Below are 54,172 nucleotides of genomic sequence, written 5' to 3'. Positions count from 1 at the left end.
CGCCCTCTCCGAGGTTCAGGCCGGCGTTGAAGCCGTCCGGCTCGAGGGCCGTTTCGACGGCCTTGAAGGTCCGCTGTTTGAGCCGAGCGTGATCGAGCAACTGTTCGTCCGTGAGGTCGGCGTACTCGCCTGTATGCGTCCGCGGAATGACCATGACGTGACCGGGACTGTACGGGTAGTTGTTCAACAGGACGAACGCGTGTTCGCTCCGGGCGACGAGCAGGTTTTCGCGATCGTCTTCGCGTTCGGGAAACGCACAGAAGACGCAGCCGTCGACGTCGGAATTCTTCTCGTCGCGTTTGATCCACTCGATTCGCCAGGGAGCGAACACTTGATCCATACGTGTGCCCACTCGAGCGACCCCTAAATGGTTTCATACACTGGTGTCGTGGTCATCGATACACAAACCCGTGAGATAGTGTCTCTTAGACGGTTTAAGGCAATATTAAGGAATCATCATATTCGGCTCGAATCGGCTTAACAAGTCATTAAATTCGGTTCTAAACAATCTCGAGCGCTCTCGTCGCTCCGTTCCCATTACCCCGATCCCGTCTTGCGATTTTCTCGACTCAATACCCGTAATGGAACGCGGATTTATGATACCCCTAATCTTACAGCAGTTTCAATGGCAACAACAGACAACTCATTCAACGGGATAACCGAACACTGTGACGAATGCGAACTCGATACGCTTCACGAAGTGAGCGTGCAGATCCGAACCGAGAGTCTCAAACAGGAAAACGCGCAGTTCTCTCGCGAGCCCTACCGGGTGGCCGAATGTCAGCGCTGTGGGAACCGATCGAGCCAGCGCATGAACAACGCCTGAGTCGACTGTAGAACACTTCGTCCCAGAGACCGAAACAGTTGCGCTGGGCGGACGACAACTGGTGGGATCCACTGACGACCGTTTTTTCGAGCGATACGCTGTGAGTGGCGTGTTGGTTCGAAGAAGAGCACTGCCGGATCGGAGATGGAGCTAGGATCGGAAGAGATGACGCTACGGTTCGAAGAAAGGGATATCAGGCCGAAGAAGGGCGCGCTATCGCGTTGTTACCTCACAGCCGTCGTCGGTGACGATGACCGTGTGTTCCTTCTGGCTCACCAGGAAGCCGTCGTCCTCCTTGAGAACCGGGTAGCCGTGAACGATGTCGTTGCGTTTGAGTCGCCGCAGCGCGACTTCCGGTCGGTCCGTCTCGAGCCAGCGGGTTGCGAACGGGAGCGTCCGGAACTCGTCGGTGATCTGTTCGAGCGCCTCGCGCGCCTGACGATTTCGGACCGAGCCCTCGCGCTCGAGCGAGAAGATCTCCTCGCTCGAGCCCTCGGTGACCTTCCCGCCGCCGTCGGTCGCGAACGGCTCGATGGCGACGACGTCGCCGGTCTCGAGCGTCGTTCCCTGCGAGACGGCGCGGTTCGGGATGTTCGGACTGGTGTGTTGTTCCCAGTGGCCGAGGCCGTGGCCAGTGAGGTTGACGACGGGATTGAAGCCGTAACCGTCGATCACGTCCTCGATTTCGGCCCCGATATCGCCCGTGTTCACGCCCGGTTCGATCACGTCGAGTGCGGCCTCGAGGGCCTGTTCGGACGCCTCGGCGAGTTCCGGGTTGCCAGAGAGGTCGACGGTAATCGCGGTATCCGCCAGCCAGCCGTCGACGTGGACGCCGATGTCGAGGTTGACCATCTCCTCGCCGAAAGTGGATTCGTCGCCGATGCTCGGCGTCGCGTGCGCCGCTTCCTCGTCGATCGAGATGTTCACTGGAAACGCCGGCTTCCCGCCCAGCTCTCGGATCCTGTCCTCGGCGTACTCGGCGACCTCGAGGTGGCTCGCGCCGACCTCGACGCGATCTGCGGCCTCCTCGCGTACCTGTGCAAGGATTTCGCCGGCTTCGCGGTGCTTTTCGTACATCTCGGCCTCGAGATCGACTTCCGTTTCGCTCATGCTCCCGGGTTGGATCGGTCGGCAAAAAGAGGTTCCGCCTGGCGGATCACCTTCATGGGTCGAATCGACGCTCGAGACGACCCCCGGTACCGGTTCGAAACGGGCTATCGAGGACGACGAAAACGGGTTAACGTCCGGTCCACTCGCAATCGGGGCAGGCAGAGAGGCCCTGGACGTTCGAGAGCGTCGATCGACAAAGCGGACAGCGCTCGGGCGCGTGCTGTGGCGGACGGAGCATACTCGAGTTGTTCTCATCGACGATAATAAACATGTGCTACGACGATCGTCGATCTAACGTGGAAATGAGAGACCTTTTACCCCCTTCGAAGAACCGTCTAGACGAAATGAGCTACGACAAGATCGAGGTCCCCGAGCAGGGGGAGAAGATCACGCTGAAGGACGGTTCCGAGGACGAACTCGAGGTTCCCGACGACCCGATCATCCCGATCATCTACGGTGACGGTGTGGGTAGCGACGTCGGTCCCGCCGCACAGAAAGTGCTCGAGGCCGCCGCAGAGGCGACCGGCCGCGAGATCAACTGGATGCGCGTCTACGCCGGCGAGTCCGCGCGAGAGATGTACGACGAGAACCTTCCGGACGAGACCGTCGAGGCCATCAAAGAACACCGCGTCGCGATCAAGGGCCCGCTTACGACGCCCGTCGGTGCCGGCTTCCGATCGCTGAACGTCGGACTGCGAAAGCTCCTCGACCTGTACGCGAACGTCCGACCGACCTACCACCTCGAGGGCGTCCCGTCTCCGGTCTCCGAACCGGAGCAGATGGACATGGTCACCTTCCGAGAGAACACCGAGGACGTCTACGCCGGCATCGAGTGGGAGGCCGGCACCGACGAAGTCGAGCAGGTCAAGGAGTTCGTCGAAGAGGAGATGGGCGCAGACGACGTCATCCACGACGGCCCCGTCGGCATCGGCATCAAGCCGATCACCGAGTTCGGAACGAAGCGACTCGTCCGCGAGGCGATCGACTACGCCCTCGAGAACGACCGCGACTCCGTCACGCTGGTCCACAAGGGGAACATCATGAAGTTCACCGAGGGCCAGTTCCGCGACTGGGGCTACGAGGTCGCAGAGGAGGAGTACGGCGACGAGGTCATCACCGAGGACACCCTCTGGGAGGAACAGGACGGCGAAGTCGACGACGACACGCTCGTCGTCAACGACCGCATCGCCGACAACATGCTCCAGCAGCTTCTTACCCGGACTGACAACTACGACGTCATCGCGACGATGAACCTGAACGGCGACTACATGTCCGACGCCGCCGGCGCGCAGATCGGCGGTCTCGGCATCGCCCCCGGCGGAAACTTCGGCGAGGGCCGAATGCTCGCCGAGCCCGTCCACGGCTCCGCGCCGAAATACGAGGGCCAGGACAAGGTCAACCCGACCGCGATGATCCTCTCGGGCCGCATGATGCTCGAGTACATGGGCTGGGACGACGCCGCCGACCTCGTTCGCGACGCCGTCGAAGAGACGATCTCGTCCGGAAAGGTCACCTACGACCTCGAGCGCCAGCTCGAGGACGCCGAGAAGCTCGCGACGAGCGAGTACGCGGAAGAAGTCGTCGACAACATCGAAAAACTGGCGTAAGCCAGTTTTCGGACAGTCAGGCCGCAAAGCGGTCTGACACTTTCGAGAGACTCGCGTAAGCGGTTTTGCGCTCGGTCTGCGGTCGACGCCAGCGACTCTGCGTTTTTCTTTTGAGCTATCCAGTGAGCACCCGCGCTCGAGCATGCCCACGCGCCGAGACCGATTCGATCCGCGCGAAACGCACACCGCGTCGAGATCCGCAACGTTCTCGGCCTCGAGCCCGTACATCGACTCAATGACAGCCGTCCGCGTCGCCGACGACGACCGACTTGAGGACGCCTTCAACGTGCGCCGGCGGGTCTTCGTCGAAGAGCAGGGCGTCGACGAGGAGCTAGAGTACGACGAGCACGAAGACGAGGCCGTCCACTTCGTCGCCTACGAGGACGACGACGAGCAGCCGATCGGTGCCGCCCGACTCCGAGAACCCGAAGACAGCGTCGGGAAAGTCGAACGCGTCGCGGTGCTCGAGTCCCACCGCGGTACCGGCGTCGGGCGAGCGCTGATGGACGCCCTCGAGGCGGCGGCCGCGTCGAACGATCTGGAGACGCTCAAGCTGCACGCACAGACTCGAGCGGCCGGCTTCTACGACGAACTCGGCTACGAGCGCTACGGCGAGGAGTTCGAAGAGGCGGGAATACCCCACGTCGCCATGGAGAAGTCCCTCGAGTAAACTACCTCGGGGACTCCAGACGAAAATCGAAGTGCCCCTGCTCACTCGAGTCGCGATAACTCGCCGGTTCGTTCTTTTCGAACGAGATCGCGAACGAACAAGCGAACCTGTCGTACCAGATCCGAACGGTCGTCGTAAGCGTAGATCCGCGCTTCCCAGCGATCGCGAACGGCCGCAATCATCGCGCTTCGGACGCTCGATTCGTGGACGAACAGCACGCGCTCCTGACGGTCATTCGCGAGTTCATCGCTGAAAAGCGCCTCGAGAACGGCACCGGTTTCGATTCCGACACCGAGGTTGTCGCCGACTGCCGGCACGACGTAGACGACGGCGTTACTCGCACGAGCGAACTCAATGCTCTGGGTCGCCGCGTCCATCTCCGCAAGCGGAATATCGACATCGATGGCGAGAAACACGTTGACTCCGGCGTCGATCCGAAGCCGATCTCGGACGTCGAGCAGCAAGTCAAGCGTCGCCTCCTCGCGCTCGAGAGCGTGTTCGGAGTCGACGAGCGTTCCGAAATCGACCGATTCGGGGATCGAATCGGGTTCGGATTCCTCGAGCACCCGATCCACGTCGAACGCTTCGTAGGGCCCCATCAAGTAGACGAGAAAACGGGGTCGTTGCAGGTCGCCGAGTTCGGCAATCAGACGGTCGCGCATAGTGAAACTGGTTCGCGATTATATATATAAAGTATAGCTATTTCAGCGACTACTGAGTCAGCGAATACTTATACAGTGGTGCGTATAAGAGAGCATATGGCAGAGTCCGAACGAGCGGCGGGGCGAGAACGGGAGGAGTTGCTCCCCGAGAACAGCATTCTCTCGCTCGAGGAGTACCTCGCGATGCAACGCTCGATCGGGAACGAAACGAGGTTTCGAATCGTCGACACGCTCGTCGGGGACGGTCCCCAGAGCGCCAGTGAACTGCGTGAGCGCCTCGAGGTCCGGTCGAATACGTTGCATTACCACCTCGAAGAGCTCATCGAGGTCGGATTAGTCGAGAACCGAAAGCGGAAATCGCCGGATCGAGACGGGCTGTACTCGTACTACCGAGCGACCTCGCTCGGCGAGGGGATCCTCTCCGAGGGCGTTCGCAAACTCATGGCTCGAGAGTGGGACGCACTCGAGACCTACGGTCGATAGCATCCGGATTCGTTTCTCAGAACCACGAGTAGACGTTGACACACCTTCGCTTGCCCACAACGGATTCTCGAACACCTACTTGCAAACCCGAAAACGGCGAGCATTTCACTTCTGACAGCGACCGCTCGTCAGCGACGACTAACCGAAAACGTGGCCACGCAGATACATTCCACAGATACCGAGCACCGCGAGAGACATCGCGACGGCGAACGCGACGACGAACGCCGAGGCCGGCTCGGTCACCGTCGCGAGTTCGCCGCGAACGAACTCCGCGGCGAGCACGACGGCGACCAACAGGAGGGCGATCCCGCCGGCGTTCTCGAGCGGCGAGTTCGTCTCGGGAACCGCGTCGGGGTCGTTCAGCAAGAAGAGGATCACGACGAGTGCGAACGGCGTTCCCACGAGTCCAAACGCGAGGACGAGGACGAGCAGCTGGAAGAAGGTTCCGCCGAGAAACGCCCCGAGCGCGGAGACGAGCGCGACGACGACGATGGTCGCGCGGAATCGAGAGTCCTCGACCGAGCGCTCCCAGCCGAGTTTGTCGGCGAGGAGGTACGGCGCCACGATCGTGTTGCCCCCGAGCGTCGACATCGCGGCTCCCCACAGACCGAGCAGGAACAGCCAGACGGCGTGTTCGCCCGCGACGGGGCCGAGCGCCTGCGCGGCCTGGATCTCCGTGATCGTCGACGGATTCAGCCCGGACTCGGGCAACACGCTCGCGGCGACGAGAAAAATCGCGAGGCTGAAGATGCCGAACGCGACCAGCATCGAACTGAGGAGGTCGAATCGCGCGATCGATTCGTCGGCTCGAGTCCACCCGCGGGCCCGCATCGTGTAGCTCTGCATCGTCAGGAGCGTGATGTGGACCGCGCCGCCGAGGATCCCCGCAGCGACGAGCGCGCCATCGACGCCGGCCGGAATAACCGGTTGCAGGCCCGAAGCCGCACTCGCCGGATCGATCGGGACGACGAACGCCGCGGCGACGAACGCGAGGACGACGAGCGAGACGATGACCTTCGCGCCGAGTTCCGCGAACCGATATCCCCCGCCGGCGAGTGTAAGCGCGAGAAAGACCGCCCAGACGGTTCCCCACACGCGCGGGTCGGCCACCGCACCCAAGCCAACGGTACCAGCCATCGTCGCGCTGACGTCGGCGAGCGTCTTCATGATCACCAGTTGGGCGAGCCCCGCGGCCAGCACCGCATCGACGAGGAGCACCCACGCCCAGAACTCCCCGAGGCGGTCCTCGACGACCGCGACGATACCCTGCTCGGTGAGCAAGCCCAGTCGCATCGCGAGGTACTGTCCGATCGTTCCCAGCACGGCGGAGACGACCACGACCCACAGGAGCGCGTAGCCGAAACTCGCCCCCGCCGTGAGCAGGCTCGCCATCGTCGCCGGCCCCGCCGCGACCGCGCCGGCGAGCCACGTCGGCCCCAATCGGCTGATGAACGTCTCGATACGGCCCGCGTGCACCGCTTGCGACTCCGTTGCCATCGGCCACCCTTGACGCAGGGAGAATATAACTCCGTGGTATTTTATCGTGGTCAGATCGGAAGTGCGTCAGACGACGTAGTCACAAGTCATATAGCTCATCGTTGACTCGAGGTACGACGGGAAAACGGGCTACTCAAACGCGAATGCGCTTCGATCGCCCAATCACTCGGAGGAGGGATCCCGCCAACTCGGATTTTCCCGCGGCGGACTGAAGATGTCGACGCCGCGAACCGGATCGTCGCCACGGTTGGTCGCGGCGTGGGGCTGCTCGCCCGGAATCGCGTAGGAGTCGCCGGGACCGCAGACGATCTCCTCGCCGTCGACGCGGAAGGTGAGTTCGCCCTCGTAGATGAAGCCGGTCTGTTCGTGCGGATGACTGTGTTCCTCGACTGTGGCGCCGGGGTCGATTTCGAAGTGCTGGACGTTCATCGAATCGGAACCGGCCAGCAGTGCGAGCGACACGCCGTCTGCGGCTTCCGCAGTATCACTGTCCGAAAGCGAAACACGTTCCATACGCGTGCGTTCGACGCGGGGCGCCTTTACTGATGCCATCGATCTGTCGTCTGAACGCAGGGATCACCATGAATCGGGACCCAACGCTCGATTCGGGCGATTACGGGCACTCGTTCACTTTCGCTCCGCTTGCCGAACGTTAAACTACGACCGGAACCCAGGTGCGGACATGTACGCCGTCGTCGGCTGTAGCGAGTGCTCGCATCTCTGGTTGCTCGAGGGGCGCTCGGAGACGACCCAGTGTCCCCGCTGTGGGTCGCGCCGGGCCTACGAGAAACGAAAGAAGTTCGTCGAAACCGAAGACGCCGATCACGCGCGCGACGTTCGCGCGTCGATGCTCGCGAACCGTCAGGGCGAGGGAGAGACATTCGCCGAACTCGACTCCTACGCGACCCTCGAGACCAGAGTCGACGGCGGCGTCATCGACGAGACGGCGTATCTCGAGTCATCCGGGCTCGACGCCGAACAGATCGACGCCGCCGGCGAACGCGACCCTCGCGGGCCGAATCGGCGCGGGTCCAAGAAGGACGTCGTCACCCGCGCGCTCGAGGAACTCGAGGAGCCGACCGAAGACGAGGTCGTCACGTACGCCGGCAATCGAGGCGTCTCGGCGGAGTACGTCCGGAAAGCCCTCGAAAAGCTCACGCGACACGGGGAGGTCAGCGAACGTCGCGGACGGTATCGGACGCTCTGAAATCCCCCTCCGTGAGAACGACACCCTCGATTTAAGCGATAGGGCGGTGAACGATCGCGTATGGCTTTAGACGAGTTCCTCTCGGGGGATGCGCTCACCGGGCGACAGGCGGCGATCATCTTCTTTACCTTCCTGGGCCTCGTCATCCTCGGCGGCATACTCCTGATCCTGTTCGGGGACGTCTTCCAGAACCTGTTCACCTGACGCCTCGAACTGCTGTTCTGCCCTCTTTCGATGCAGTTCTGACCTCTTTCGGTGCAGTTCTGGTAGATGCCATCCAGTCCCGTCGAACCGTCACCGCTATTTCCGCGGGGTCGAAACGGGGGCTATGGCAGAGACGATCGAAACGGTCGACGTCCAGGGAACCGCGATCGGCGTCGGGACCGTGATCGCGATGGCGTGTCTGGGCTACGGCACGATCGTGAGCCGGACTATCGTCGGCATCGAGGCGACGACCGTCGCGATGTGGGTGTTCGCCGGGACGTTCCTCGCCGTCGGCACGCTCCACGCGGCCTACGGGTACGCGTCTCTCGCGTGGGGCTACGGCGGCGCTGCCGTCGGGTGGTTGTTCGTCATTCTGGGAACCTCTGGGATTCGGGTCGGGATCGGACTCCTCTTGCTCGGCCTCTCCGGGGCGTACATCATCCTCGTTTCTCGTCGATTACGCTCCGAAACGAACGATTCGGGAGGTTAGAGCCACCCGAGCGCGACCGACAGCGAGAGCGCAAACGTCGCGGCCGAGAGCAACAATTCGACCACCGTCAGCAGGTGATGCGTGCGATTCGACTCGAGCGTCGGCCGAGCGGCGTTCGAAGCCGGTTCGGACTCCGCGTCCGGGTCCGAGTTCGAATCCGCGTGGGGACAGTCACAACGCATTGGTATCTGTGGAGCGCCCGCCGGTGCTCGCCGAACGGACGCGTCAACACCTTCGGAGGCCATCAAAAAATACCAACGCCAACAGCGCATGGTGAAAGTGAAAGTGACCGAGAGATTCCGGCCTTCGTGTACTCGACCCGTTACCGATCGAAAACGCGGAAGCCGTTGCTAGCGAGGTGGCTGAAAGTACCGGTTCTCAGGCGGCCGAATCGACGGTGCTGGACGGCGATCGAGTCCCGACGATTAGCGGCGATCAGTCGAAGCGACGAGCCAATCGACTACCGCCCGAGATCCTCGTGAGCGCTCGCGAGGTGGTTCGAGGCAAGCGCGGCGAGCAGGGAGAGTTCACCGGCCAGCGCGCCGGTGGCGATCACTTCCGCGAGCGCGTCGGCGTTCGATCCCGCGGGGTCGCCGCCGCCGCGGACGCCGACGATGTCGAGGGCCTCGGCCTGCGTCGGGAGTTTCGTGCCGCCGCCAACGGTACCGACCTCGAGAGAGGCCAGCGAGACGCTCGCGTACAGGTCGGTGGTGTCGGCTCGCTCCCGGGTCTCCATCGTCGTGATGGCGTTGGCCGCTTCGACGACTTGCGCCTCGTCCTGTCCGGTCGCGAGGAAAACCGCGGCGACGACGTTCGCCGCGTGAGCGTTGAACCCGAGACTCCCGGCTTTCGCGCTCCCGACCAGGTTCTTTCGCGTGTTCGCTTCGACGATCGCCGACGCGGTGGTGTGGAGGCGGTCCTCGACCAGTTCACCCGGAACGACGACGTCCGCGGTGACCGAGCGCCCGCGCCCCTCGATTGCGTTGATCGCGGCAGGTTTCTTGTCAGAACAGAGATTTCCCGAGAGCGCCACGAGCGAGGCGGGCGTCTCCGCTTCGACGACCTCGCAGGCGGCTTCGGTCGCGATCGTCGCCATGTTCATCCCCATCGCGTCTTTCGTGTCGTAGGCGAATCGCAGGAACACCGAGTCGCCGACGACGTAGGGCTCGAGGCCGATCAGTTCGCCGTGATTCGTCGTTCCCTCAGCCGCCTCGCGGAGTCGCGGTTCGTTTTCCTCGACCCACTCGACCGTCTCGGCCGCCTCGACGACGCCCGAGACCCGAAAGACCGGCGCGCGGGTCATCCCGTGTTTGGTCACCCGGGCGTCGACGCCGCCGGCGTCCTCGAGCACCGAGAGACCACGGTTGACGGACGCGAGCAGCGCCCCTTCGGTGGTCGCGAGCGGGAGATAGTACTCGCCCGAGGCCGCGCCGCCGTCGATCGAAACCGGCCCGGCGATCCCCATCGGAATCTGGGCCGCTCCGAGCATGTTCTCGATGGCCGACTCGGCCGCCTCGGCCTCGAAGCCGTAGGAACCGATCGCCTCGAGATCCGCGTCGGTCTCGGTCTCGAGCAACAGTCGCCGCGCGGCCGCGGCGGTATCGTGATCCGCGTGATCTTCGAGTTCGTGCAATCGAAGGTCGCCCTCGCGGACGCCTCGAGCGAGAGAGGATGCGTCTGTCATGGCTCACCAGTCACAGGCGGCGGACCTAACAGTTGTTGATTCCCGTCGCTGGGAGCACACGAGGGGGTGGAAAACCCGATTCCATCGACAGTCCGTCAGCGATCAGTCTCGGACAGTGCGAAGTCGTCAGCGATCCGCTTCCGTCAACTCGTCGACGCGGTCGATGAGCGTCGTCATGATCTGTTCTTGCTCGTTGGTCGTCTCGACGATCTTCTGAGTCGCCTCCTCCGAGCGATCGGAGCGATCCCGGACTGTCTGGAGCGTTTCGGTGAGCTCTTCGACTGACGTCGCCTGTTCGTCGGTCACGCGGGCGACTTCCGAAATGCCGTGGGCCGCCTCCTCCACGGAGTCGCTGATTTCCTCGAGTGAACTGTGCATCTGCTCGATCTGTTCGTCAGCGTGCTGGATTCGATCCTGCGAGCGTTCGACGGCCGAGGCGGTTTTCTCGGATTGGGCCTGTAGCTCCGAGATACTCCGTGTGATCTCGTCTGCGTGCTGGTTGGTCTCGTCGGCGAGTTCCTTGACGTGATCGGCGACGACGGCGAAGCGCTCACCGCCCTGATCGGAGCCCGCGGCTTCGATGGTCGCGTTGATCGCGAGCAGGTTCGTCTCGTCGGCGATGTCCGAGATCACTTCGATCACCTCGTCGATATCCTGGATCTGCTCGGATAGCTCCCGCACGCTTTCGGAGAGTTCGTTCCCGATTTCGACGACCTCCTCAGTGGCCTCGCGAGTCGTCTCGCCGGCTTCCAGGCCGTCCTCTGCGGTCTCGAGCGAGGCTTCGGCGGCCGCGCTCACCTCGTTTGCCTCGGCGGCGACCTCTTCGATTTCGGCAGCGAACGACTGGATCTCGGTCGTCGCGTCCTCGATCAACTCGTTTTGCTGAGAGACGTTCTGGGCGATTTCGGTCGCCGCTTCGTTGGCCTCGTCGGTCGCCGTTTCCATCTGCTCTGCGTGCTCGTTGACCTGTCCGGTAATATCCGCGAGGTTCTGGGCCATCTCGTTTATCGAGTCGATCACCTCGACGAGTTCGGGGTCGAGCGAGGAAAATGCCGACTTGCGCTGGGCTCGAGCGGACAGGTTGCCCTGTTTGATCGAATTGGTCGTCTGCTGGACCTCCGAGATCAACGCCGTCGTGGCATCCCGTTCGTTGATCGTCTCCGTCCGATCGATGACGACTTCGACGACGCCGATCAGTTCGTCGCCGTCGTAAAGCGGCGTCGCGGAAAAATCGATGTGGCGTTCGTCACCGTGCTGGTCGATCATCGTACTCGTATCGCCGACGCGATTGACCGACGGATCGCGGAGTTCGACGTCGTGCTCTCTGTGTGCTCCCTCAGGGGTTTCGAGAACCTTATCGGCGAGCGTCTTCGCCCGGCGACCGTCGGGGTAGAACATCTCCGAGGCCCGGTCGTGACCGACCGCCTCCTCCCGGCTCGCGCCCGTTAGCTCGGCGAGCGTTTGACTCCACTCGACGATCACGCCGTCGGTATCGAGGACGAACGTCGGCGTCTCGATCCCGTTGAAAAGTTGCGTGTAGCCGGCTCGAGCCAACGTCCCATCGGCAGTCGCTGTCTCCCCGTCGGACTGCCCTGTACTGCCTGCCTCGGCGGACGAAGATCCGTCCGCACCCGCATCCGGCAGTTCCCCCTCAGTAAGTGAAGAACGGTTTCCTGTCATCGTTTCCAAATGTGTCCGTAAAGAGAACGGACTGGTGCCTTCTTATTCTTTGTGGCAGAGCGAAGCGCGCGCTCGGTGTCGAATCCCGGTATTTTTCGCGTTGGCCAATAGTGATCCGGGAGGAATATAATCGTAATTCATGAATAGGTGTGCGCGAGTCCGAAGCGATCGACGAATCCGAAACTGTGGCCGTGACTTTTGTCGTTCGGAAGAGACTACACCGTATGAAGCTCGATTTGATCGTTTCCGAGTTCGGCGGATCGCAACCGGCCGACCTCGCAACGCGCGCGGAATCGCTCGGCTACGACAGGCTCTGGCTGACGGAACTCTGGGGCGAAAACGCCGCCGTCCAACTCGCCGAGATGGCGGCCGCGACCGACGAGATCGGCCTGGGGACGGCGATAGTCAATGTCTACTCGCGGTCGCCCGCCCTGCTCTCGATGACCGCCAACTCCCTCGAGCGAGCCTCAGACGGGCGGTTCGTCCTGGGAACGGGGGTCAGTACGAAGAAGGTGATCGAGGACCTCCACGGCGAGTCGTTCGACCGGCCGGTTCGGCGCGCCCACGAGACGATCGAACTCGTCCGGCAGTTTACCGCGGGCGACGGCGAGCGAGTGCGCTACGACGGCGAACTTCTCGAGGTCGCCGATTTTCCCGCGCTCGAGGCCGACGTGCCGCTCTATCACGCCGGGCTCGGGCCCGCGAACCGACGCGTCGTCGGACGGCTCTGTGACGGGTGGATACCGCACAACATCCCGTTTTCCGGACTCGAGGCGGCCTTCGAAACGGTGGCCGACGCCGCGCGAGAACGAGGGCGAGATCCCGACGACGTGACGGTCGCTCCCTACGTTCCGACGGCGGCGAGCGACGACCCCGAACACGCTCGAGAGATCCTGCGACGCCACGTTGCCTACTACGTCGGCAGCGGCGAGGGGTATCGAAACGCCGTCGCGACCGAATACGAACGCGAGGCAGAACGGATCGCAAACGCGTGGCGAACGGGCGCTCGAGAGGAGGCGACGGGGATGGTGACAGACGAGATGGTCGACGACCTCGGGGTCGCCGGCGACCCGGCGACGGTTCGAACTCGCCTCCGCGAGTTGGCGGCAGAATCGATCGTCGATCGGCCGATCGTCGTGATCCCCGAGCCGGCGAGCGAGTCCCTCCGAGAGGAGACGGTTCGAGCGGCCGCGCCGAAACGGGACTAAGACCCGCGGTCGGCGTTCGACGCGTCGCTGCGAGACGGATCCAGCACGACCCGACACTCCGTCTCCGCGGATTCGTAGGCGGCGTCGATGATCCGAAGGTCGACAATGGCGTCCGCTCCGTCGGGCTCCGGGCGCGTGCCCGTCAGCACGCAGTAGCCGAAGTAATCGAACTCCTCGCGGACTTCGTCGACCGGCGGTCCGGTGTACTCCGTTCGCATCTCGCCGCTCTCGACGACGATGTCCTGCGGGACGACGCCGCCGAACGGCGAGGAGACCGAGATCATCCCGTTCGTACCGACCACCTGAAGTTGACTGCTCGCGTGGGCGTCGAAGCTCGCCGTACAGGCCGCCGTCGCGTCCCCCGGGAACTCGAGCTGGACTGAGACGTGTTCGTCGACGCGGTCGAAGGGATCGTCGATCGAGTGCGTCGAGGCGTACGCCGAGACCGGGTCGGCGTCGAGGAGGTATCGAGTGGTGTTGATCGGATAGATTCCGAGGTCGACCAGCGCGCCGCCGCCCGCGAGGTCCGGATCGAGCCGCCAGGTGTCCGCGTCGGCGAACTCGAGCAGCGGGTGGGAGAATCCGCCATGAACCTGCACGACGTCTCCGATAACGCCGGCAGCGACGAGTTCGCGACACCGCCGAACCGTCGGCTCGAGTTGGAGCCGGTAGGCCGTCATCAGCGTTACGCCGGCCCGCGCGCAGGCGTCGGCGATCTCCCGGGCGCGTTCGGCGCTCGTCTCGAGCGGTTTCTCGCAGATGACGTGTTTACCGCGTTCGGCCGCAGAGCGGGCGTATTTCGCGTGAAAGGCGTTCGGCGTGGAGACGTAGACGGCGTCGTACTCGCCTTCGAGTTCTCCCGCTAGATAGTCGTCGTACGCGAGGACGTGATCGACGCCGAACTCGTCGGCGACCGGTCGCGTTCGACGGGGCGATCCGGTCACCAGAACCGTCGGTTCGCAGTAGGTTCCGGCTCGGACGCCGGGAATCGCGCGGTTTTCGGCGAATCCGCCAATTCCGACTACCGCCAGCCGGACCGTTCCGTCGACGGACTCGCGCTCCCAGTCCCGTCGCCGGAAGTCCTCGAAGCACTCCTCGACGTTCATACCATCGCTACGTGCTCGAGTCACAAGACCGTAGTTCACGAATCGGCGACAGTCTTCGAACGCGGCCGGTCCGAAGCCAGGCTAGCGATACCGATGTCGGAACCGATCTCGAGTGCGGTCGTCGTGGTTGAAGGAAAAAGTTATTCAATAGTACTCTGTGAACTAGGATTACTCACTGGTGACCCAAATGGTAACGATGGAAACCGCAGAGCTGGAAACCGACCTCAGTCTGTTCAAATACGACAACCTCGAACAGCTTCCATCGAGGTATCGGGATCTCGAAGAGGATGAGCGAACGGAGCGCATCGAAGCCGCGCTCGCGGAACTCGACGACGACGTGGTGATTCTCGGGCACAACTATCAGCGCCGAGAGATCGTCGAGCACGCCGATTTCGTCGGCGACTCCTACCAGCTATCGAAGGAAGCGGCGAACGCCGACGCCGAGTACGTGATCTTCGGCGGCGTCACGTTCATGGCCGAATCGGCGGACATCATCACGGACGACGACCAGACCGTCATCCTGCCGTCGATGGAAGCCTCCTGTCCGATGGCGGGTATGGCAGAAGCGCTTCAAGTGGACGCCGCCTGGGCCAAGATCACCGAGGCCGCACCCGACGAGGATATCATTCCGATCACGTACATGAACTCCTACGCGGATCTGAAGGCGTTCTGTGCGAGCCACGGCGGTCTCGTTTGCACGTCCTCGAACGCGCACAAAGCGTTCGAGTACGCCTTCGAGAAGGGAGATAAGGTCCTGTTCTTGCCGGACAAGCACCTCGGCGAGAACACCGCCCACCGACTCGACATGGCGGACGAAACCGTCGAGTGGGATCCCTGGGATCCCGACGGCAAAGACGCCGCTGCGGTCGTCGACAACGACATCATCCTCTGGAACGGCTACTGTCAGGTCCACGAGCGGTTCCGCGTCGACCACTTGGAGGAGGTTCGCGAATCGAACCCCGACGCGAAGGTCATCGTCCACCCCGAATGTCGCCGCGAGGTCGTCGAAGCCGCGGACAAAGCCGGCTCGACGGCGACTATTTGCGAGACGATCGAGAACGCAGATCCCGGCGACACGTGGGCGATCGGCACCGAGATTCACCTCACGAACCACCTCCAGCGCTGGCACCCCGAGGTGAACGTCGTCCCCCTCTGTGGCGACGCGTGCATGGACTGCAACGCGATGCGCCAGATCGACCCCAACTACCTCACCTGGGTCCTCGAGGAACTCTGTGCGGGGCGGGAACGCAACGTCATCGAGGTCGCTCCCGAGGAAAAAGAGATGGCGGGCCTCGCACTCGAGCGCATGCTCGAGATCTGATCATGAGCGAGCACACGTCCCACGCCGCAGACGACGGCCAAACGGATGGGGAACCGAGCGAGCGGTCCGACGACACCACCGACGTCCTCGTCGTCGGCAACGGTATAGCGGGCTGTACGGCCGCTCTAGCCGCCGCTCGAGCGGGTGCGTCCGTCCTGCTCGTCACGAAAGCGACGCGCCCCGACGAGACGAGTACCGACCGCGCCCAGGGCGGCATCGCGACGACCCGCGGCGATCCGGACAGCCTCAAGGCGGACATCCTCGCGGCCAGCGATCACACGGCCGACCCGGACGCAGTCGACGTCCTGATCGAAAATGCGGACGCGGCGGTCGAAGACGTTTTGCTTTCGACGCTCGAGATCGAATTCGACTCGCCTTCGAAATCGAGTGGAAAATCCGGTGGCGAAGAGAGCCGCGCGGCTTCGGGCGAATCGTTCGACTACGCTCGCGAAGCGGCCCACTCCGAACATCGGATCCTCCACGTCGATGCAGCAACGGGAACGCACGTCCTCCGGCCGTTTCTCACCTATCTCGACGACCACGACCGCGTCGAGATCAAGGAGGACACGGCCGCTCTCGAGTTGCTCACCCACGAGGGGCGAGTCCACGGCATCGTCACCGACGAGCGAGCGACAGGCCAACCGATCTACGCGGGCGCGACGATTCTCGCGACTGGCGGGATCGGCGCGCTCTACGGTCGGTCGACCAACCCCGACGCCGCCACGGGAGACGGCATCGCGATGGCGGCGCTGGCGGGCGCCGACGTGGCGGATATGGAGTACGTCCAGTTCCACCCGACCGCCTACGCCGGGAGCGAATCCAGTCGCGTTTCGAACGGAGACGGCGAGACCGCCGAAGACGACGATCCGTTCTTGCTTTCGGAGGCGCTGCGCGGCGAGGGAGCCGTCCTGCGAAACGGCGACGGCGAGCGGTTCATGCCCGAGTACCACCCGCAGGGGGACCTCGCACCCCGCGACGTCGTCGCCCGCGCGGTGGCCGACGAGCGCGAGGCGACGGGCGAGGTCGTCCTCGACGTGAGCCCCCTCGAGTTCGACGCCGAGTTCCCGACGCTCGCCGAGAAGTGTCGCGACCGAGGCGTTACGGGCGAGGAGATTCCGGTCGCTCCGTGCGAGCACTTCCTCTGTGGCGGTATCGACGTCGACGGACGCGGGCGAACGACGCTGGATCGCCTGTACGCCGTCGGCGAGTGCGCCCGAACCGGCGTCCACGGCGCGAACCGACTGGCGAGTACGAGCCTGCTCGAGGGCCTCGTCTGGGGCCGTCGCGCCGGGGCCGACGCCGCAGGAGCCGAACCCGAACCGGGGGTGATCGACGCACCCGAACTGGTCGATCGGGACCCAGATCTCCCCGACCGCTTCGCCGCCGAGAAGTCGCGTCGACTGAAACGGACGATGGACGAACACCTCGGCTTGCGACGGAATCGAGACGAAATCGGACGCGCGAGCGCGATACTCCGTCGACTCAAGGGAGAGGTCGACGCCTACACCCGAACCCGGACCGCTCGAGACCTCTACGAGCTCCGAAACGCCTGCGTGACGGCGCTGTTGATCGCCCGCGCGGCGAGCGAGAATCCCACCTCGAAGGGGTGTCATTACCTCGAGGACGGGAGCGAACCGAACGCAAACGCGGCGGCAGACGACTGAGGTTCAATAGATGATCACAGAGACGCAGATCGACCGCTGGCTTCGCGAGGACATCGGTCACCACGACGTGACTAATCAGGTTCCCGGCGAGACGACGGGACGGCTCGTCGCGAAAGAACCCGGTACCATCGCGGGCATCGAAGCCGCGCGTTCGGTCTTCGAACACCTCGGAGTCGATGTCCTCGAGTCTGCAGATCCCGGGACACGCGTCGACGCCGGCGCAGTCGTCCTCCGCGTCGAGGGAGCCGCACGGGACGTTCTCCGGGGCGAACGCGTGGCCGTCAACCTCGCTGGCCACGCATCTGGAATCGCGACGAAAACGCGAGCGGCGCTCGAGCGGGCACGAGTCGAATCCGACGCCGTTCGGGTCGCGGCGACCAGAAAGACGACGCCCGGACTGCGGGGCCTCGAGAAACGGGCCGTCGTCGCGGGCGGCGGCGACACCCACCGGCTCGACCTCTCGCACATGGTCATGGTCAAGGAGAACCACATCGCGGAGCTGGGGCTCGAGGACGCCGTCGCGCACTTTCGAGACCGGGTCTCGTTCGCGACGAAAATCGAGGTCGAAGTCGAGACCGTCGCGGACGCGCCTCGAGCGGCCGAAGCCGGCGCGGACGTCGTCCTGCTCGACAACATGGAACCGTCCGAAGTCGAGACAGCCATTTCGGAACTCGAGGGCGACGACGGCGTGCTCACCGAAGCCAGCGGCGGAGTCACGCTCGAGACGGTCGCCGACTACGCCGCGACGGGCGTCGACGTGATTTCGATGGGGGCGCTCACCCACTCCGCGCCGTCGTTCGACCTCTCCTTTCGGACCGGCGAGTAGCGGTTCGGCGCGTTCGACGCGTCCGTCGACGGATCCGACCGCACCCGTCGTTCGTCCGCGAGGTCGGCCGAACCGGCTCGAAATATTCAACAAAGTATAAATTCTCGTCTCGAACACTGAACGGTATGCCCGGCACGTTCGAACCGGACGACGACGCCTTTGAGGGAACGCCGCTCACACCGACGCGACTCGCGGTCGTCGTCGGCGTCGGCGACGTCTTCATCTTCTCGCTCATCGGTTACATGGTCCTCGAGAACCCCGCGTTTGGACCGATCGCCGGACTTCTCGTCGGTCTCGGCATCTATCACACCCTCCCGATCTTCATGCAACCGGCGGGGCTCGAGGCGGAACACGACGACCGGGACGTGAGCCCGGTTCGAGCGTACCACCGGCTCGCAGCGGGGTTCGGATTCTCCATCGCAGGAATCCTCTTCTTCGCCATGGGGATGACCGACATGGATATCGTCCTCGGGATTCCGGGCGCGCTCGTCGTGGCCGCCCTCGTGTATCTCGTCGCCGGCTTTGCCCTTCCAAACGCGGGCCTCGAGAACTGAGTTCGTCTCGAGTTGGATAGCGTCAATATCGGCGCTGGTGGGTACTCGAGTTGCTATCTGGCGTGGTTAGGTCCGATTGTTCGCTCGAGCGGCAGTAACTCGAGGGTTGGGATTTGAACTACGCCGAGACGGTCCGGGACGTTCGCTTCGCTCACGTCCGGCTGCGACTTCTCTCATTCAAATCCAAATACGATTGCTGTCGCTCGAGAGATACTCGCGACAGCAATGCGAGGGTTGGGATTTGAACCCAAGGACCCCTACGGGAGCGGGTCTTAAGCCCACCGCCGTTGGCCTGCTTGGCTACCCTCGCCCAAAACGCACTTGCTCGTTGCAACCGCCTTGGGATGTGCGTTTCGGTGTGCACTCGAGAAGAAATCAACCGCCGACTACCAGTCGACGCTCAGGGTGCCGTCGCCGTGGGGATCGGGCGCGATCTCCTCGTCGGTCCGCCGATCCACGACGTGGATACAGCCGTCGTCTTTTTTCGCCGGACAGATTTCCGCCGCGCGGACGTTGTGCTCGAGGTCCTCCTCGCCGAAGAAGTACTCGTTGGGCTTGGCCATCCCCGAGGCGATGGACATCTCCCAGTTGTCGCTGACCTCGGCGCACTTGCCCGCGCCGAAGCACTTGTTGGCCTCGAAAACGATCTTGTAGGGCTTTTCCTCGACCGGCGGCGCGTCGCCCGATCCGACGTCGCTCGGGCGCGTGATCTCGTCGTCGCTCATGTGTACTCGTTCGAGCGAGCGGTCTTTCGCGTTACGATTACGAACGACTCAATCAATCGAGAACCCCGCTAAACGGAGTGGTCGTTAAACCGATTTCGAGTCAGTGTCGTTTCGTAAAGAGACATCTCTACGTGGTTTGCCTTGTGAACCGGGCCGGATACGTATCACATCGCTGTTATACATGCCAATATTAGTAAAAATACATATATTATACCGGTAGAATAGTATTGTATTAATATTGCAATATAAATTGCACAAATAGTCATATATGTTACGTACCTCGATGTCGGCGTTCGAATCCAGAGTTCGAGTAACAGGGCAGTATGAAACGCTTCTATCTCCTCGAAACTGCTTGTGATCTAAATGTCGTCCCGCCCCGTCTATATAGTTGCGAACACGTGGTTGTCAGTACCGAACAAACCTCCCTGAGTCTGGTCTTCTGATCCGCACAAATCGAATAGTCCATAAAATAGCCAGAATGAGTATAACGGAACACCTCCTACATAGTATTCAGAATGAGAGCAATACTATTACACAGACACCAATATCCTATTTAATTTGTTATCTTTATAGCAGGTGTATTATTGCCCACTCGGTGAGGTCGCGTCGTCGGAACGGGACAGGCTCAACAGAAACTATCGATCAATCATAGATCCCATTACAGACATAGTATTGTAATATCTACCGGAACAGTTCCGATTCGAGCGAACTGATTTCCTCTATCAGCAGTTGTGCGATTTCCTCGGTCGTCGACTCGTCGACGGCCATACGATACGCGGGTCCGCCGATCGAGAATGCGCCGACAACCTCGCCGTCGGGCCTCGTGACGGCCGCGCCGATGGACCGATACCCGTCGATCAGTTCCTCGTCATTGACTGCGTATCCGCGGCGCCGGATCGTCTCGAGTTCGTCGAACAGAGTTGACTTGTCGGTGACGGTGTCATCAGTCGTCGCCGGGAGTCCCCACCGATCGATGATCTCTCGGACGCGCGATTCGGGCATCGACGCCAGCAAGACCTTTCCCGAGGCACAGTTGTGCATGTAGAATCGGTTGCCCGCCCTGAACGGACTGGATTCCGACAGTCCCTGTCGGGTCGACTCGCCGATCGAGTACTCGAGAGAGTACGCACGGCCGTTTTCCTCGACGATGAAGTCGGCCTCGTGGCCGGTTTTCTCGGCGAGGGAGTAGACGCGTCGCCGCGCTGTCGCGTACAACGGGTTCCGTTCGCGTGCGTGCTCGCTGAACACGAGAAACTGGAGACCGACGTGGTAGGTATCGCCGTCTCGGACGAGAAATCCCTCGTCGACCAACGTGTGGAGATGATTATGGACGGTGCTTTTCGCCAGTTCGAGACGGCTGGCCAGCTCGCTCAGCGTGGCACCGTCACTGTCGCGGACCGCGCGAACGAGTTCGAGTGACGTTTGTGTCGTCTTAACCGGCCGAGGGCGATCGTCCGTCATGGTTCGAGGGTGTCGTGTCGTCTGCGCATAAGCGTTCGGAATGTGTGAACGCGATTCTGTGATGTCTATCGAATATCGGGTTTATTACCCCGAATATTTTCCTGTGAAATCCCCATTCGGTTCATCTAACATCCACTTATATATGCGAGTGTTTCCCACGGCCGTTCGATTGCCGTCGATGACCGAGCCGCGATTCCCGTCAGTGGTCTTCCGTTCGGAACGTGTGAACGGGCCGACTACGGGTACGGGCGGATCGATCGAGCGCACCAGTTGATCGCGTCTCCAGTTCGGAGCCGGTCACCGGATCGTTCACGCATTCGGAACGTCCCACTGTCGACGACAGCAGATCAGGTCTTCGCGGTCGGTCTTCGTCTCGGTCGGCGACCGAACCGCTCGGCGCTAATCGGCGCCGCAGCGACTCGTCAGCCCGCAGTGTTGACACCAGTCATCCGACGTGTTAGTCGGTCGCCCACAGAGCGGACAGTGAGGTTCAGTCATCGTCGGTCGTGATGTCCGCGGATAGACCCTGTGCCATTTCGATGTCGTTCGAGTTGTTCAGCGTCCAGGCGGTGCGCTCGGTGACGGCCTCTATCACTTCGCGACCGCTGGGGTAACCGTTTCCGGACTTCTTGACGCCGCCGAACGGCAGGTGGACCTCCGCGCCGATACACGGCAGGTTGCCGTACGCGAGTCCGACCTCGGCGTTGTCGCGGTAGTAGTTGATCTCGCGGTAATCTTCGGAGATGATCGCGCCCGCGAGCCCGTACTCGGTGTCGTTGTGAATCTCGACGGCGTCCTCGATGTCACCGGAGTACTCCATGAGCGCGACGTGGGGGCCGAAGACCTCCTCTTGCGTACAGCGGAGGTCCGCCTCGTGATCGGCCTCGTAAACGAACGGGCCGACCCAGTGGCCGTCCTCGTGGCCCTCCGGAATCTCGTCGTCGCCCAGTTCGTCACGGTCGACGAGTACATCGACGTCCTCGCTACGGGCGAGTTCGTTGTACTCGAGGACCTTCTCCTTGTGCTCGCCTTCGACCAGCGGTCCCATGAAGGTGTCCTCAGCGAGCGGGTCGTCGACTGCGACGTTCTCCGCGATGTCGACGAAGCGTTCTACAAACTCGTCGTAGACGTTCTCGTGGACGATCAGTCGCTCGGCGGAGACACACCGCTGGCCGGTCGTCTTGAACGAACTCATCACGGCCGAGTGGACGGCGGTGTCGAGGTCGGCTTCCTCGGTGACGACGACGGCGTTCTTGCCGCCCATCTCGCAGGCCGCGAGTTTGCCGGGCTGTTCTGCGACGGTCTGGCCGACTTGCTGGCCGACCTCCGCCGAGCCCGTAAAGAGGACCGTGTCGACGCGCGAGTCCTCGACGATGGCTTCGCCGGCGTCGCCAAAGCCCTGGACCATGTTGAAGACGCCGTCGGGAATCCCGCTCTCCTCGAACATCTCGGCGACGATCTGGCCGCACCACGGCGTCTGTTCGGCGGGCTTCCAGACGACGGTGTTGCCCTCGACCAGCGAGACGGCCATGTGCCAAAAGGGGATCGCGACGGGGAAGTTCCAGGGAGTGATACAGCCGACGACGCCGCGCGGTTTCCGGCGCATGTAGGCGTCCTTGCTTCCGATTTCTGACGGGACCACGTCGCCGTGGGGATGGCGGGCGTTGCCCGCAGCCCACTCGACCATGTGTGCGGCCTCGACGACATCGGCTCGCCCCTCGGAGATCTCCTTGCCGCACTCTTTCGTGACGATCTCGCCGAGTTCGTCCGTCCGATCGCGAAGCTCCTGGTAGATGTCCCAGAGGTACTCCGCGCGGTCGATATGGGACAGTTCCTCCCACTCGTCTTGGACGCGTTCGGCGGACTCGAGTGCCGCGTCGACGTCGGCCTCGGTTCCGCGGTGGAAAGTCCGCAGCGTGTCGCCGGTTGCAGGGTTCTCGCTCTCGAACGTCTCGTTGCCCTCGCCATCGGTCCACTCGCCGTCGATGTAGTGACGGTTCGGCTGGGCTGTCGTCTGCTGACTCATACCGTATCAGTGACGGATCGGCAGGGAATAACCACCGCCTCCCATGGTCGGGACCGACTCGATCGGGGTCCACGGTGTCTGTATTCAGTATGTTTATGTTGCTCACACCGAAACGGACGAACAGAACCGACACATGAGCAGCACGAGTTCCACGGCGACGACGACGGGGACAGACGGTACGCGACTCGCGCTCGAGATTTGGCATCCCGACTGCTGGGGGTTACAGGCGACCGAGGCAGTCGATGCCGGACTGCTCGTCCACACCGTCCACCGAACCGTCGAGGAAACGGTCAAGGGCCACTTCACCGTCTACGCGGACACGACGGCGCAACTCGACGAGTTCGTCGAATTCGCGAACGAGTCGCCGCTGACACACTCGACGGTCGAACTCGGCCAGCGCCCGACCAGCGGGGCACCGGATCCCGGGAACGCGACCCGTGAACTCTTCGTCGAGTACGAGCCGGAACACAGTATCAGTGACACGCTCGTCTCGCACGGCTTCATTCACGACGCGTCGGTGCGCGTCGAACGCGGGCTCGAGCACTGGCCGGTCTTCGTCGCCGACGGTCGCCCCGAGATTCAGAGCCGACTCGAGAGCATCCGAGCCGAGACCGATGCCGAGATCTCGATCAGCAAAATCGCCTCACCGGCGGGCGACTCGTCGGGAACGCCGGACCGACTCGATCGGCTGACGCCCCGCCAACGGGACGCGTTCGAACTCGCCTGCGAGCGCAACTACTACGCGTGGCCGCGCGAGATCGACACGCGCGAACTCGCTGACGAACTTGGCGTCTCGAAAACGACGCTGCTCGAGCACCTCCGGAAAGCCGAAGCGAAACTGCTCAACCCGGACGAGCCCTGATCGGCTCCCAATATTAATTCCGAGATCTTCCCACTGAATCTTTTGGTCGGGTATCGATTTAGGAGGGTTGGGTGCCACCGACACGATATGATCCCCCCGATCGCGAGCCGATTCGTCGCCGGAACGACCGTGTCCGGCACGCTGGATCACGTCTCCGACTGTAACGAGTCGGGGATGGGTGGCATCGTCAACCTCCTCGGCGAACACTATCACGACCGCGAGCCCGCGGACGCGGACGCAGACGAGTACTGCCGTCTCGTTTCCGAACTGGCTTCTCGCGAGCTGAATGGGTCCATCTCTGTCAAACCGTCCCAGATCGGGATCGACGTCGGCCCCGAGGTCTTCACGGAGAACTTCGAACGGATCGTCGATGTCGCGGCCGACGAAGACATCTTCGTCTGGTGTGATATGGAGGATCACACGACGACTGACACGACCTTAGACGCCGTCGAATCGACGGTCCAGGACCATCCCCACGGCGTTGGCGTCGCCATTCAGGCGAACCTCAAACGCACGGGCGACGACCTGCGCCGCCTCGCCGACGTTCCCGCGGCGGTCCGACTGGTTAAAGGAGCCTACGACGAGCCGTCCTCGGTCGCCTACAAGCAGAAAGAAGCCGTCAACGAGGCGTATATCGAGCATCTCGAGTTCCTGTTCCGGGAGTTCGATCAGGGTATCGCGGTCGGAAGCCACGATCTGACGATGCTCGAGACTGCGATCGACCTTCACAAGGAACACGACACTCCTTTCGAGATTCAGATGCTCATGGGCGTTCGCGAGGACGCCCAGCGAGACCTCGCCACGAAGGGCTACGAGGTCAATCAGTACATCCCCTACGGCGACAAGTGGATGCAGTACTTCTACCGTCGGATCCGCGAGCGAAAGGAAAACGCCTTGTTCGCGCTTCGGGCAGTCGTCGGCGTCTGACTGACCCGGTTTTGCTCCACCGCGCGCGAGACGCGTTTGTCGGTTCCGACTCGAGACACGCTTCCCGAGAGTTGCCCGACTCGACGGAAGCACCTCGTGGTGAGCCGCGATCGACCGCTGGAAACGATCTCACTGCGGGACGACAGCAGCAGCACTCTCCTCGAGACGACTAATTCGCCACCAAAAAAGGGGCAAATTCGGTACGTTTATGTGTGGGTGGTAAGCACACACCTGTATGCCTGAGAGTGGCTCGGTTGAATTAGTCTGGCTATTCGGACCCTTCGCCGTGTATCTCGTGATGCTCGGCGTATACTACGTGTGGGAAGGGAAACGGGAAAAGAAGATACGTAACCGCTACGAGGAAACGAACCATGGTCAGTGAGGGACTCGCCGGCTCGGCCGGAATCTGGGTTCTCGGGACGTTCGCGGTGTATCTCCTCGTCCTCCTCGGGATCGGGCTCTATTCCTCCCGACTCATGGACTCGGTCGACGACTACGTCATCGGCGGGCGAAGCATCGGCCCGGTCGTCACGGGTTTCTCCGAACGCGCCTCCGAGATGAGCGGGTGGCTCACGCTCGGCGTTCCGAGCGATGCATTCGGAACCGGTGTGATGGCCTTCTACAACGGGCTCGGAATGATTCCCGCTGACCTGTTCGCGTGGGCCGGGATCGCAAAACGTCTCCGGAAGTACACGGAGATCGTGAAGGCGGTCACGCTGCCGACCTTTTTCGAGACGCGGCTACAGGACGATACCGGGTACGTCAAAGGCGTCTCCGCGATCGTCCTGATGATCTTCGAGGGAGGATACGTGGGCGCACAGATCGTCGCCGCCGGGACGCTGCTCGAGGTTCTCACCGGCGTTTCGTCGGTGGTCGGGATCCTCGGCGGCGGCGTCATCGTCGTCGGTTACACCATGCTCGGCGGCTACTTCGCCGTCGCGTGGTCCGACTACGTACAGGGCGCGATCATCCTGATTGCGTTCATCATCCTGCCGATCATCGCGTTTACCAACTACGGGCTCCCGTTCAGTGAGCTCGAGTCCGTCGGGAGTTCGTTCACGAGCGTCACGGCCGGGATGACGGGTTGGGCCGCCATCTTCGGGATCATCAGCTACGCCGCTATCGGGCTCGGGATTCCCGGAAACCCGCACGTGATGGTGCGGTTCATGGGGATCGACGAGGTAAAGAACATCCGCCTCGCGGCATTGGTCGCCCAGCTGTTCATGTTCGTCGCGTACATCGGCGCCGGCTTCGTCGGGCTGTACGCACTGGTCGCCTTCGGGCAGGGCGGTATCGAGGACCCGAACAACGTCATGCCGCTGCTCACGCTCGAGTTCTTCCCCGGTGCGATCGCGGGAATCATCCTGGCGGCCGCGCTCGCCGCGATGATGTCCAGTGCGGACTCACAGCTACTCGTCGCGACGAGCGCTATCGTCGAGGACGTCTACCACGGATACGTCAACCCGGACGCGAGTCAGGAGACGCTCGTTCGCTACTCCCAGTACGTCACGCTCGGACTCGGAGCGGCGAGTATCGCGTTCGCTTTCCTCGCACAGAACACGCCGATCTACACGCTCGTCCTCGACTACGCGTGGGGCGGCCTCGGTGCGGCCATCGGACCGACGCTCATCGCGGCCGTGTGGTGGAAGCGGGTCACCGCGACGGGATCCGTCGCGAGCATGATCGTCGGCACTACGACGATGGTCCTCTGGACACAGCTGTCGACCGTCCTCGAACTGACCGGGCTCATGGGGGCCGTCGAGGGGTCGGCGTTCCTCACGGGACTGATCGGGGTCTACGGGCTCTTCCCCGCGTTCATCCTCTCGACGGCGACGCTCATCGTCGTCTCGCTTTTGACGACGCCGCCGGAGGATATCGACGATCATTTCGAGTCCTTCAACAAACCGCTCTCGGCTCTCTCGAGCGCCGACGGTCCGACCGGTACCCCCGAGTACGTGACCGACGGTGGCCGCGACGTCGATCCCAAGGCCGTCACGGAGACCGACACCATTCGCGCACACGTCAGCGCCAGCGAGTACTGGGACGAGGGTGACGAGTAAATGAGCGACGCGCGTCGGCAGCCGTTCGAGCCCGCGACCGTCACGGGCGAGCGACGCGAACGCGCGGCCCTCACCGTCATCGAGCCGATGGTGACGCGCGAGGACGTCGACTCGAGCGGTCGGGTCGGTGCCGTCGCGTACCCGTACCGGATCTACGACGCTGTCGCGACGATCGAACGGCCACTGATTTCGGCCCGCGACGTCGAGTACGTCGTCAGCGTCGACCGCTCTCGCCGGCTCGCCGTCCGGGCCGACGTGTTTCCCGAGACCGTTACGGAAACGGTCGACGACGTGCTCATCCTCCCGTCCGAACTCTCCGACGCGCAGGTCCGCGACAAGGCCGAAGACGCGGTGTTCACGTGGACCCTCCGGAAAGTCGCCGTCGGCTCCGCCCCGGAACTGACCTTCGAGCGGTCGGTCGACGCCCACAAACTGTTCTGGATCGCGTCTCGACCCGACGGGGACGTCATCGTCGATAGCGTCCGCGGCACGGAGATGCCGCTAACGGACTGAGGCGAAGCCCTCCACTCGGTCGCCTCCCTGCGCGATCGCTCGTCTCGGGACCGCTCGTTGATCCGGATTCGTCGACCGATTCTGCTCCATATATCGACGAAGGATCTCCAACCCGGGTCCTGTCGTACAGGTGTTTGTCCCGAGAGGGCGAAAAGCACCGCTCGAGGAGCGAGTTCCGTTACGCTCTTTTCGGTGTGTCCACGTTCGCCACTATGGACGATCCTCGCTCGAAAATAGTCCTCTTCGTGCCGTCGTTCGCAGCGATCCTCTGGGGTGGAATGTACGTCGTCAGTAAATGGGGCTTTCAGTCGATTCCTCCGGTAACGCTGGCGTTTCTACGGGTTTTTATCGGCGCGGCCGTCCTTCTCGGAGTGGTTCGCGTCGCGTACCCTCGGCGGTCGTTTACGCGCAGGGACTGGCAGGGATTCGCCGTCCTCGGCGTCTGGGTCGCGGTCACGATGGGGACGCAGTTCGTCGGGACGGACCTGACGACGGCGAGCGAGGGATCCCTCATAACTGTCCTCACGCCCGTCTTCACGCTGGGTCTCGGCGTCGGCTTTCTCAAGGAAGAACTCACGCTTCGAAAACTCGCTGGCACGGTTCTCGCGATCGGGGGTACGGTTTTCGTCCTCTCCGGTCAGTACGAACTAGCGACGATCGGGGCGGGAAGTGCAGCGGGGATCGGCTTTCTCGTCGTCGCGAGTGCCGGGTGGGCGGCCTACACGGTGTGTGGAAAGCCGCTGATTCGTCGGTATTCGGCCCTCGAAACCGCGACGTACTCGACGGTGCTCGCAGTTCCGCTGCTAGCGGTACTGGTACCGGTCGAACTCCGGTTCACGGACGCGACGATACGATCGGTTTCGGTAACCGGACCGCTCGTGGCAGCCGTCCTCTACCTGGGGGTTCTGAGTACCGCCGTCGCCTGGTACTGTTGGTACAAGGGGATGGAAGTCACCGACGCGGGAACGGTTGCGGTGTTCTTTTTCGCCCAACCGATCGTCGGTGCGGCACTCGGCGCCGTGGTACTGGGCGAATCGATCGGCACTGAATTCTTCATCGGTGGGCTACTCATGGCGCTCGGCGTGTACGTCGTGACTACCGCCTCGTGATCGCACCGATCTCGTCTCCCTCCCGACCGATCGATCCGATCGCCGAAGGCCAACTCGCGAACGGCGGCTACAGTCTCCGCCGCTCGACGCTCGCCGTCGCGTTTCGGCCTCCCAGCCCGGTAGCTTCTCTCGGTCGACCCCCGATTACCGATTCCGTCTATTCGGATCGCCTGCCAAATATATCAAAAATAATTTTATGATTGTTTTCGCACTATTACAGACATACATCGGTTAAATGATATCGAATCGCGGCGACCGAGAGACGGCGACTCACAGCTCGAGGGCTCGCTTCATCCGTCGATCCGCTCACTACGAGTGCGGAAACGCATCGGGCCTTCATATCGCAGTGTCACGGCCGTTCGGGAACGACGAGCGAACACCGGAGCTTGCTCCGACAAACGATTCGAGGCGTCGTCCTTCAGCGACTAACCGCGTTACGACAACCCATCACCGTTTGCGCAAGTCACGATTTTCCGGCGAGGAAGTACGGCTCTCGAGCAACCCAGCCCGAACCGATCGCCGTTCCAGTGGGATGGGAACTGCAAGCATCGCGGCGGCCGCAATTAGCCATATGATTGTTGACTAGATGACGAATACGGCACTGTCTAGTTTAGCACCTCCATCATCATCTGTAAGTCAAGTTATTAGTTCGGTCGTTGTGTGTTGTAGTAGTGTACGAACTGTTCAAGCTAGTCTCTGACGCTCGCTCGACTATCCACCCACGAGTTATGGAAGCGGTCAACTCTCATTTTCAAGGTGTGAAACCACTTTTCAATCAGGTTTCTTTCGACATAGTCGAGCTGACCGCCCAATCCTAATCGAGAGAGATCAGTCAGATATCCGTAGCCATCGACGAGAAACACCGTGTCAGAGAGATCGTGTTTCTCGGTCAATCGATGGAGGAACGCAGCGGCTGGATCGGTGCCTCGGCGTCCAAAGACTGCGACATCGAGAATCAGTCGCGAGTCTAGGTCTATTGCATCATATACCCAAGACCACCCGCCGTTAATCTTGACAGCTGTTTCATCAATGACGAGCCGCGATGGCGAAGCCGTCCTCAGAACGCATCGCGTTCTGATGGGCCGCACGAGAGCTTTACTCTCGTGGACGTCGGCGGGTCTGGAACGCTGTCAGTCAGCCGATGTACCCAGTTCCAAATCGCTTGGTGAGAACGTTCAACGTCGATCAAACGAAGAATTGCTTGTGTCTATCGAAGCGAACACCCGGTCGCGTGGAGCCGGACGGCGAACATCCTGACGCAATCGCCGTCCGCTCACGCTCCCAAGCTTCATCAAATTCCGCCGCTTAGGGCTCACTGAGCAGGTCTACGAGTGTCATTCCAAACTACCTCTACGACCTTCTCGTTCCTCAAACTGGCCTAACTAGAAACTGCACTCTGACTAAATTTATGCCAATAATCGTCTCTCTGTAATCGTTAGATCCGTACGATTCGTCTCATCAGCTATTCAGAATCTAAAACAACCTCTATATTCGAGAGTCTTCGACTTTTACGCTATAACCCATTATACTAATATTTTTGACTTTTCTTCCCTTCTATCTACTAAGGTAATAGTATAGTAGGTTATTGACAATAGATAACACATATTTTTGGATCGAGGAAATTTATATGCACCTCAATTGCATGGTTTATTGATGAGATTCGAAGGAAAGATAAGTCTTGATGAAGGTCTTCCTCTTCTTCTTCTTGGTAATCTGTTTCCACTTACTGGAATAGCAGTTCTCGGTTGGCAACTACATGAAGTACTGTTCGTGTATTGGCTCGAGGTCGGATTCATTGTCGTCCTCTACAGTGGGCTGGTACTTTTTGCGAGTCGAGAACCCAGACCGGATGATCAGAATTTAAACCCGCCGTCACTCCCGATTCCACTTCTAGAAACGCGAACCGGTCAGATACAGCCGGTCGGATGGATGCCTCCCATATACCGTCGGAACGTTCCATACGCCGTCGGACTGTTCGTCTGGGGACTCGTTTTCTGGTGGTCTCTCTCGGTGCTTCTAATCATCTTTTCGTATCCCGAACCAGTCGAGACAGGTGCTGAGGGACGGGCCCTTTTCGGCGAGGGAGTAGCCGCTATAACAGCAACAGCCACTCCCGGACTTCTCCTCAACGGACTTGTACTGCTCGCCGCACAGCTTCTATTTGTTCGTCATTTTTTCGCACAACACGTATACGAAACCCTCTCGGCACCCATGATCGCTGAGATCCCGGCACGACAGATCGGGTTTTGGATAGTTGTGGGGGTTGGTGCACAAATCGTGGTCCCTCTACTACTCTGGCCTGTGGCGATCGTGTTCGATGCGAAAAGCGCTATCGAGAGCGGGATTCCCCTGCTCACGATTTTTGCGAAGGTCACGATGGAGTGGTCGATCTACGGAGGACGCTGGATCGATCAGTCCGATGGCCTTGCTCGCTGGTTCACCCCCAGTGACCCACAAACCAGCAGTGATGGTTGGTAATCGTTGCACGTGCCGCTCTTATCGCGTCACGTCTGTCTAGTCACACAGTCATTTGAGAACTCCGACGGACGAGAGCGCGATCCCGCCATCGCTTACTACTCGAGTATCAGGAGTCAGCCACCTTTCGCGTTGCGGTCTCGGCTATCAGCAGTGCTGCTCTATCGCGAATTCATAAGCCATCGTTGGTTTCTTCATGTAATTCATTACTGCTGTCTAGTATAGAGATATTTTTAGTTTGGATAAGATTTTTATTATGAGTCGTTGGAAGGTCACTTGCCTATGGAGTACACCCGACGAAAGGCGCTGCTGGCCGCAGGTGGATCGCTCGCGACCGCACTCGCCGCCGGACAGGTGGCGGGCGACAGGCGGTCACGCGCGCGGGATGGCGGTACAACGGACTCCGACGGGAGCGTCGATGGATGGCCAACGGACGATTTCGACCGAATCGACACGCCACCGTACGAAATCGAGGGGGAAGACTGCGGGTTCGGTTCGGGCGACGGACGCGACCCACTCTATCTCTGCGACGAGATGCCCGCCGCGCCGTCGCTCGAGTTCGAGTACGAGACGACCAGCCGATCGATATCGATCGACGGCGGCCTCGGGAACGGCAGCGGCGGCGACGGAAATCCGCAGTTGTTTACGGCGCTGCTCACCGATGAGACCGACCTCGAGCGCGTCGACCCCGAAGCTTCCACCACAGCGGCGGCGTTGCTCGAACGGACCGACTTCGCGGAGCAGGCGGTTCTGATCGTCCAGACCGGCTGGGGCTCGAGCGCCGAAACGCCGTACATCAAGCGAATCGAGGAGACCGACGACGGCATCCACGCATTCGGCTGCTACCGCCGTCCGTGCCTAACGACGACGGACTACACGTACCGAACGGGTGTCGCCCGGTTCGAGCGACCCGACGAACTCGAGTCGGGGCTGACCAGTCTAACCGTCGATCCGAAGACGCGGGTCAACGTCGCCGCCAGGGAAGGCATCGTTACGATCACGGACGGCTGGTAGGGTAATCACACCGGACGAGCGCAGATTTCGGCCACCGGTTCGAAATCATCGGAGGGAGATCGATCGCTTTCAGTACCTCGGCACTTGGGTGTAGCGTGTCTCCTGTTACAGTCGTGGTCGATGTTTCCACAGCGGAAGGAGGTAGCTGCATTTTATCACGACAGTGTCTCCACACCAACGTGATGAGTCGCAGTCTGCAGTTGGGTGAGAAAACGGCGTTTCTCCCGCTTCTCGTCGCGAACCTGTTTCCGCTGGCCGGAATCGCGTTCCTCGAGTGGCACCCCGAGGAGGTGTTGTTCGTCTACTGGCTCGAGATCGGCAGTTTCGTCGTGCTCTACAGCGGACTGGTGTTGTTCGCAAAACGAGAATCGCGACCAGCTGATCGAAATATCGACCCGCTTTCGTTCTCGCTCCCGTTCGTGAACGCTCGAGAAACCCCGATACAGCCCTTCGATCGAGTCCCAGCGGTGTATCCTCGAAACGTTCGGTACGCAATCGGCCTGTTCGTCTGGGGACTCGTGTTTTGGTGGTGTCTCGCAGTGCTAATGGTACTCATGCCCGCTCGCGCAACCCTCGAGCTCTCGGCAAGCGGCGAGGGAGTCCCGATCGGCGACGTCGTTTCGATCATCGGGAACGCGTTCTCCCCCGCGATTCTGGTGAACGCGTGTTTGCTGTTCGTCTCGCAGTTAGTGACGATCCGACGCGAGTTCTTCGGCCGCCGACGGCACGAACGACTGTCTGCGGCGACGATCGCGGAACTCCCGATTCGCGTGATCCTCTTTTGGTTTCTGCTGACGATATTCGCACAGCTCGTCTTCCCGCTGTTGCTCTGGCCGATCGCGCTCGTGTTCGACACGGCGACCGTGACCGAAGTGGGGGTCTCGACGCTGGTGATCGCCGGGAAACTCACGATCGAGTGGGCGACTCGCGAGTCGCAGTGGTCCGGGGAGTCAAGCGGTATCGCCCGGTTTTTCACACCCGAGAACCCGCACTCGAGCGAGTAACTCGCGAAAAATTATTTCGGACTCGGCTGCAGTCGGAGTACCTTACTCGTAGTCGACCGAAACCGACTCGAGGACGACGTCTTCTTTCGGCTGGTCGTTCGCGTTCGTGTCGACGTTTCCGATCTCGTGGACGACGTCCATGCCGTCGGTTACCTTCCCGAAGACCGCGTGGCGGTCATCGAGGTGGGGCTGTGGAGCGAGAGTGATGAAGAACTGCGACCCGTTCGTGTCGGGGCCGGAGTTGGCCATGCTCAGGATGCCCTCGTCGTCGTGGCGCAGGTCGTCGTGGAACTCGTCGTCGAACTGGTAGCCGGGGCCGCCGCGACCGGTTTCGGTTGGGTCGCCACCCTGGATCATGAAGTCCTCGATGATCCGGTGGAAGGCCACGTCGTCGTACAGCGGCTCGCCTTCGACCTCCTCGCCCGTCTCGGGGTCTTCCCAGGTCTTTCCGCCTGTCGCGAGCCCGACGAAGTTGTCGACTGTCCGCGGCGCGCGGTCGTCGTACAGTTCGACGTCGATGTCGCCACGGTTCGTGTGCAGCGTCGCAGTAACGTCTCCCATGTCCCTCGAGACGGGGGGCCGAGTGAAAACGGTAGTGGTCTCCGCCGACCGCGTCGGCCGCAGGTACATACCGCTGGCCGTGAAACGACTCCCTATGAGTGACGGCACGCACGTGGCCGAGCAGGTGACACTCGCCCGTCTGCCCTCGGGCGTGGAACTGACGACCACGGTCCACACCTACCGCGGCGAGGCGTCAGGACCGACGCTCTACGTGCAGGCGGCCCAGCACGGCCGCGAGATCAATGGCACAGCGGTCCTGCGACGGTTCCACGACCGGCTCCCGCTCGAGTCGCTTTCGGGAACGGTCGTCGCGGTTCCAGTCGCGAACCCCCTGACGTTCGATCGGGTCTCCTACACCGCGCCCGACTCGATCGACAGCGTCAACGACAACATGAATCGCGTCTGGCCCGGCGACGAGAGCGGGAGCCTCCACCAGCGCATGGCCGCTCACCTCTGGGAGTACATCGAAGACGCGGACGCCGTCGTCGACCTGCACACGGGGAGCCCGGCCATGCTCCCCCACGTCGTCTATCTCGCGGACGATAGGCCGTCCGCCACGCTGGCGCGGGCGTTCGGCACCGATCTCCTGCTCGCCGAGGAAGCCGCGGAGGACGCTCCCGAGGAGTGGCATCGACGCGGGTTCGCCGGAAAGCTCCGGGTCGCGGCAACGCAAGAGGGCATTCCGTCGATAACGCCCGAACTCGCACACAGCAGACAGATTCTCGAGAGTGTCGTCGAAGACGGCGTGGAGGGGTTGGTGAGCGTCCTTGCCCACCTCGAGATGCTGCCGCGGGAATACGCCCGCGAACGCGATCAAAATCGGGACGACGCGCCGGTCGTCGCACGAAACCACCTCGGGCAGGTCACCGCCGAGGAATCGGGACTGTTTCGACCGAATCCCGACCTCGACCTCGGCCAATCGATCTCGAAGGGCGTCGATCTCGGGACGATCTACCAGCCGGCGACGTACGAGGTCCTCGAGCGCCCGGTGACAGACCGCGAAGGGATCCTCTATACGCTCACTCGAGAAGCGACTGTGACCGCGGGGAGCAAACTCGCGAGCGTCGCGATTCGAGAGGCAGACCGCACGCTCGAGTGAGTTCGGCAGGGAGAAAAACGAAAGCAGAGGGGCGTGCCGTTCAGCAGGTCGAAAACCCCCCGTCGACGACCAGCCCGTGACCGCTGACGAACGACGCTTCGTCGCTCGCGAGAAAGAGGATCGCGTCCGCCACCTCCTCGGGTTCTGCCAGCCGCTTGAGCGGATACTGGGCCTCCATCTCCTCGCGAGCTTTCTCCGGATCGCCCTGACCCTCGAGGTACTGCTCGACCAGTTGCGTGTTCGTAAAGCCAGGACAGACCGTGTTCGCCCGAACGCCATGGGGACCCGCCTCGGCGGCGATCGCTCGAGTGAAGTTCAACACCGCGCCCTTGCTCAGCGAGTAGGCTGCCTGTTTCGGGAGGCCGAGGATGCTCGCGAGCGAGCCCACGTTGACGATGGCTCCGTGACCCTGTTCCTTGAGGTGGGGCAACGCGGCGTGGCAGCCGTTCCAAACGCCGTTGACGTTGACGTCCAGCACGAAGTCCCGAAGTGACTCGTCGGTCTCTTCCATTCGCGACGAGGGATGACCCGTGCCGGCGTTGTTGACGAGCACGTCGAGGCCGTCCGCTTTGGCGACCGCGTCCACCACCGCGTGAAACTGGTCGCTGTCGGTGACGTCGAGTTCGGAAAACTCGGCTTCGCCGCCGGCGTCCTCGATCGACGCGACGACTTCCTCGCCGCCGCTCGAGTCGATGTCGGTGACGACGACCCGCGCGCCCTCCTCGGCACAACGCTCGGCGGTCGCGCGCCCGATTCCCGCTGCCGCACCGGTGACGACTACCGTCTTGTCTTCGAGTCGCATAGTTCTCCATCGATCGGGTTCGATATAAATTCGTTCATGATTTTCTGCCCGCGTTTCAGCTATGTTCGACTATATCCCCAGCCCGTAAACGATGGTAAGAGGTCGCCCGAGAACCGGAACGGGTCAGAACGACTGGAGGTCCTCGAGCACCGCCTGTGCGCTCCCGTCAGCGATCGCCCCTCGAGCGGCCTCGAGACCGGCCTCGAGCGAGTCGACGTCGCCGCGGGCGTAGATCCGGAACGCGCCGTTCAAGGCGATGGCGTCGGCGAAGTGATCGTCGCGCTCGCCGGCGAGAACCTCCTCGGTGATCCGCGCGGAGTCGGCCTGCACGTCCTCGACCGCGAGGTCGTCGCTTTCCATCTCCATGCCGTACTCGGCGGTCTCGATCTCGAAGTCCTCGAACGTGCCCGCGCCCTCGTCCCACTCCGCGACCTTCGTGTAGCCGGGGCGGATGTCGTCGTAGCCTTCCATCCCCTGGAACATGATCACGCGCGAGTACTCGAGGTGCTCGCTGCCTTTGATCAGGTCGGTCATCTTCTTCGCGAACGCGAGGTGGTAGAACGAACCGAGATGGACGTCCGCGTTAGCCGGGTTGGCGACGGTCTCAATCGTGTTGACGAACGTTCGAACGCCCATCTGGTCCCGGCGGTCGTATAGCGAGTCGATCGGCGGGTTGAATTCGGGCTGGTAGTAGAAGCCGAAGCCGGTCTCGTCGACCATCTCGGCGCTCTCTTCGGGTTCGAGTTCGGTTCGGACGCCGAGTTCGTCGAGGACGTGTTTGTACGCCGTCTCCTTCTGGGTCGGGACGCGGTCGCCGGAGTGGACGACGACCGGCGTTCCCGCGGCGGCCGCGACGACGCCGGCACCGACGCCGAGGATCGCCGACGTGTGCTTGCCGTCGTAGTTCGCGCCGCAGTCGACGGGGTTGCAGTCGGGTTCCGCGCTCACGACGCCCTCCTCTAGCATCACGTCGGTAAAGGCCGATAGCTCCTCGGCGTTGTTGTGCTTCCACCGGTTTGCGAGCCAGAACGCGCCGAGGGTCGTCGGATCCGGTTCGCCGGCCAGAATGCGTTCGAACGCCTCGCGGGCCTGCTCGCGAGACATGTCCTCCGCGGATTTCGTGCCGGTACCGACCACCTCGGTCATCAGCCGCTTCAACGGCCACTCGCCGAACTCTCGAGTTGTCTGAGCCATGTCCGTGGTTCGGACGGACGGCGCAAAAGCCTCCCGCTTCCGGCGACCGACTGACACGACCGCTCGAGGGAGGGTTGTCTCGAATAGCGTCGCAGGTCCGAGTACAGTGCGTGTGGTCGAGTACAGGAGTCAACGCCGAGCCCACTCCATCCCTTCTTCGTACGTGTTCGCCGTGGTCGTCTCGACATCGGGAATGTCGTTTATCTTGCTCCGCAGGGCCATGCTCTTGATCCCCTCCGAAACCATCACCCACTTGGTGATATCGTACTCGCGACCCATCGTCGCCGCCTCCTGTGCCTTCTCGAAGACGTCCGCGTTCAACGCCGAATCCATTTTCAGCCACGAGAGGTGTGCGTGGACGTGTGGTTGTGCGGCCAGTTCTTCGAATCGTCGATTTACCTTCTCGTACTCCGAGCGCTCGGCGGGCATCCCCTCAGGAAACTCCGCGACGAGAACGCCGTCTTTGACGTAGAGACTCCACTGGCTGTCCGAACCGCGTTCGTCGGTCGACCCCTGCTGTGTCTGTGACATCAACAATACCTCTCGGCGAGAATACCCTAACCGAGATGGCTACACTAGTAGGGCGCGGGCCGGAACCCCTCCGGTGGAGGGCGATTACGATGGTTCCGAACCGAGGGAGCCGTTTCGATAGCGAATCGTCTCGACCGGGTTCTACTCCCGCCACGCGGCCCGGAAACGATCCGAAACCACTACCTTACGCTCGTCCCTAGGCGAATCAATGAGTACCCTCTCGAGGGACTGGCGCGAGGCGGTCGACGACGTGGACGCCGCGATCATCGACAGCTATCAGAGCGGTTTTCCGGTGGCCGAACGGCCGTTTCGAAGCCTCGGAGAGGACCTCGGAATCGGTGAGTCAGACGCCCTCGAGCGGGTTCGGAGCCTCCACGAGGACGGCATCTTCCGCCGGTTCGGTCCCGTGCTCAACCCGCCGGTGATCGGCTCGTCGACGCTGGCGGCCGTTCGAGCACCGGAGGGGCGATTCGACGAGATCGCCGAGGTGATCAACGGCTACCGGCAGGTCAACCACAACTACGCCCGCGACCACGAGTGGAACATGTGGTTCGTCGTCACCGCCGGCTCTCGAGCGGCCCGCGACGAGATTCTGGCGGACATCGAGGCTCGAACCGGCTGTACGGTCCTGAACCTCCCGATGCTGACCGACTACTACATCGACCTCGAGTTCCCCGTGGTCAACGCGGATCGGTTCGCGCGCGAATCGCTCGAGGGCGGGACCGACGCGTCGGCAACTCGGATCAGCGAGGAAGCCGTCGGCGACCTCTCGGCGTTCGAGGCCGACCTCCTGCTCGCGATCCAGAACGGGTTCCCGCTTTCGCGGACGCCCTACCGAGACGTCGCCGCGGAGCTCGAGGCGGACGTCGAGTCGGTCCTCCACGGGATCGAGCGCCTCCTCGAGACGGGCTGTATCAAGCGCATCGGCTGCGTGGTCAACCACGTCGTGACGGGATTCGACGCCAACTGCATGGTCGTCTGGGACGTGCCCGACGACGAACTCGACGAGCGCGGCGTTCGCGTCGGCGACCAGTCGTACGTCACGCTCTGTTATCACCGGCCGCGGCGAGCGGCGCTCGAGTGGCCCTACAACCTGTTCACGATGATCCACGGGCGCGATCCGGCGGCCGTCGACGCGAAGATCGACGAACTCGCGAGCGAGTATTTGCCCGTGGATCACGAGCGGCTGTACTCGACTGAGACGCTGAAGCAAACCGGCGCGCAGTACGAGGAACTGGTGGGGAACCGTTAGGCGAGGTTCGGGACTATCGGGTACTTCCACGCTTTGCCCTGACGAGCTTTCACGCTTGCTATCAGGGCAACGCAGACCGTTGCGATTCCGATGCCCACCGCCATGACCACACCCGCGAACTGGTTCACCACGAGACCGATGAAAACGACCAGTATAGCCACCAGCGAAAGCGGGATGTGCCAGTTCAATGCATTTGCCGCGTTCTCCCGCGCGAAGCTATCATCTGATGCGAAGTATACGAGCGCAATGATGAAAAACCCGAAAAAGAGCGCAGCGATATGAACGAACGCTGCGAGAGTGGTGTCTCGAGTATCGCCCGGCTGGGTATTATCTGTATTCATTGTTGACATCATGTTCGATCGTTGGTCAGCAGTATCAAAGAAGAAACGGGGACGGTTCCAGACGGTGGAACCGCGAACGACCGTTTATTATCGCATCACGTGTAGCGACGGGTGATGAATACAAGTAGACGGCGTCGGATGAGCGTATAAGTACGATGACCGATGAGGAGCAAAATTCGCTCTTGAATATTCTAAGTGACGAACATACGAGGAACATCCTCCAAGAAACGATGAAAGAACCGATGTCAGCGGACGAACTGAGCGAGGCGTGCGATATCTCACCGCAATCTGTCTACCGGCGGACGGACCCGCTCACGGAACATGGCCTTCTGGATGCGCGTATGGAATACGATGCAGACGGTCACCACTATCGAACCTACACCGCCGATCCAACCCAGATAGTCGTTGAGATTACTGCGGAAGATATCAACGTAGCGATTTCTCAGCAAGAACGGATGACCGATCGGTTCATCGAGTTCGTAAATCACGTGAGGAACCAATGATAGACGTGGCTTCGTTGCATCCAGTCGCGCTCGTCGGGCTGGTTTTCTCTCTCGTGTCCGTACTGCTCGGACTCTGCGTCGCGTACCTCGCCGTGCGCGGCTATCTCCGGAGCGGGCAGCGGCCGATGTTGTTCATCGCTGTCGGGTTCGTTCTCGTCCTCTTGACCCCGCTCCTCTCGCTACTCGGATTTACGCTTTCATCGGTCAACGGGGTATTCGTTACGAGTATTGCCGCTACTAGCCAGACCCTTGGACTAGTGTCTATTTTGTATGGCCTCTGGTCACCTCGAGCTTCGGACGTGACCGACACAGCATAAATTAAAGACTCGTTCGACGATTGGATCACATCTTATGTGAATTCCAACGATCTTTGCATAGATGTTTTCATGGCAATCTCTTGAGTTCCGTTTAAATGAGCACTGTGCCCGTGACTACTTTTTGCGATTTTCACTAGAACAGTTACAATATTGCTTGATTTCGTGATCGAATGAGATAATACGCGAATGGACGGTCGTTGCGATATCTCACATCCGTTTTGCTTGTTGCTCAGTTGTGACTGTCGTTCCGTAGTAGTGCTCGGTTCGCCGGTTGTCGTATAGCGATTTGAGCGATTCAATTGTCGAGTCTTCGAGTGGGATTTGGCCTTTGGCAAACTCGTATGGAGAATCGTGATTTCGGAGTTCCTTCGGATCTGTTCCTGCGATCACAATGAGATATCCCTGAAAGGTGTGCTCGATTACGATAAACGAATGCTCGAGAATCGCCCCGTAATAGTCTCCAATACCGTCGAGTTCTCGAGTTAGTTTCAAAAGGCGGCATGCCTTCTGAATCTGGACCTCACCATCGTCTGCGGTAGGAGAAGCGTTCAGCTCTGGCTCGAATATTGGTTGGCCGTGAGCGTGCCCGAACGCATCTTCGGCGGCTGTTATTTGGTCGAGAAGTTTATTTGGGTCACTCATCGGAGAGAACCTCCAGTTTGACTTGCTCGAGTGTTTCCGACGTTTCGAGCGTTATCCCTTCGCCGAATAATTTTTCGACGTCAACCCGTTCGGACTGATTGAGTATCGATTGCGGTGTTTCGACGATGATTTCGAAGGAATACCGCTCTGCTGATGGCGGCACGTCGTCGCTTTCGAGGCGTTCTTTGATGGCTTCCCAGTTCGCCGCAACGTCTGCATTCTCTGCATTCGATACGCCGATAGAGGAGGGAATACGAAGTTCTCCAAGATGTTTGCCGAGTTTGTTTGCCCGGTGTCGTTGGTTCATGTGATCTCCACCGACGAGCACCCATAGGTCGAGATCGGACGTCCGATCGCCTTCTCCGCGAGCGGTGCTTCCAAAGAGTACGACCCCCCTGATATCTTCGAGTTCCTGTTTTAGATATTGCAGTGCAATTCGCGCAGGTGTCTGGAATTCCGGTTGCGGAATGCTGAGTATCGGATCGTCTGCTCTGTTGAGCCGATCTCTGTTAATTTGCACTCTCCGTGAATTTCCCTCGCTAAATGTACGAATCAAGTTATTCGCCTCGAGAGTGTTGACGGCCTCGAGAACGGCCCGTTCGGTCCTCGGTGTGACTGTGGCCAACTGTCGGACCGAGAGATGGATATCGGGGTTGTCCGAGAGGAAATTGAGGATATAGCTGCTTGCAGTGTGTTTGAATAGATTTCCGTCTCGAATTGGGAGTGCCAACTCTACTGACGACCCGTGATCAGTTCCGGGTTCGACCGAACTCTCACTACTCATGTGTAGTCTCACAACACCAATACATATATACTTTATATGAATACAGCAGTGTTCGTGAGGATCGTGTCCCGCTGATGAGAGCAGAACGATAGTTTGCGAACCGCGACCGATCTGTTCAGTCAACCAGCGAATCAGCCCGTACGGTCGGCATAGTCACTCGAGCGCGTTCGCCAGCATCTCGATCGGTGTCGGCGGTTCCTCCTCGGCGCCGGGACGGGCCTCGAGCTGGCTCCGACAGGAGGCACCCGGCGCGACGACCCGGTCGCCCTCGCTCGAGTCGACCTGGTCGTAGAGCACGTCGGCGATTGCCTCGCTCATGGAGGCGTGTTCGGCCTCGTAGCCGAAACTGCCGGCCATCCCGCAGCAGCCGGAATCGAGCGGGTCGACGGCGTAGCCCGCCCGCCGGAGGACGCCGACCGCGTGGTGGTCTTTGGCCGTCGCCTTCTGATGACAGTGGCCGTGGTAGGTCAGGTGCTCGAGCGCGCCGCCGTCCGCGGTGGCCTCCTCCGCCGCGGAATCGTCGCCACCCGGATCCAGATCGGACGGCGACAGGAACGAGATCGACTCGTCGAGTCGGAACGTATCGACGTACTCGCAGACGCCGTAGGTTCGGTCGGCGAGCGCTCGAGCGTCCTCGCCGAGCAGGTCCAGGTAGTCAGACTGCAACATGACCGCGTCGGAGGGCTCGATGAGAACGATATCCCGCCCGTCCTCGAGATGGGGCTCGAGCGCGTCGACGTTCTCCCGCGCAGTTTCCCGGGCCTTCTTGAGGAATCCCTTCGAGAACGCCGGCCGGCCCGTGTCGCCGACGCCGTTGGGGACCGTGACGTGGATATCCGCCGCCTCGAGCACTCGAACCGCCGCCTTGCCGGCCTCGGGATGGTTGTAGTTGGTGTAGGTGTCGGGATAAACCACGACCTCGCGCTCGGCGTCGGCCTCCTCGACGGTCGCGCCGCCCCGGCGTTCGAACCAGTCCGAGAACGTGTCGCTGTGGAACGTCGGAAGCGGCCGATCCGCGGCGATGCCGACCGTCTTCTCGAGCAGCCAGCGCGAGCCCGGAACCTTGTGGGCGACGTTCGACAGCGGTGCGAAGCGACTACCCCATCGCGAGAGATTCGCGACGTTGGCGAACAGCCGGTCGCGAAGCGACGCGCCGTTTCGCTGGTGGTACTCGTGGGTAACTTCGGCTTTCAACTTCGCCATGTCGACCTCGCTCGGGCAGTCGATGGCACAGCCCTTGCAGCCGATACAGAGGTCCATGACTTCCTCCGTGAACTCGTCGGAGAATTGCTCGCCCCGCGGCAGGTCCCCGCTCATCGCCTGCCGCAACGAGTTGGCCCGCCCGCGGGTGCTCGTGATCTCCTCGTGTGAGGCGCGGTAGGTCGGACACATCACCCCGCCGGTCGTCGACTGCTCGCCGCGACAGCCCCCACAGCCGTGACAGAGTTCGACCATCCCCTGCATGCCGTTGTCGTTGTCCCACTCGAGGGTCGGCTCGAACCCGGCGTCGTACTCGTAGTCGGGGTCGAACCGAAGGTTCTCACGGAGGTCCGTCGGGTTTTCATCGCGGAAGACGACCTGACCTGGGTTCAGGAGCCAGTCGGGATCGAAGGCGGTCTTGAGATCCTGGAACGTCTCCCAGAGGTTCTCGCCGTAGAGTTTGCGATTCCACTGGGTTCGGGCGCGGCCGTCCCCGTGCTCGCCGGAGACGGAGCCGCCGAGATCGACCACGAGGTCCGTCACGTCGTCGGCGATACCATGTAACTGGTCGATTCCGGTATCTGTCTTCGTGTTGATCAGCGGCCGCACGTGGAGTACGCCCGGCCCGGCGTGGGCATAAAAGGTCGCGTAGGTGTCGTGAGACTCGAGGATCGACTCGAACCGGTCGACGAACTCGGGCAACCGCGCGGGCGGTATCGCCGTATCTTCGATGAACGAGATGTGTTTCTCGTCGGTCGTCCGCGAGAGCAAGATCGGAAGGCCCGACTTGCGTAGCTTCCAGAGCTTCGCTCGTTCGTCGTCCTCGTAGGCCTCGAGCGCGTCGATCGCGACCGGTTGCGCGTCGCGCGAAGCTGTACTATTCGAATTCGCACCGCTCGAGTCGTCGGTACTCGAGTCCGCCTCCGAAACGCCGCCGTCGGGCGTCCCGGCGGGCGTGACGGACGGACAGCGGTCGGCGAGCAGTTCGGCGACCCGATCGCGACCCTCGGCATCGTCCTCGGCGTAGAACTCGACGAGCAGCGTCGCGTTCGTTCCCTCGGGGAGCATCTCGGTCACGGGAGCGAACTCCGCGGTGTCGCGAGCGAGGTCGATCAGCACGTCGTCGAGCACCTCGACGGCGGCGGGGTCGTGCTCGAGAATCGGCGCGACGTCTGCCATCGCGTCGTGAAGCTCCGCGTAACACAGCAGGGCGACGGACTTCGTTTCGGGGACCGGCTCGAGCGAGACGGTCGCCTCGGTCACGATCGCGAGCGTTCCCTCGCTGCCGGCGAGCACCCGCGCGAGGTTGACGGTTCCCGCTTTTCCGGTGTCTTCTCCCCCGGGAAGGGGGTCTCCTCTGGCTTCCGCGACCAGCCGATCGAGGTTGTACCCCGAGACGTTCCGCTTGAGGTCGGGGTACGCTTCCGAAATCGCGTCTGCATCCTCCTCGAGTATTCGCCCGATTTCGGCGTAGATCCGCGCCTCGAGCGAGCCGTCGGGATCGGCTCGTTCGTCGATCTCCTCGAGGGTGACTTCGCCGAACCGGGTGACGGTGCCGTCCGCGAGGACGACCTCGCAGGACTCGACGTAGGCGTCGGTCTTGCCGTACTGCAGGGAGTGTGCGCCCGTCGAGTTGTTCCCGATCGCGCCGCCGATCGCGCTCTTGTCGCCCCAGGCGGGATCCGGCGCGAACTTCAGATCGTGGGGCTCGAGCGTCTCGTTGAGCATCCCCAGAACGGTTCCCGGCTGGACCGTTGCGGTCCGCCCGTCGGGATCCGTCTCGACGATTTCGTTCATGTGCCGGGTGAAGTCGAGGACGACCGCGCGGTTGACGGTCTGTCCAGCGAGGCTCGTCCCGCCGCCGCGGGGGAGGACCGGAATCTCTCGTCTCGCGCAGTACTCGACGACGCGTGCGACGTCCGCCGTCGACTCGGGGAAGACGACGCCGATCGGCGTCACCTCGTAGGGGCTGGCGTCGGTGGCGTACAGCTGTCGCGAGTACGAGTCGAACCGAACCGAACAGTCGACGAGGTTCTCGAGGTCCCGAACCAACCCCGGCCGGTCGACGTCGGCGCTCGCGTAGTCGTAATTAGCGCGCGCGTCGGCGGCCGGATCGTCGCGCTCGGCGTGGGCGTCGACGGCCGGGTCGTCGCTCTCAGCGCGCGCGTCACCGACCGAATCCTCGCTCGGCTCCGTGGCCATACCACATTCTTGTGCGTCGCCAGCATAAAGCGTGGGGCATCCCTCGGATTTCGAACTACCGATACACCGCTGACCGGTACAGCGGTCTCAGACAGCGTCGACGGCCGATACCGAGCGATCGCCGATCAGCTCTTCCTCGAGAACGGTCCGAACGCGCTCGATCTCGACGTGTTCGGTCTCGAGAGTACCGATGGAGTCGGGATCGAACGGGACCTCGAGTGCCCCGTAGACTCCCTCGAGAACGCTCGCCAGTTCGTCGCGATTCGCGACGACGACGATTCCGGACGCGAGCGCCGCGTCCTGCGTTACCCGCTGGGCGAGGCCCGCGATCTTCCGGCAGTCGGGAGTCTCGCTCGAGCCGGTTCGATCGCTCGGCGCTGGGACCGAAATCGAATGAGTACCCGGACAGAACGAGTCCGCGGGCTCGCCGCGGACGGCACTCACGCCGAGGCGCTCGAACGCCCGCTCGATATCGGCGGTCAGGCGTTCGTAGCGCTCGTCGGTCCCCTGGCGAAAGTCCGCGACGGGCTCGGCGCGGGCGAACGCCAGGGTCGTCTCCCCGTCGTAGGCGACGGCCCGACCGCCGACGCTGCGCTCGACCGGCGGGAACCCGAACTCGCGCGCGATCGCTCGAGCGTCGTCGTACCCCTCGAGTCCGGCGTCCCGGCGACCGAAGGCGACCTGCCTGTGGGGCCGCCAGACTCGGACTGCGGGCGTTCCGGTCGCGGCGGTTTCGAGAAGTCGCTGGCTCGCCGCGCGATCGGCGTCGACGGTCTCGGAGCGTCCCCGAAGGATACGAACGGACATTCGTCGTCTCGAGGCCGGCTACGCGCCGACGCGCCTAAACCTTCGTGGCACCGACCTGCGAACGACAGATGGCCGTCACACTCACCGAGTCGATTCTCGCCCGGTACGAGCGGTTCTCGCTGTACAACTCGCCGTATCCGGCCCACGACGGCGGCCGCGCGATCGACCTCTATCCCGAAACGCTCGCCGGCGGGCGGACGACCGACGCGCCGAGTCCAATCTCGGGGACGGTCCTCGAGACGAGGGCGGTCAGCGCGCCGTCGAAGCCCTACGCGCCCGAACACGACCATCTCGTCGTCCTCGAGATAGGCGACGAGACCGGGATCGAGGGCGCGAATGAGAGCGCCGACTCGAGTGGAATCGATACCGGGAGCCGAACCAGTGGAGCCGACGACCCCGCCAGCGTCGGTAAATCCGACGAACTCCTCGCCAGAATCCTCCACGTCGAACCCGAGGTCGAAGTCGGCGACCGCGTCCGGGCCGGCGAGTCGCTCGGCACGCTCGTTCGATCAGGGTTCTTCGCGCCGTGGGTCGACAACCACCTCCACGTCGGGTTTCGCCGATCCGATCAGAACCCGGTCCGCGCGTCGGGATCGCTCCCGCTCGAGATCAGCGCGGGCGTCGACATCACGCCGCTCGAGTGGGACGGCACGGGAACGGTCGTCGACGTCGGCGACACGTACGCGATCCTCGATAGCCCGACACACCCGAATCCAGGGGCGTCCTTCGCGGGGATTCGCGCCGACGGCGGCGGCGTCCTCGACGGCGGACTCCCCCACTACGACGGCGGCGGGATTCTCGAACCGGGAGGCGGGACGCTCGAGTTCTCGAGCGCCGAATCCGGAGCTATCCAGCCGAACGGGTCGACTACCGCCGGCGACGACGGCAACGACGGCGACGCCAACGACACCGGCGACGCCAGCGACACCGACGATGCCAATGACACCAGCGACGCCGGCGACGTCCACGATATCGGTCGGCGGACCCACGGAATAGAGAGGGGCGTCTCACTGAACGGGGATCGCCTGGGAACTTCGAGCGGGCGGACGATCGCGTGGGACGAACTCGTCGTCACCGTCGACGGCGAGGCGATCACCGGCCTCTCCCTGTTTTTCGCTCGAGACGCCGACTTCGGCGCCAAACTCGTCTGTCCGGATCGATCGTTCGCGGTCGGCCAGCGAGTCAGCGTTCGCGTCGAGAGTCGAAACTAACGGCCCGGATCGTCACGGCCCAGATCGAAGGTCTGTAACCCGATCAGCGCGCCGATCGAGGCGAGCAGGACGAGAACGGAATCGGTCACGGCACCGCTCATCACGACGAAGAAGACGCCACAGACGACGGCCAGCCCGAACGCGCTCGTCGCGGGGGCGTCCGGTCGTCTGACGGCGAGCGCTCGCACGGCGAGGAGGATACAGAGCCCGACTGCGACGCCGGCGACGACGTCGACGAGATAGTGCACGCCGAGTACGATCCGCGTGAGACATACGATACCGACGATCGCCGCGGCACCGGCCGCGCGCTGGCGGCGCGTGCCGACCGCGAGGACCGCCGCGAGTCCGACGTAGACGATCGTGACGTTGACGGCGTGGCCGCTCGGAAACCCGTATCCGCCGGCCAGCGCCGTCGCCTCGTAGACCGGTCGAACGATCGGGGGATACGCGCTCGGATCGGCGAGCGGTTCGTTCGGGCGCGGCAAGCCGAAGAACGCCTTCAGTCCCCGGAACGCGCCGGCCCCGGCCAGCCACGCGCCCGCGACGGTCGCGATGGCCTCCCGTCTCGGCGCGTCGAACCAGTAAAGAGCGACGAAGAGGAGCGCCAAAAACCACATGTCGCCCAGTTGCGTGAGCGCGGCAGCGGGGAGCGCCGCCCACGGGGGGAGGAGCTTCTGGACCGCTTCCAGCGCGCCGACGCCTCGAGACATCGACAGTGACTACGACGGCCGAGGACAAAAGATGGGGCAGCCGATGGCTTCGCCGGAGCGCCGCTCGAGCGCTCCGTCCAATTCCCGCCGATCAGCGAGTGCGGCCCGCGGGAATCACGAAAGCGCAGGGATCAAGACCGGGGCTCACCCACGGGTTGCTATGAGCGACGAGACACCGGATTCGATCGGCATCCCCGCGGCTGCCGAGGACGCCGACCTCGAGGGGTTCTTGCAGGCGCACATCGACGAATCACAGGAGTTTCTCTCCTGGCTGGGCACGTCGGTCGACGACATCGGCGCGGGAACGATGACGCTCTCGATCCCCTACGACGAGAAGCTCACGAACGTCCGTCCCGACTCGGGGTCGGATCGACGCCCCGACATGCACGGCGGCGTCGCCGCGACGCTCATCGACACCGCCGGCGGGCTCGCCCTCCGAACGGAACTCGAGGAGCCGTTCGACGCGAGCATCGCGACGATCAACCTCAACGTCAACTACCTCCGGCCGGCGACCGGCGACCTGTGCGCGACCGCGAACGTGGTCCGGGTCGGCTCGAGCGTCGGCGTGAGCGAGATCACCGTCGAGAGCACGACCGAAGACGGCGAGACGAAAGCGGTCGCGACCGGTCAGGGATCCTATCGCGTCTTCCGGGGCGTAACCGACCAATAGGCGGTCCGAGACCGGCCGGCTTCACTGGCTAGGAGCGGCGGCTCAGTCCTCTGACCGGAACGCCTCGAGCGACTGATCCGCCGCATCAGTTCGGTGGCTCGTCGCGAGTCCTGCGAGGTGCGGCGTCTCGGGAACGATGAGTTCCTCGCAGGCGGTTCGGCAGGCGTTCGTGCTCCCGGGAAGGGTGAAAACCGGCGTGTCAACCGCGATTCCCGCCGTGGCTCGAGAGGCCATCGCCCGCGTCCCGACCTCGTCCCAGGAGAGCGACCGGAACAGTTCGCCGAAGCCTGGCAACTCGCGTTCGAACAGCGAGGCGGTCGCCTCAGGGGAGACATCGTCCGCGGTGACCCCCGTTCCGCCGGTCGTCACCACCACGTCGACGTCCCGCTTCGCGACCAGTCGTCGCACCGCGGTCCGGATCGCAGCGTAATCGTCCCGCACCAGAACGCGCTCGCGCACCTCGTGACCCTCGGCCTCGAAGCACTCGGCGACCGTATCGCCTCCAGGGTCCTCGATCGCCGCCGGATCGTCGCCGTCGGCCGCGGCCGCTCGAGAGGACGATACCGTCACAATCGCGACGTACAGCGGGTCGATGACGTCGTGTCCATGCTCGTCCGTCGTTCGGCGAGTCTCGTCTGTGGGCATGGATGTGCGTCGGTGCTCGAGGGCGATAATAGCTCCCCCGTAGTGGCGATCTGTCAGCGGTAGTCGCTCCGGTGAAATGGAACGCTAGTGACCGACAGCAAGAATTAGGCCGGTTCGATCCCACACTCTGATACGAATGGCTGACTCGTTCTGGTATCCGTCAGTTGAAGATGTCCTCATGATCCACGACGACATCGTCTCTGAGTATTCGAATACTCATTCGGGGATTCGAAACCGAGGGGACATCGCGTTTGCGTTGAGCTACATCGCCGACGGGAGTTTCGGAACGGCACCAGAGACAATTCACGAGAAATCGTTTCACCTTCTCAGACTCTTCGTTGCCAATCATCCGTTCGTCGACGGGAACAAACGCACTGCGCTTAACACAACGGTCGTATTCTATCTCCTTAACGGATATCGGTTCGAATATGACGACGAAATCAGAACGATTCTAAAACGGTTCGGGAAGGACCAAGCGGCAGTCGATGAGGAACAGACAATCGAATACCTCCGATCTCATACTGAACAAGTAGATCTGTCGACCGAAATCGATGTCTGGCGAGACGAACTCCTCCAGCACGGTTTGAACCTGTTGACTGACGATCCATCAGACCCGAATGATTAACCGCTTTCAGACCGATAATCGAGACATGGCGACCGAAGAAAATGTCGAGAACGCCACCCAACTCGACGAAGCGATGAAGGATATTCGTCAAGAGCTAATAAAGCGGGTAGCGGCTGCCGATCGAGACGAGAATCGAGACATATACGACGCGCTCGAGAACGAGTAAGGTTCCGATCACTGGGTGCGTTCTTCATCGTCGGTGGCTGTTCGGTACTCATTTTCCGCACGTCTCACACCATCTGAACTATTTTCTCGAGCGCCCTCCTGGCCGTCGGAACTCGAGAACGGAAAATCGTCGGCTCGAGACGGGTGAACGTTGTAGCCGCCGCCGGCGTAGGGGTCCGTCGACGGATCGTAGTCGAGTTCGCTTCGCTCGAAGAGGTACATAAAAAAGCCGAAGATCGGAATCAGCCCGACGAGCAACAGCCAGCGTCGGCGCTCGAGCGCGACCGTCCCGGTGTCGTAGTAGACCACTCCCACGAGCCCGGCGTGGGCACACAGCGCGGCGGAGATGAGCGCGACTAGCAGGAGACTGACCATAGGAGGTATTCGCGCTACACCGTTGTAAATCGCTCCGTGGCAGTATCGCGCTCGCTCGCAGCCTCGGAAAATCTGGACCAAAAGGTGAACGAACGGTCCGTTAGTTCACATCGAACTCGATCGCCGCTCCCTGTCGCGACCACCTTTTCTCTCGGCCGACTCGCTCGCTTCGCTCGCTCACAGCCTCGGAAAATCTGGACCAAAAGGTGAACGAACGGTCCGTTAGTTCACGTCGAACTCGATCGCCGCTCCCTGTCCGAACCCGACACACAACGTCGCCAGTCCGAGGCCGCCGCCGCGTTTCTGGAGTTCGTGAATCAGGGTGACCGGCAGGCGAGCGCCCGAGGCGCCGAGCGGGTGGCCGATCGCGATCGCGCCGCCGTTGACGTTGAAGATCTCGGGGTCGATCCCGAGTTCGTCTCGAGAGTAGAGACTCTGGCTGGCGAAGGCCTCGTTGAGTTCGACCAGATCGTAGTCCTCGATGTCGCGACCGTTTCGCTCGAGCAGGCCGCGCGTCGCCGGAACCGGACCGATTCCCATGATGGTCGGATCGACGCCAGCGACGTTGTTCATCCCGACTTCGGCGAGGATCTCGAGGTCGTGCTCCTCGGCGAAGGCCTCGCTCGTGACCAGAAGCGCGGACGCGCCGTCGGAGATCTGCGAGGCGTTACCGGGGGTGACACTGCCGTCGGATTTGAACACCGTCGGCAGTTCGGCGAGCTTCTCGGCGGTCGTTCCCGGACGGAGGCCCTCGTCCTCGGTGATCGTTCCGTCTTCCGTTTCGATCGGGACGATCTCGTCCTCGAAGCGACCTTCCTCGGTCGCCTCGACGGCCCGCTGCTGGCTTCGGGCCGCGTACTCGTCTTGCTCCTCTCGAGTGACGTCGAACTCCTCGGCGACCTTCTCTGCCGTCATCCCCATCTGGAGTTCGCCGACGTTGTACTCGGCGGCCAGCCGCGGGTGGACCTCCGCCGTGCTCTCGCCCATCGGCACGCGGGTCATCGACTCGACGCCGCCGGCGATGATCGCGTCGCGGTTGCCCGCCGCGATGGCGTCCGACGCGGAGATGACCGCCTGCATGGAGGAGGCACACCAGCGGTTGATCGTCGTCGCCGGTACCCCTTCGCCCAGATCCGAGAGCAGGGCGATGATCCGCGCGAGGTTGTTGTCCTGCTCGCCGCGCTGCTGGGCACAGCCCCACATCAGATCGTCGATGTCCTCGCTCGAGAGGCCGCTCTCGGCCAGGATTTCGTTGATCAGCGGGATGGAGAGATCCTCGCTTCGCAGGTCGGCGTATACGCCGTCTTCTTTCCCTTGTGGGGTTCGATACGCGGCCGCGATGACTGGCGTTTGTGACATAGCCTAGGTAACGGCCTTTATCATCTTAAAACACGCAGAACCACACCAAATGCAAGGGGAGTTTATCGGATCGGGCCCGTCTCGAGACGCGGTCAGTACCCCAGTGCTGAAGGCGAAGCGACGGCGAGCGGCGGACGAGACGACGCCCTCGAGAACAATCCTTATCTCCGGGCCTTGGGAATGAGAGGCTATGAACGAGGACGGTTCGCGGACGGAGTCCGAGGAGATGGACTCCGACTCGAGCGAGACCACCCCCGCGGAAGCGACCGGCGACGAGCAAGCGGCCGGCGACACTCCCGAGGCGACCCGCGACGACGGTCTCGGCGAGACGACGGCTACAGACACTCCCGACAGTGATACTGACGAGACGGGGGCCACAGACCCTTCTGACGATGATTCCGAGGAGACGGAACGGGCCGTCAACTCCAACGAGTCCGCGTCGAACGAACGGGGTCCATCGACGGAACGCGGCGGTTCGAACGAGCGCGACTCGTCGACCGAGCAGTCGATGCCGGGCGTGCCGGACCCGGACGAGGGCGATGAGAACGACGTGCCGGCGGACGTCCAGAAGTACGCCCGGTTCCAGAAGATGGACGGCGCGCAGTACGACCGGGTCAACGAGTTCCTGCGGGATCGGACCTACATCACGGCCCGCGAGTGGGCCATCGCCCGTCTGTGTTCGGACTTTCGGACCGAAACCGGTGTCGAGATGACCAAGATCGGTGAGAACCTCCCCGAACTCGTCCCCTTCATGACCGACACCTACACCCCGCAGGCGGTCAATCAGGCCCGGAGCTCCTTCGAGGAAAAGATCCGGACCGCGGGCGCGACTTTCCTCTACGGGGCGATGTGTGACTTCTTCACCGCCGAGGAACTCGACGACGTGATGTACGAGGCGACCGAGGTCGCGAAGTTCCTCCTCGAGGTCGAGGGCGTCGACCTCTCGGTCGAGGAGGAACTCGAGGCCGAAGAGCGAATCTCGACGGTGATGCGCGACGTTCGCGACGCCAGCAAGGAGTTGCGAGAAGACGAAGCGTAAGCGAAAAGACGGAGTGAGCGGCTACTCCTCGAGTTCGCCGACGGACTCGACGAACAGCGACGGATCGTCGTGGGAGAACACGACCCAGCGGTCTTCGTCCGTCGCTTCTGATTCGTCCGCCTGCCGTGGTTCCGCTTCGACTTCGGCTTCGGGTTCGTCCGCCGGGTCGAGGTAGATCGAGAGGTTGCCCTCCGCGAGTGCGGTCTGGAGCACCACAGATGCGTCCGGCAGATCGTAGTACAACGGGACCAGGACGGCGTGGTGACTCTCGTCGTCGCGTTCGACCGCGAGGACGAATATCGTCTGGCCGTCGGTCTGGTAGTAGACATCGACCGCGCTGAAGGCGACGTCGTCCCGGTCGACGAGGCCCTCGACGACGGCGTAGCGGTCCTGCGCGACCGCCGCTCGGATGCCGACCCGTTCGTCGGTATCGATCGGCGTGACGGCGTCCGGTTCGACGAGCACCGTCTCCCAGCCCGCGTCCCGAAACTCGCTCTCGATCGCTGTCGCGTCCGCGAGCAACTCGAGCCACGGATCGGGCTCGTCCCGCGTCGAGCCCGAGGAGATCCCGTCAGTCATTTCGGCCTCCCCACTCGGAATCACTGGTGGTCCGCCTTCTCGGAGTCACTGTGGACCCGCTCCGCGGATAGTCGATCGCGACCCACCCGGTAGACTCGAGGCGATCGTCCATAGCTGGTCCCCAACGGTCTGTCACAAAAGCGTTGCCCCCCTCGAGTGGAGTTGGCACTCGAACGTCGGAGCCGCGCGGTCTGCGGTGGTACTGTCCCCGGTGATCGCAACCATCGTCGCGCTGCTCGGCGACTGATGGTATAAGACGCTCGGATCCGTACAACGACTATGGCATACAGCGTCCGGTCGCTCGATCTCAAGCCGCGGCCGATAGCCGAACTCGTCGGCTTCGTCCTGTTGGTCAACGCCGTCGGGAGCGCGCCGGCGCTGGTCACCTCAACCGACACAGCCTGGTTTCGGACCCTCGAGAAGCCGTGGTTCTACCCGCCGTCGATCGCGTTTTCGATCGTCTGGACGGCGCTTTTCACCCTGCTCGGGATCGCGCTGTGGCGCGTCTGGCGGGCCGACGGCCCCGGGCGAGGGCTCGCGATCGGACTGTTCGCGGTCCAGATGGCGTTCAACGTCGCGTGGACGCCGGCGTTTTTCGCGCTGCAACGACCGCTGGTTGCGCTCGGCGTCGTCGCAATCCTGTTGGGACTGGTCGTCGCCACTATCGCTGCCGTTCGGCGGGTCGACCGCACGGCGGCCGCGCTGCTCGTCCCGTACCTCCTGTGGGTCGCGTTCGCGACCGCTCTCACGTTCGAAATCTGGCGGTTGAACGCCTGAGGAACTCGCGGTTCGAACCCTCGCGAATAACTGTCGTTTGGTCTGAACTCGTTCGAATCCCAGTTACGGCGAATCGATCTCGCACTCGCTGCGATCGGGGGTCGTCGACGGAGCGGTTTCGTCGACGATGCGTATCTCGACGCGGTCGCCATCCAGAACAGCGATCTGGACGTCTTCGAACGTCACCCTCGCGGTTCCACGCCGAACGCTCGCGGTCGTATCGGCGAACAGGTGCTCGAGCGCTTCTGGATCGACGTGGTCGTAGAGGGGGGTCACGTCGTCGTAGACGCGTTCGGGCAGCTTTTCAAGCAGGCGAACGATCGCGCCAGTCACGCCTTCGTTCGGCTGGATGTCCGTCCTGTACGTGATCGTCTCATCGTCCTGATGTGGATCCCTTTCCGATGAATCTGACATTACGATCCCCTGATCCGACGTCGCCAACGAACGTCCTCGAGTAGCGCCTCCCGATCCTTGAATATCGTCGTTAATATATTCGGACGCTTTTCGGGTGACAACTCAGGGGCTCATTCGGAACCACCCGACCGTTCGCCTCGCATCACCGTCCGCGAGAGCACAGATGTCAGTCCGCGACGCAACCGACCGGTGACCGCGGCTTCGGAGACGCCGAGTTCGTCGCCGATTTCCTCGAGCGTCGCGTCCTTCGGGTTCTCGAAATACCCCGCATCGAAGGCCGTGATGAGCGTTTCGTACTGCTTGTCGGTGAGGTCGTACTGCGTGCTCGTCGAAACCTCGAGTTCCGCCCGGAGCCGCTCGAGTTCGAGCGAGATATCGTACTCGTCGACGCGC

The 54,172-nt window shown here is 62.3% G+C and carries 59 protein-coding genes, 1 tRNA gene and 1 pseudogene (2 of these 61 running past the window's edge); 31 read left to right on the top strand and 30 right to left on the bottom strand.

Annotated elements, in window-relative coordinates:
• Positions 1-340, bottom strand: the 5' portion of a protein-coding gene (locus BM348_RS09230; RefSeq protein WP_092904231.1) for an HIT family protein. The gene continues 200 nt to the left of window position 1, outside the view; 340 of the gene's 540 nt are visible here — the first part of the coding sequence; its start codon is at positions 338-340; the stop codon falls past the left edge of the window.
• Between the two features lie 285 nt (positions 341-625).
• On the opposite strand from BM348_RS09230, the gene BM348_RS09225 reads away from it, so the two are divergent.
• The gene (locus tag BM348_RS09225) at positions 626-826 is read left to right on the top strand and encodes a DUF7835 family putative zinc beta-ribbon protein (RefSeq protein WP_092904229.1); all 201 of its coding nucleotides are present in this window, start codon (positions 626-628) and stop codon (positions 824-826) included.
• 213 nt (positions 827-1,039) lie between these two features.
• Here the strand turns inward: BM348_RS09225 and map are convergent, their stop codons facing one another.
• Complete coding sequence (gene map, locus BM348_RS09220; RefSeq protein ID WP_092904227.1) at positions 1,040-1,936, bottom strand: type II methionyl aminopeptidase; 897 nt, start codon at positions 1,934-1,936, stop codon at positions 1,040-1,042.
• A gap of 344 nt (positions 1,937-2,280) precedes the next feature.
• Here map and icd point away from each other — a divergent pair, with 344 nt between their 5' ends.
• Together icd and BM348_RS09210 are read left to right on the top strand one after the other, a co-directional pair.
• Positions 2,281-3,543 carry an isocitrate dehydrogenase (NADP(+)) gene (gene icd / locus BM348_RS09215; protein WP_092904225.1) on the top strand — a complete coding sequence of 421 codons (1,263 nt, stop codon included), beginning with the start codon at positions 2,281-2,283 and terminating at the stop codon, positions 3,541-3,543.
• 235 nt (positions 3,544-3,778) lie between these two features.
• Positions 3,779-4,213: a GNAT family N-acetyltransferase gene (locus BM348_RS09210; RefSeq protein WP_092905502.1), complete on the top strand. Its 435-nt coding sequence runs from the start codon at positions 3,779-3,781 to the stop codon at positions 4,211-4,213.
• A 41-nt stretch (positions 4,214-4,254) separates the two neighbouring features.
• Here the strand turns inward: BM348_RS09210 and BM348_RS09205 are convergent, their stop codons facing one another.
• Complete coding sequence (locus BM348_RS09205) at positions 4,255-4,875, bottom strand: DUF7509 family protein (RefSeq protein WP_092904223.1); 621 nt, start codon at positions 4,873-4,875, stop codon at positions 4,255-4,257.
• Positions 4,876-4,971: 96 nt separating this feature from the next.
• Between BM348_RS09205 and BM348_RS09200 the strand changes: the two genes are divergently transcribed.
• Entirely contained in the window at positions 4,972-5,358 is a 387-nt protein-coding gene (locus tag BM348_RS09200) for a winged helix-turn-helix domain-containing protein (RefSeq protein ID WP_092904221.1), read from the top strand.
• A 138-nt stretch (positions 5,359-5,496) separates the two neighbouring features.
• Here BM348_RS09200 and BM348_RS09195 read toward each other — a convergent pair whose 3' ends face one another.
• Positions 5,497-6,855 (bottom strand): NRAMP family divalent metal transporter, encoded by a 1,359-nt coding sequence (locus tag BM348_RS09195; protein ID WP_092904219.1) that lies wholly within the window; start codon positions 6,853-6,855, stop codon positions 5,497-5,499.
• Positions 6,856-7,017: 162 nt separating this feature from the next.
• Positions 7,018-7,368: a cupin domain-containing protein gene (locus BM348_RS09190; protein WP_092904217.1), complete on the bottom strand. Its 351-nt coding sequence runs from the start codon at positions 7,366-7,368 to the stop codon at positions 7,018-7,020.
• A gap of 169 nt (positions 7,369-7,537) precedes the next feature.
• On the opposite strand from BM348_RS09190, the gene BM348_RS09185 reads away from it, so the two are divergent.
• From BM348_RS09185 to BM348_RS09180, 3 genes are all read left to right on the top strand, one after another.
• The gene (locus BM348_RS09185) at positions 7,538-8,062 is read left to right on the top strand and encodes a DUF5817 domain-containing protein (protein ID WP_092904215.1); all 525 of its coding nucleotides are present in this window, start codon (positions 7,538-7,540) and stop codon (positions 8,060-8,062) included.
• A gap of 60 nt (positions 8,063-8,122) precedes the next feature.
• Complete coding sequence (locus BM348_RS21270) at positions 8,123-8,266, top strand: hypothetical protein (protein ID WP_175507144.1); 144 nt, start codon at positions 8,123-8,125, stop codon at positions 8,264-8,266.
• Between the two features lie 124 nt (positions 8,267-8,390).
• The gene (locus BM348_RS09180; RefSeq protein WP_092904213.1) at positions 8,391-8,756 is read left to right on the top strand and encodes a hypothetical protein; all 366 of its coding nucleotides are present in this window, start codon (positions 8,391-8,393) and stop codon (positions 8,754-8,756) included.
• Here the strand turns inward: BM348_RS09180 and BM348_RS09175 are convergent.
• From BM348_RS09175 to BM348_RS09165, 3 genes are all read right to left on the bottom strand, one after another.
• Positions 8,753-8,938 carry a hypothetical protein gene (locus BM348_RS09175; RefSeq protein ID WP_092904211.1) on the bottom strand — a complete coding sequence of 62 codons (186 nt, stop codon included), beginning with the start codon at positions 8,936-8,938 and terminating at the stop codon, positions 8,753-8,755. The two genes, BM348_RS09180 and BM348_RS09175, sit on opposite strands and share 4 nt — an antisense overlap.
• A gap of 278 nt (positions 8,939-9,216) precedes the next feature.
• On the bottom strand, positions 9,217-10,440 hold the full coding sequence (hmgA, locus tag BM348_RS09170) for a hydroxymethylglutaryl-CoA reductase (NADPH) (RefSeq protein WP_092904209.1): 1,224 nt from the start codon (positions 10,438-10,440) through the stop codon (positions 9,217-9,219).
• Between the two features lie 126 nt (positions 10,441-10,566).
• The gene (locus BM348_RS09165) at positions 10,567-12,120 is read right to left on the bottom strand and encodes a methyl-accepting chemotaxis protein (RefSeq protein WP_092904207.1); all 1,554 of its coding nucleotides are present in this window, start codon (positions 12,118-12,120) and stop codon (positions 10,567-10,569) included.
• A 224-nt stretch (positions 12,121-12,344) separates the two neighbouring features.
• Here BM348_RS09165 and BM348_RS09160 point away from each other — a divergent pair, with 224 nt between their 5' ends.
• Positions 12,345-13,328 carry an LLM class flavin-dependent oxidoreductase gene (locus BM348_RS09160; protein ID WP_092905500.1) on the top strand — a complete coding sequence of 328 codons (984 nt, stop codon included), beginning with the start codon at positions 12,345-12,347 and terminating at the stop codon, positions 13,326-13,328.
• On the opposite strand, the gene gfo6 is transcribed toward BM348_RS09160, so the two are convergent.
• Entirely contained in the window at positions 13,325-14,434 is a 1,110-nt protein-coding gene (gene gfo6, locus BM348_RS09155; RefSeq protein ID WP_092904205.1) for a D-xylose 1-dehydrogenase Gfo6, read from the bottom strand. The two genes, BM348_RS09160 and gfo6, sit on opposite strands and share 4 nt — an antisense overlap.
• Positions 14,435-14,621: 187 nt before the next feature.
• Between gfo6 and nadA the strand changes: the two genes are divergently transcribed.
• From nadA to BM348_RS09135, 4 genes are all read left to right on the top strand, one after another.
• Complete coding sequence (gene nadA / locus BM348_RS09150) at positions 14,622-15,755, top strand: quinolinate synthase NadA (RefSeq protein ID WP_092904203.1); 1,134 nt, start codon at positions 14,622-14,624, stop codon at positions 15,753-15,755.
• 2 nt (positions 15,756-15,757) lie between these two features.
• Positions 15,758-17,419, top strand: coding sequence for an L-aspartate oxidase (locus tag BM348_RS09145; protein ID WP_092904201.1), 1,662 nt, complete (start codon positions 15,758-15,760; stop codon positions 17,417-17,419).
• 10 nt (positions 17,420-17,429) lie between these two features.
• Positions 17,430-18,245: a carboxylating nicotinate-nucleotide diphosphorylase gene (gene nadC, locus BM348_RS09140; protein WP_092904199.1), complete on the top strand. Its 816-nt coding sequence runs from the start codon at positions 17,430-17,432 to the stop codon at positions 18,243-18,245.
• Positions 18,246-18,370: 125 nt separating this feature from the next.
• Positions 18,371-18,799 carry a hypothetical protein gene (locus BM348_RS09135; protein ID WP_245779428.1) on the top strand — a complete coding sequence of 143 codons (429 nt, stop codon included), beginning with the start codon at positions 18,371-18,373 and terminating at the stop codon, positions 18,797-18,799.
• A 226-nt stretch (positions 18,800-19,025) separates the two neighbouring features.
• Here the strand turns inward: BM348_RS09135 and BM348_RS09130 are convergent.
• The 4 genes from BM348_RS09130 to BM348_RS09115 form a co-directional block, all read right to left on the bottom strand.
• Positions 19,026-19,109: transfer RNA gene (locus BM348_RS09130), tRNA-Leu, on the bottom strand.
• 76 nt (positions 19,110-19,185) lie between these two features.
• Entirely contained in the window at positions 19,186-19,524 is a 339-nt protein-coding gene (locus tag BM348_RS09125; RefSeq protein WP_092904197.1) for a ferredoxin, read from the bottom strand.
• A 681-nt stretch (positions 19,525-20,205) separates the two neighbouring features.
• The gene (locus tag BM348_RS09120) at positions 20,206-20,985 is read right to left on the bottom strand and encodes an IclR family transcriptional regulator (protein WP_092904195.1); all 780 of its coding nucleotides are present in this window, start codon (positions 20,983-20,985) and stop codon (positions 20,206-20,208) included.
• Positions 20,986-21,475: 490 nt separating this feature from the next.
• The gene (locus BM348_RS09115; RefSeq protein ID WP_092904193.1) at positions 21,476-23,011 is read right to left on the bottom strand and encodes an aldehyde dehydrogenase family protein; all 1,536 of its coding nucleotides are present in this window, start codon (positions 23,009-23,011) and stop codon (positions 21,476-21,478) included.
• Positions 23,012-23,144: 133 nt separating this feature from the next.
• Between BM348_RS09115 and BM348_RS09110 the strand changes: the two genes are divergently transcribed.
• From BM348_RS09110 to BM348_RS09090, 6 genes are all read left to right on the top strand, one after another.
• Entirely contained in the window at positions 23,145-23,873 is a 729-nt protein-coding gene (locus BM348_RS09110; protein ID WP_092905496.1) for a helix-turn-helix domain-containing protein, read from the top strand.
• A gap of 87 nt (positions 23,874-23,960) precedes the next feature.
• Positions 23,961-24,800 (top strand): proline dehydrogenase family protein, encoded by an 840-nt coding sequence (locus tag BM348_RS09105; RefSeq protein ID WP_092904191.1) that lies wholly within the window; start codon positions 23,961-23,963, stop codon positions 24,798-24,800.
• 235 nt (positions 24,801-25,035) lie between these two features.
• Positions 25,036-25,182 carry a hypothetical protein gene (locus BM348_RS21265; RefSeq protein ID WP_175507143.1) on the top strand — a complete coding sequence of 49 codons (147 nt, stop codon included), beginning with the start codon at positions 25,036-25,038 and terminating at the stop codon, positions 25,180-25,182.
• Positions 25,172-26,860, top strand: coding sequence for a sodium/proline symporter (locus BM348_RS09100; protein WP_092904189.1), 1,689 nt, complete (start codon positions 25,172-25,174; stop codon positions 26,858-26,860). The genes BM348_RS21265 and BM348_RS09100 overlap by 11 nt, the downstream gene beginning before the upstream one ends.
• The gene (locus tag BM348_RS09095) at positions 26,861-27,373 is read left to right on the top strand and encodes a hypothetical protein (RefSeq protein WP_092904187.1); all 513 of its coding nucleotides are present in this window, start codon (positions 26,861-26,863) and stop codon (positions 27,371-27,373) included.
• Between the two features lie 212 nt (positions 27,374-27,585).
• Positions 27,586-28,482 carry a DMT family transporter gene (locus BM348_RS09090; RefSeq protein WP_092904185.1) on the top strand — a complete coding sequence of 299 codons (897 nt, stop codon included), beginning with the start codon at positions 27,586-27,588 and terminating at the stop codon, positions 28,480-28,482.
• A 692-nt stretch (positions 28,483-29,174) separates the two neighbouring features.
• On the opposite strand, the pseudogene BM348_RS09085 reads toward BM348_RS09090, so the two are convergent.
• Positions 29,175-29,820: pseudogene (locus BM348_RS09085) on the bottom strand (IS6 family transposase); the annotation flags it as partial.
• A 315-nt stretch (positions 29,821-30,135) separates the two neighbouring features.
• Here BM348_RS09085 and BM348_RS09080 point away from each other — a divergent pair.
• The 3 genes from BM348_RS09080 to BM348_RS09070 all read left to right on the top strand — a co-directional run bounded on the left by BM348_RS09080 (position 30,136) and on the right by BM348_RS09070 (position 32,975).
• Positions 30,136-30,960, top strand: coding sequence for a DUF6498-containing protein (locus BM348_RS09080; RefSeq protein WP_139231171.1), 825 nt, complete (start codon positions 30,136-30,138; stop codon positions 30,958-30,960).
• Between the two features lie 279 nt (positions 30,961-31,239).
• Positions 31,240-31,971 (top strand): hypothetical protein, encoded by a 732-nt coding sequence (locus BM348_RS09075; protein ID WP_092904181.1) that lies wholly within the window; start codon positions 31,240-31,242, stop codon positions 31,969-31,971.
• A 182-nt stretch (positions 31,972-32,153) separates the two neighbouring features.
• Positions 32,154-32,975 carry a DUF6498-containing protein gene (locus tag BM348_RS09070; protein WP_245779427.1) on the top strand — a complete coding sequence of 274 codons (822 nt, stop codon included), beginning with the start codon at positions 32,154-32,156 and terminating at the stop codon, positions 32,973-32,975.
• Positions 32,976-33,017: 42 nt separating this feature from the next.
• On the opposite strand, the gene BM348_RS09065 is transcribed toward BM348_RS09070, so the two are convergent.
• Positions 33,018-33,536 carry a peptidylprolyl isomerase gene (locus tag BM348_RS09065; protein ID WP_092904179.1) on the bottom strand — a complete coding sequence of 173 codons (519 nt, stop codon included), beginning with the start codon at positions 33,534-33,536 and terminating at the stop codon, positions 33,018-33,020.
• Positions 33,537-33,630: 94 nt separating this feature from the next.
• Here BM348_RS09065 and BM348_RS09060 point away from each other — a divergent pair, with 94 nt between their 5' ends.
• A complete protein-coding gene (locus BM348_RS09060) occupies positions 33,631-34,635 on the top strand; it encodes a succinylglutamate desuccinylase/aspartoacylase family protein (protein WP_092904177.1) in 1,005 nt (334 codons plus the stop codon).
• Positions 34,636-34,675: 40 nt separating this feature from the next.
• Here the strand turns inward: BM348_RS09060 and BM348_RS09055 are convergent, their stop codons facing one another.
• The 3 genes from BM348_RS09055 to BM348_RS09045 all read right to left on the bottom strand — a co-directional run bounded on the left by BM348_RS09055 (position 34,676) and on the right by BM348_RS09045 (position 37,162).
• Positions 34,676-35,437, bottom strand: a complete 762-nt coding sequence (locus BM348_RS09055; RefSeq protein WP_092904175.1) for an SDR family NAD(P)-dependent oxidoreductase — start codon at positions 35,435-35,437, stop codon at positions 34,676-34,678.
• Between the two features lie 123 nt (positions 35,438-35,560).
• Positions 35,561-36,631, bottom strand: coding sequence for an anthranilate phosphoribosyltransferase (locus tag BM348_RS09050; RefSeq protein WP_092904173.1), 1,071 nt, complete (start codon positions 36,629-36,631; stop codon positions 35,561-35,563).
• Positions 36,632-36,760: 129 nt separating this feature from the next.
• A complete protein-coding gene (locus tag BM348_RS09045; RefSeq protein ID WP_092904171.1) occupies positions 36,761-37,162 on the bottom strand; it encodes a hypothetical protein in 402 nt (133 codons plus the stop codon).
• Positions 37,163-37,370: 208 nt separating this feature from the next.
• On the opposite strand from BM348_RS09045, the gene ahbB reads away from it, so the two are divergent.
• Positions 37,371-38,414: a siroheme decarboxylase subunit beta gene (gene ahbB, locus BM348_RS09040; RefSeq protein ID WP_092904169.1), complete on the top strand. Its 1,044-nt coding sequence runs from the start codon at positions 37,371-37,373 to the stop codon at positions 38,412-38,414.
• Here the strand turns inward: ahbB and BM348_RS09035 are convergent.
• The gene (locus BM348_RS09035) at positions 38,411-38,755 is read right to left on the bottom strand and encodes a DUF4870 domain-containing protein (protein WP_175507142.1); all 345 of its coding nucleotides are present in this window, start codon (positions 38,753-38,755) and stop codon (positions 38,411-38,413) included. The two genes, ahbB and BM348_RS09035, sit on opposite strands and share 4 nt — an antisense overlap.
• Before the next feature lie 155 nt (positions 38,756-38,910).
• Here BM348_RS09035 and BM348_RS09030 point away from each other — a divergent pair, with 155 nt between their 5' ends.
• Together BM348_RS09030 and BM348_RS09025 are read left to right on the top strand one after the other, a co-directional pair.
• A complete protein-coding gene (locus BM348_RS09030; protein ID WP_092904165.1) occupies positions 38,911-39,258 on the top strand; it encodes an ArsR/SmtB family transcription factor in 348 nt (115 codons plus the stop codon).
• Positions 39,255-39,575, top strand: coding sequence for a DUF7521 family protein (locus BM348_RS09025; RefSeq protein WP_092904163.1), 321 nt, complete (start codon positions 39,255-39,257; stop codon positions 39,573-39,575). Before BM348_RS09030 ends, BM348_RS09025 begins: the two co-directional genes overlap by 4 nt.
• Before the next feature lie 207 nt (positions 39,576-39,782).
• Here BM348_RS09025 and BM348_RS09020 read toward each other — a convergent pair whose 3' ends face one another.
• The 4 genes from BM348_RS09020 to BM348_RS09005 all read right to left on the bottom strand — a co-directional run bounded on the left by BM348_RS09020 (position 39,783) and on the right by BM348_RS09005 (position 45,210).
• On the bottom strand, positions 39,783-40,217 hold the full coding sequence (locus BM348_RS09020; protein ID WP_092904161.1) for a hypothetical protein: 435 nt from the start codon (positions 40,215-40,217) through the stop codon (positions 39,783-39,785).
• Positions 40,210-41,001, bottom strand: coding sequence for a nucleotidyltransferase domain-containing protein (locus tag BM348_RS09015; RefSeq protein ID WP_092904159.1), 792 nt, complete (start codon positions 40,999-41,001; stop codon positions 40,210-40,212). Before BM348_RS09015 ends, BM348_RS09020 begins: the two co-directional genes overlap by 8 nt.
• A gap of 153 nt (positions 41,002-41,154) precedes the next feature.
• Positions 41,155-44,403: an FAD-binding and (Fe-S)-binding domain-containing protein gene (locus BM348_RS09010; protein ID WP_092904157.1), complete on the bottom strand. Its 3,249-nt coding sequence runs from the start codon at positions 44,401-44,403 to the stop codon at positions 41,155-41,157.
• Positions 44,404-44,490: 87 nt separating this feature from the next.
• Entirely contained in the window at positions 44,491-45,210 is a 720-nt protein-coding gene (locus BM348_RS09005) for a lipoyl protein ligase domain-containing protein (protein WP_092904155.1), read from the bottom strand.
• A 68-nt stretch (positions 45,211-45,278) separates the two neighbouring features.
• On the opposite strand from BM348_RS09005, the gene BM348_RS21830 reads away from it, so the two are divergent.
• Positions 45,279-46,421, top strand: coding sequence for a hypothetical protein (locus tag BM348_RS21830; RefSeq protein ID WP_245779426.1), 1,143 nt, complete (start codon positions 45,279-45,281; stop codon positions 46,419-46,421).
• On the opposite strand, the gene BM348_RS08990 is transcribed toward BM348_RS21830, so the two are convergent.
• Positions 46,418-47,131, bottom strand: coding sequence for a phosphatase PAP2 family protein (locus BM348_RS08990; protein ID WP_092904153.1), 714 nt, complete (start codon positions 47,129-47,131; stop codon positions 46,418-46,420). The genes BM348_RS21830 and BM348_RS08990 overlap by 4 nt on opposite strands.
• A 160-nt stretch (positions 47,132-47,291) precedes the next feature.
• On the opposite strand from BM348_RS08990, the gene BM348_RS08985 reads away from it, so the two are divergent.
• The gene (locus BM348_RS08985) at positions 47,292-47,801 is read left to right on the top strand and encodes a PaaI family thioesterase (RefSeq protein WP_092904151.1); all 510 of its coding nucleotides are present in this window, start codon (positions 47,292-47,294) and stop codon (positions 47,799-47,801) included.
• 42 nt (positions 47,802-47,843) lie between these two features.
• Here BM348_RS08985 and BM348_RS08980 read toward each other — a convergent pair whose 3' ends face one another.
• Complete coding sequence (locus BM348_RS08980) at positions 47,844-48,446, bottom strand: MogA/MoaB family molybdenum cofactor biosynthesis protein (RefSeq protein WP_092904149.1); 603 nt, start codon at positions 48,444-48,446, stop codon at positions 47,844-47,846.
• A gap of 136 nt (positions 48,447-48,582) precedes the next feature.
• Here BM348_RS08980 and BM348_RS08975 point away from each other — a divergent pair, with 136 nt between their 5' ends.
• Positions 48,583-49,071: a type II toxin-antitoxin system death-on-curing family toxin gene (locus tag BM348_RS08975; RefSeq protein WP_092904147.1), complete on the top strand. Its 489-nt coding sequence runs from the start codon at positions 48,583-48,585 to the stop codon at positions 49,069-49,071.
• A 25-nt stretch (positions 49,072-49,096) separates the two neighbouring features.
• A complete protein-coding gene (locus BM348_RS21260) occupies positions 49,097-49,237 on the top strand; it encodes a hypothetical protein (RefSeq protein ID WP_175507141.1) in 141 nt (46 codons plus the stop codon).
• An 8-nt stretch (positions 49,238-49,245) separates the two neighbouring features.
• On the opposite strand, the gene BM348_RS08970 is transcribed toward BM348_RS21260, so the two are convergent.
• Complete coding sequence (locus tag BM348_RS08970) at positions 49,246-49,611, bottom strand: PLD nuclease N-terminal domain-containing protein (protein WP_245779425.1); 366 nt, start codon at positions 49,609-49,611, stop codon at positions 49,246-49,248.
• A 222-nt stretch (positions 49,612-49,833) separates the two neighbouring features.
• Positions 49,834-50,970 (bottom strand): thiolase family protein, encoded by a 1,137-nt coding sequence (locus BM348_RS08965; protein WP_092904145.1) that lies wholly within the window; start codon positions 50,968-50,970, stop codon positions 49,834-49,836.
• A gap of 190 nt (positions 50,971-51,160) precedes the next feature.
• On the opposite strand from BM348_RS08965, the gene BM348_RS08960 reads away from it, so the two are divergent.
• Positions 51,161-52,009, top strand: coding sequence for a DUF5806 family protein (locus BM348_RS08960; RefSeq protein WP_092904143.1), 849 nt, complete (start codon positions 51,161-51,163; stop codon positions 52,007-52,009).
• Between the two features lie 21 nt (positions 52,010-52,030).
• On the opposite strand, the gene BM348_RS08955 is transcribed toward BM348_RS08960, so the two are convergent.
• Entirely contained in the window at positions 52,031-52,588 is a 558-nt protein-coding gene (locus tag BM348_RS08955; protein WP_092904140.1) for a DUF7529 family protein, read from the bottom strand.
• A 279-nt stretch (positions 52,589-52,867) separates the two neighbouring features.
• Between BM348_RS08955 and BM348_RS08950 the strand changes: the two genes are divergently transcribed.
• Positions 52,868-53,365: a TspO/MBR family protein gene (locus BM348_RS08950; protein ID WP_092904138.1), complete on the top strand. Its 498-nt coding sequence runs from the start codon at positions 52,868-52,870 to the stop codon at positions 53,363-53,365.
• Between the two features lie 63 nt (positions 53,366-53,428).
• Here the strand turns inward: BM348_RS08950 and BM348_RS08945 are convergent, their stop codons facing one another.
• Together BM348_RS08945 and BM348_RS08940 are read right to left on the bottom strand one after the other, a co-directional pair.
• Complete coding sequence (locus BM348_RS08945) at positions 53,429-53,779, bottom strand: HalOD1 output domain-containing protein (RefSeq protein WP_092904136.1); 351 nt, start codon at positions 53,777-53,779, stop codon at positions 53,429-53,431.
• Between the two features lie 110 nt (positions 53,780-53,889).
• Positions 53,890-54,172, bottom strand: the final stretch of a protein-coding gene (locus tag BM348_RS08940) for a helix-turn-helix domain-containing protein (protein ID WP_092904134.1). Its footprint extends 386 nt past the window's final position; 283 of the gene's 669 nt are visible here — the last part of the coding sequence; its start codon lies beyond the right edge, outside the window; the stop codon is at positions 53,890-53,892.

It is taken from the genome of Halostagnicola kamekurae (assembly GCF_900116205.1).
Taxonomy (GTDB): domain Archaea; phylum Halobacteriota; class Halobacteria; order Halobacteriales; family Natrialbaceae; genus Halostagnicola; species Halostagnicola kamekurae.
The sequence above is the reverse complement of the archived record's forward strand: the minus strand, read 5'-3'. Positions and strand labels throughout refer to the sequence as shown.

Excerpts from the sequence above, each read along its gene's own strand:
- BM348_RS09070 (WP_245779427.1), top strand. The coding sequence starts at position 32,154 with ATGAGTCGCAGTCTGCAGTTGGGTGAGAAAACGGCGTTTCTCCCGCTT.
- BM348_RS09165 (WP_092904207.1), bottom strand. The coding sequence starts at position 12,120 with ATGACAGGAAACCGTTCTTCACTTACTGAGGGGGAACTGCCGGATGCG.
- BM348_RS09195 (WP_092904219.1), bottom strand. The coding sequence starts at position 6,855 with ATGGCAACGGAGTCGCAAGCGGTGCACGCGGGCCGTATCGAGACGTTC.
- BM348_RS09020 (WP_092904161.1), bottom strand. The coding sequence starts at position 40,217 with ATGAGTGACCCAAATAAACTTCTCGACCAAATAACAGCCGCCGAAGAT.
- BM348_RS08955 (WP_092904140.1), bottom strand. The coding sequence starts at position 52,588 with ATGACTGACGGGATCTCCTCGGGCTCGACGCGGGACGAGCCCGATCCG.
- BM348_RS09035 (WP_175507142.1), bottom strand. The coding sequence starts at position 38,755 with ATGAATACAGATAATACCCAGCCGGGCGATACTCGAGACACCACTCTC.
- BM348_RS08985 (WP_092904151.1), top strand. The coding sequence starts at position 47,292 with ATGAGCGACGAGACACCGGATTCGATCGGCATCCCCGCGGCTGCCGAG.
- BM348_RS08960 (WP_092904143.1), top strand. The coding sequence starts at position 51,161 with ATGAACGAGGACGGTTCGCGGACGGAGTCCGAGGAGATGGACTCCGAC.
- BM348_RS09005 (WP_092904155.1), bottom strand. The coding sequence starts at position 45,210 with ATGTCCGTTCGTATCCTTCGGGGACGCTCCGAGACCGTCGACGCCGAT.
- BM348_RS09205 (WP_092904223.1), bottom strand. The coding sequence starts at position 4,875 with ATGCGCGACCGTCTGATTGCCGAACTCGGCGACCTGCAACGACCCCGT.
- BM348_RS09200 (WP_092904221.1), top strand. The coding sequence starts at position 4,972 with ATGGCAGAGTCCGAACGAGCGGCGGGGCGAGAACGGGAGGAGTTGCTC.
- BM348_RS09110 (WP_092905496.1), top strand. The coding sequence starts at position 23,145 with ATGAGCAGCACGAGTTCCACGGCGACGACGACGGGGACAGACGGTACG.
- BM348_RS09105 (WP_092904191.1), top strand. The coding sequence starts at position 23,961 with ATGATCCCCCCGATCGCGAGCCGATTCGTCGCCGGAACGACCGTGTCC.
- BM348_RS09030 (WP_092904165.1), top strand. The coding sequence starts at position 38,911 with ATGACCGATGAGGAGCAAAATTCGCTCTTGAATATTCTAAGTGACGAA.
- BM348_RS09045 (WP_092904171.1), bottom strand. The coding sequence starts at position 37,162 with ATGTCACAGACACAGCAGGGGTCGACCGACGAACGCGGTTCGGACAGC.
- BM348_RS09115 (WP_092904193.1), bottom strand. The coding sequence starts at position 23,011 with ATGAGTCAGCAGACGACAGCCCAGCCGAACCGTCACTACATCGACGGC.
- gfo6 (WP_092904205.1), bottom strand. The coding sequence starts at position 14,434 with ATGAACGTCGAGGAGTGCTTCGAGGACTTCCGGCGACGGGACTGGGAG.
- BM348_RS21260 (WP_175507141.1), top strand. The coding sequence starts at position 49,097 with ATGGCGACCGAAGAAAATGTCGAGAACGCCACCCAACTCGACGAAGCG.
- BM348_RS09210 (WP_092905502.1), top strand. The coding sequence starts at position 3,779 with ATGACAGCCGTCCGCGTCGCCGACGACGACCGACTTGAGGACGCCTTC.
- ahbB (WP_092904169.1), top strand. The coding sequence starts at position 37,371 with ATGAGTACCCTCTCGAGGGACTGGCGCGAGGCGGTCGACGACGTGGAC.
- BM348_RS09185 (WP_092904215.1), top strand. The coding sequence starts at position 7,538 with ATGTACGCCGTCGTCGGCTGTAGCGAGTGCTCGCATCTCTGGTTGCTC.
- BM348_RS09175 (WP_092904211.1), bottom strand. The coding sequence starts at position 8,938 with ATGCGTTGTGACTGTCCCCACGCGGATTCGAACTCGGACCCGGACGCG.
- BM348_RS08945 (WP_092904136.1), bottom strand. The coding sequence starts at position 53,779 with ATGTCAGATTCATCGGAAAGGGATCCACATCAGGACGATGAGACGATC.
- BM348_RS09100 (WP_092904189.1), top strand. The coding sequence starts at position 25,172 with ATGGTCAGTGAGGGACTCGCCGGCTCGGCCGGAATCTGGGTTCTCGGG.
- BM348_RS09025 (WP_092904163.1), top strand. The coding sequence starts at position 39,255 with ATGATAGACGTGGCTTCGTTGCATCCAGTCGCGCTCGTCGGGCTGGTT.
- BM348_RS09060 (WP_092904177.1), top strand. The coding sequence starts at position 33,631 with ATGAGTGACGGCACGCACGTGGCCGAGCAGGTGACACTCGCCCGTCTG.
- BM348_RS08975 (WP_092904147.1), top strand. The coding sequence starts at position 48,583 with ATGGCTGACTCGTTCTGGTATCCGTCAGTTGAAGATGTCCTCATGATC.
- nadC (WP_092904199.1), top strand. The coding sequence starts at position 17,430 with ATGATCACAGAGACGCAGATCGACCGCTGGCTTCGCGAGGACATCGGT.
- BM348_RS09190 (WP_092904217.1), bottom strand. The coding sequence starts at position 7,368 with ATGGAACGTGTTTCGCTTTCGGACAGTGATACTGCGGAAGCCGCAGAC.
- BM348_RS08980 (WP_092904149.1), bottom strand. The coding sequence starts at position 48,446 with ATGCCCACAGACGAGACTCGCCGAACGACGGACGAGCATGGACACGAC.
- map (WP_092904227.1), bottom strand. The coding sequence starts at position 1,936 with ATGAGCGAAACGGAAGTCGATCTCGAGGCCGAGATGTACGAAAAGCAC.
- BM348_RS09125 (WP_092904197.1), bottom strand. The coding sequence starts at position 19,524 with ATGAGCGACGACGAGATCACGCGCCCGAGCGACGTCGGATCGGGCGAC.
- BM348_RS08950 (WP_092904138.1), top strand. The coding sequence starts at position 52,868 with ATGGCATACAGCGTCCGGTCGCTCGATCTCAAGCCGCGGCCGATAGCC.
- BM348_RS21265 (WP_175507143.1), top strand. The coding sequence starts at position 25,036 with ATGCCTGAGAGTGGCTCGGTTGAATTAGTCTGGCTATTCGGACCCTTC.
- BM348_RS09180 (WP_092904213.1), top strand. The coding sequence starts at position 8,391 with ATGGCAGAGACGATCGAAACGGTCGACGTCCAGGGAACCGCGATCGGC.
- BM348_RS09145 (WP_092904201.1), top strand. The coding sequence starts at position 15,758 with ATGAGCGAGCACACGTCCCACGCCGCAGACGACGGCCAAACGGATGGG.
- BM348_RS08965 (WP_092904145.1), bottom strand. The coding sequence starts at position 50,970 with ATGTCACAAACGCCAGTCATCGCGGCCGCGTATCGAACCCCACAAGGG.
- BM348_RS09080 (WP_139231171.1), top strand. The coding sequence starts at position 30,136 with ATGAGATTCGAAGGAAAGATAAGTCTTGATGAAGGTCTTCCTCTTCTT.
- BM348_RS09225 (WP_092904229.1), top strand. The coding sequence starts at position 626 with ATGGCAACAACAGACAACTCATTCAACGGGATAACCGAACACTGTGAC.
- BM348_RS09135 (WP_245779428.1), top strand. The coding sequence starts at position 18,371 with ATGCCCGGCACGTTCGAACCGGACGACGACGCCTTTGAGGGAACGCCG.
- BM348_RS09160 (WP_092905500.1), top strand. The coding sequence starts at position 12,345 with ATGAAGCTCGATTTGATCGTTTCCGAGTTCGGCGGATCGCAACCGGCC.
- BM348_RS09015 (WP_092904159.1), bottom strand. The coding sequence starts at position 41,001 with ATGAGTAGTGAGAGTTCGGTCGAACCCGGAACTGATCACGGGTCGTCA.
- BM348_RS09050 (WP_092904173.1), bottom strand. The coding sequence starts at position 36,631 with ATGGCTCAGACAACTCGAGAGTTCGGCGAGTGGCCGTTGAAGCGGCTG.
- BM348_RS09055 (WP_092904175.1), bottom strand. The coding sequence starts at position 35,437 with ATGCGACTCGAAGACAAGACGGTAGTCGTCACCGGTGCGGCAGCGGGA.
- BM348_RS21830 (WP_245779426.1), top strand. The coding sequence starts at position 45,279 with ATGGCCGTCACACTCACCGAGTCGATTCTCGCCCGGTACGAGCGGTTC.
- BM348_RS09010 (WP_092904157.1), bottom strand. The coding sequence starts at position 44,403 with ATGGCCACGGAGCCGAGCGAGGATTCGGTCGGTGACGCGCGCGCTGAG.
- icd (WP_092904225.1), top strand. The coding sequence starts at position 2,281 with ATGAGCTACGACAAGATCGAGGTCCCCGAGCAGGGGGAGAAGATCACG.
- BM348_RS09075 (WP_092904181.1), top strand. The coding sequence starts at position 31,240 with ATGGAGTACACCCGACGAAAGGCGCTGCTGGCCGCAGGTGGATCGCTC.
- BM348_RS21270 (WP_175507144.1), top strand. The coding sequence starts at position 8,123 with ATGGCTTTAGACGAGTTCCTCTCGGGGGATGCGCTCACCGGGCGACAG.
- BM348_RS08970 (WP_245779425.1), bottom strand. The coding sequence starts at position 49,611 with ATGGTCAGTCTCCTGCTAGTCGCGCTCATCTCCGCCGCGCTGTGTGCC.
- nadA (WP_092904203.1), top strand. The coding sequence starts at position 14,622 with ATGGTAACGATGGAAACCGCAGAGCTGGAAACCGACCTCAGTCTGTTC.
- hmgA (WP_092904209.1), bottom strand. The coding sequence starts at position 10,440 with ATGACAGACGCATCCTCTCTCGCTCGAGGCGTCCGCGAGGGCGACCTT.
- BM348_RS09065 (WP_092904179.1), bottom strand. The coding sequence starts at position 33,536 with ATGGGAGACGTTACTGCGACGCTGCACACGAACCGTGGCGACATCGAC.
- BM348_RS09120 (WP_092904195.1), bottom strand. The coding sequence starts at position 20,985 with ATGACGGACGATCGCCCTCGGCCGGTTAAGACGACACAAACGTCACTC.
- BM348_RS08990 (WP_092904153.1), bottom strand. The coding sequence starts at position 47,131 with ATGTCTCGAGGCGTCGGCGCGCTGGAAGCGGTCCAGAAGCTCCTCCCC.
- BM348_RS09095 (WP_092904187.1), top strand. The coding sequence starts at position 26,861 with ATGAGCGACGCGCGTCGGCAGCCGTTCGAGCCCGCGACCGTCACGGGC.
- BM348_RS09090 (WP_092904185.1), top strand. The coding sequence starts at position 27,586 with ATGGACGATCCTCGCTCGAAAATAGTCCTCTTCGTGCCGTCGTTCGCA.